Origin of the sequence: Moraxella marmotae (assembly GCF_042219885.1) — a bacterium.
In the GTDB taxonomy this organism is placed as follows: Bacteria; Pseudomonadota; Gammaproteobacteria; order Pseudomonadales; family Moraxellaceae; genus Moraxella; species Moraxella marmotae.
In genome coordinates this window covers 1-54,356 of the sequence record NZ_JBHJHR010000004.1, presented here as the reverse complement: position 1 = coordinate 54,356, position 54,356 = coordinate 1, and the positions used below count along the sequence as shown (strand labels likewise).

At 41.2% G+C, this 54,356-nt stretch carries 67 protein-coding genes and 1 CRISPR repeat array (1 of these 68 running past the window's edge); of the genes, 54 read left to right on the top strand and 13 right to left on the bottom strand.

Annotation, left to right across the window (positions count from 1 at the left end; translation table 11 throughout):
• The 3 genes in view from ACFBZI_RS11050 to ACFBZI_RS11040 are tightly spaced (at most 22 nt apart) and all read left to right on the top strand, a layout consistent with a single transcriptional unit that may run on beyond the window.
• Positions 1-41 carry the 3' end of a hypothetical protein gene (locus ACFBZI_RS11050; protein WP_375716423.1) on the top strand. Its footprint begins 370 nt before the window's first position, so only the last 41 of its 411 coding nucleotides appear in the window; the start codon falls outside the window, past its left edge; the stop codon is at positions 39-41.
• Positions 42-63: 22 nt separating this feature from the next.
• A complete protein-coding gene (locus ACFBZI_RS11045) occupies positions 64-576 on the top strand; it encodes a Panacea domain-containing protein (RefSeq protein WP_375716422.1) in 513 nt (170 codons plus the stop codon).
• Positions 573-1,052 (top strand): hypothetical protein, encoded by a 480-nt coding sequence (locus ACFBZI_RS11040; RefSeq protein ID WP_375716421.1) that lies wholly within the window; start codon positions 573-575, stop codon positions 1,050-1,052. The genes ACFBZI_RS11045 and ACFBZI_RS11040 overlap by 4 nt, the downstream gene beginning before the upstream one ends.
• A gap of 142 nt (positions 1,053-1,194) precedes the next feature.
• Here the strand turns inward: ACFBZI_RS11040 and ACFBZI_RS11035 are convergent, their stop codons facing one another.
• The 6 genes from ACFBZI_RS11035 to ACFBZI_RS11010 all read right to left on the bottom strand — a co-directional run bounded on the left by ACFBZI_RS11035 (position 1,195) and on the right by ACFBZI_RS11010 (position 5,752).
• On the bottom strand, positions 1,195-1,449 hold the full coding sequence (locus ACFBZI_RS11035; RefSeq protein ID WP_375716420.1) for a DUF8462 domain-containing protein: 255 nt from the start codon (positions 1,447-1,449) through the stop codon (positions 1,195-1,197).
• A gap of 192 nt (positions 1,450-1,641) precedes the next feature.
• A complete protein-coding gene (locus ACFBZI_RS11030) occupies positions 1,642-3,117 on the bottom strand; it encodes an IS200/IS605 family accessory protein TnpB-related protein (protein ID WP_375716419.1) in 1,476 nt (491 codons plus the stop codon).
• A complete protein-coding gene (locus ACFBZI_RS11025; RefSeq protein ID WP_375716418.1) occupies positions 3,114-3,809 on the bottom strand; it encodes an IS607 family transposase in 696 nt (231 codons plus the stop codon). Before ACFBZI_RS11025 ends, ACFBZI_RS11030 begins: the two co-directional genes overlap by 4 nt.
• A gap of 55 nt (positions 3,810-3,864) precedes the next feature.
• Positions 3,865-4,839 carry an AAA family ATPase gene (locus tag ACFBZI_RS11020; RefSeq protein WP_375716417.1) on the bottom strand — a complete coding sequence of 325 codons (975 nt, stop codon included), beginning with the start codon at positions 4,837-4,839 and terminating at the stop codon, positions 3,865-3,867.
• 159 nt (positions 4,840-4,998) lie between these two features.
• The gene (locus ACFBZI_RS11015) at positions 4,999-5,415 is read right to left on the bottom strand and encodes a hypothetical protein (protein WP_375716416.1); all 417 of its coding nucleotides are present in this window, start codon (positions 5,413-5,415) and stop codon (positions 4,999-5,001) included.
• Positions 5,408-5,752 carry a hypothetical protein gene (locus ACFBZI_RS11010; RefSeq protein WP_375716415.1) on the bottom strand — a complete coding sequence of 115 codons (345 nt, stop codon included), beginning with the start codon at positions 5,750-5,752 and terminating at the stop codon, positions 5,408-5,410. The genes ACFBZI_RS11015 and ACFBZI_RS11010 overlap by 8 nt, the downstream gene beginning before the upstream one ends.
• A gap of 294 nt (positions 5,753-6,046) precedes the next feature.
• Between ACFBZI_RS11010 and cas7fv the strand changes: the two genes are divergently transcribed.
• The 4 genes from cas7fv (at position 6,047) to ACFBZI_RS10990 (ending at position 11,373) form a co-directional block, all read left to right on the top strand.
• Positions 6,047-7,072, top strand: coding sequence for a type I-Fv CRISPR-associated protein Cas7fv (gene cas7fv / locus ACFBZI_RS11005; protein WP_375716414.1), 1,026 nt, complete (start codon positions 6,047-6,049; stop codon positions 7,070-7,072).
• 184 nt (positions 7,073-7,256) lie between these two features.
• Positions 7,257-8,168, top strand: coding sequence for a type I-Fv CRISPR-associated protein Cas5fv (gene cas5fv, locus ACFBZI_RS11000; protein ID WP_375716413.1), 912 nt, complete (start codon positions 7,257-7,259; stop codon positions 8,166-8,168).
• Positions 8,169-8,199: 31 nt separating this feature from the next.
• Positions 8,200-8,862 (top strand): type I-F CRISPR-associated endoribonuclease Cas6/Csy4, encoded by a 663-nt coding sequence (gene cas6f, locus ACFBZI_RS10995; RefSeq protein ID WP_375716412.1) that lies wholly within the window; start codon positions 8,200-8,202, stop codon positions 8,860-8,862.
• A gap of 475 nt (positions 8,863-9,337) precedes the next feature.
• Positions 9,338-9,905: direct repeats of the CRISPR family, unit length 28 nt; unit sequence GTCAACTACCGCATAGGTAGCTTAGAAT.
• A 1,204-nt stretch (positions 9,906-11,109) separates the two neighbouring features.
• A complete protein-coding gene (locus ACFBZI_RS10990; protein ID WP_375716411.1) occupies positions 11,110-11,373 on the top strand; it encodes a hypothetical protein in 264 nt (87 codons plus the stop codon).
• 577 nt (positions 11,374-11,950) lie between these two features.
• On the opposite strand, the gene ACFBZI_RS10985 is transcribed toward ACFBZI_RS10990, so the two are convergent.
• Positions 11,951-15,853: a S6 family peptidase gene (locus ACFBZI_RS10985; RefSeq protein ID WP_375716410.1), complete on the bottom strand. Its 3,903-nt coding sequence runs from the start codon at positions 15,851-15,853 to the stop codon at positions 11,951-11,953.
• A 464-nt stretch (positions 15,854-16,317) separates the two neighbouring features.
• On the opposite strand from ACFBZI_RS10985, the gene ACFBZI_RS10980 reads away from it, so the two are divergent.
• Positions 16,318-16,521, top strand: a complete 204-nt coding sequence (locus ACFBZI_RS10980; protein ID WP_375716409.1) for a hypothetical protein — start codon at positions 16,318-16,320, stop codon at positions 16,519-16,521.
• Positions 16,522-17,402: 881 nt separating this feature from the next.
• Here ACFBZI_RS10980 and ACFBZI_RS10975 read toward each other — a convergent pair.
• The gene (locus ACFBZI_RS10975) at positions 17,403-20,801 is read right to left on the bottom strand and encodes a YadA-like family protein (protein WP_375716408.1); all 3,399 of its coding nucleotides are present in this window, start codon (positions 20,799-20,801) and stop codon (positions 17,403-17,405) included.
• Between the two features lie 152 nt (positions 20,802-20,953).
• On the opposite strand from ACFBZI_RS10975, the gene tnpA (ACFBZI_RS10970) reads away from it, so the two are divergent.
• The 19 genes from tnpA (ACFBZI_RS10970) (at position 20,954) to ACFBZI_RS10880 (ending at position 34,021) form a co-directional block, all read left to right on the top strand.
• Positions 20,954-21,361 carry an IS200/IS605 family transposase gene (gene tnpA, locus ACFBZI_RS10970; RefSeq protein ID WP_375716407.1) on the top strand — a complete coding sequence of 136 codons (408 nt, stop codon included), beginning with the start codon at positions 20,954-20,956 and terminating at the stop codon, positions 21,359-21,361.
• Between the two features lie 77 nt (positions 21,362-21,438).
• Positions 21,439-22,599, top strand: a complete 1,161-nt coding sequence (locus ACFBZI_RS10965) for an RNA-guided endonuclease InsQ/TnpB family protein (RefSeq protein WP_375716406.1) — start codon at positions 21,439-21,441, stop codon at positions 22,597-22,599.
• A gap of 246 nt (positions 22,600-22,845) precedes the next feature.
• The gene (locus ACFBZI_RS10960; RefSeq protein ID WP_375716405.1) at positions 22,846-23,820 is read left to right on the top strand and encodes an adenine-specific methyltransferase EcoRI family protein; all 975 of its coding nucleotides are present in this window, start codon (positions 22,846-22,848) and stop codon (positions 23,818-23,820) included.
• Positions 23,813-24,430 (top strand): hypothetical protein, encoded by a 618-nt coding sequence (locus tag ACFBZI_RS10955; protein WP_375716404.1) that lies wholly within the window; start codon positions 23,813-23,815, stop codon positions 24,428-24,430. Before ACFBZI_RS10960 ends, ACFBZI_RS10955 begins: the two co-directional genes overlap by 8 nt.
• A gap of 231 nt (positions 24,431-24,661) precedes the next feature.
• Positions 24,662-25,171 (top strand): hypothetical protein, encoded by a 510-nt coding sequence (locus tag ACFBZI_RS10950; protein WP_375716403.1) that lies wholly within the window; start codon positions 24,662-24,664, stop codon positions 25,169-25,171.
• Positions 25,172-25,175: 4 nt separating this feature from the next.
• Positions 25,176-25,577 carry a hypothetical protein gene (locus tag ACFBZI_RS10945; RefSeq protein ID WP_375716402.1) on the top strand — a complete coding sequence of 134 codons (402 nt, stop codon included), beginning with the start codon at positions 25,176-25,178 and terminating at the stop codon, positions 25,575-25,577.
• Positions 25,578-25,589: 12 nt separating this feature from the next.
• A complete protein-coding gene (locus ACFBZI_RS10940) occupies positions 25,590-25,844 on the top strand; it encodes a hypothetical protein (protein WP_375716401.1) in 255 nt (84 codons plus the stop codon).
• A 22-nt stretch (positions 25,845-25,866) separates the two neighbouring features.
• The gene (locus ACFBZI_RS10935; protein ID WP_375716400.1) at positions 25,867-26,196 is read left to right on the top strand and encodes a hypothetical protein; all 330 of its coding nucleotides are present in this window, start codon (positions 25,867-25,869) and stop codon (positions 26,194-26,196) included.
• A gap of 50 nt (positions 26,197-26,246) precedes the next feature.
• Positions 26,247-27,257: a RelA/SpoT domain-containing protein gene (locus ACFBZI_RS10930; protein WP_375716399.1), complete on the top strand. Its 1,011-nt coding sequence runs from the start codon at positions 26,247-26,249 to the stop codon at positions 27,255-27,257.
• A gap of 16 nt (positions 27,258-27,273) precedes the next feature.
• Complete coding sequence (locus ACFBZI_RS10925) at positions 27,274-27,942, top strand: hypothetical protein (protein ID WP_375716398.1); 669 nt, start codon at positions 27,274-27,276, stop codon at positions 27,940-27,942.
• A gap of 69 nt (positions 27,943-28,011) precedes the next feature.
• The gene (locus tag ACFBZI_RS10920) at positions 28,012-29,001 is read left to right on the top strand and encodes an ImmA/IrrE family metallo-endopeptidase (protein ID WP_375716397.1); all 990 of its coding nucleotides are present in this window, start codon (positions 28,012-28,014) and stop codon (positions 28,999-29,001) included.
• Positions 29,001-29,702, top strand: coding sequence for a hypothetical protein (locus tag ACFBZI_RS10915; protein ID WP_375716396.1), 702 nt, complete (start codon positions 29,001-29,003; stop codon positions 29,700-29,702). Before ACFBZI_RS10920 ends, ACFBZI_RS10915 begins: the two co-directional genes overlap by 1 nt.
• Positions 29,703-29,925: 223 nt before the next feature.
• The gene (locus ACFBZI_RS10910; protein WP_375716395.1) at positions 29,926-30,294 is read left to right on the top strand and encodes a hypothetical protein; all 369 of its coding nucleotides are present in this window, start codon (positions 29,926-29,928) and stop codon (positions 30,292-30,294) included.
• 256 nt (positions 30,295-30,550) lie between these two features.
• Entirely contained in the window at positions 30,551-31,045 is a 495-nt protein-coding gene (locus ACFBZI_RS10905) for a Panacea domain-containing protein (RefSeq protein WP_375716394.1), read from the top strand.
• Positions 31,046-31,067: 22 nt separating this feature from the next.
• Complete coding sequence (locus ACFBZI_RS10900) at positions 31,068-31,547, top strand: hypothetical protein (protein WP_375716393.1); 480 nt, start codon at positions 31,068-31,070, stop codon at positions 31,545-31,547.
• 38 nt (positions 31,548-31,585) lie between these two features.
• Positions 31,586-32,230: a single-stranded DNA-binding protein gene (locus ACFBZI_RS10895; protein ID WP_375716392.1), complete on the top strand. Its 645-nt coding sequence runs from the start codon at positions 31,586-31,588 to the stop codon at positions 32,228-32,230.
• Between the two features lie 85 nt (positions 32,231-32,315).
• Positions 32,316-32,639, top strand: a complete 324-nt coding sequence (locus ACFBZI_RS10890; protein ID WP_375716391.1) for a hypothetical protein — start codon at positions 32,316-32,318, stop codon at positions 32,637-32,639.
• Positions 32,640-32,662: 23 nt separating this feature from the next.
• A complete protein-coding gene (locus ACFBZI_RS10885; protein ID WP_375716390.1) occupies positions 32,663-33,316 on the top strand; it encodes a DNA methyltransferase in 654 nt (217 codons plus the stop codon).
• Positions 33,317-34,021 (top strand): hypothetical protein, encoded by a 705-nt coding sequence (locus ACFBZI_RS10880; RefSeq protein ID WP_375716389.1) that lies wholly within the window; start codon positions 33,317-33,319, stop codon positions 34,019-34,021. It begins immediately after the preceding gene.
• 612 nt (positions 34,022-34,633) lie between these two features.
• Here ACFBZI_RS10880 and ACFBZI_RS10875 read toward each other — a convergent pair.
• Positions 34,634-35,332: a DNA-methyltransferase gene (locus ACFBZI_RS10875; protein WP_375716388.1), complete on the bottom strand. Its 699-nt coding sequence runs from the start codon at positions 35,330-35,332 to the stop codon at positions 34,634-34,636.
• A gap of 284 nt (positions 35,333-35,616) precedes the next feature.
• Here ACFBZI_RS10875 and ACFBZI_RS10870 point away from each other — a divergent pair, with 284 nt between their 5' ends.
• The 16 genes from ACFBZI_RS10870 (at position 35,617) to ACFBZI_RS10795 (ending at position 45,441) form a co-directional block, all read left to right on the top strand.
• Positions 35,617-36,120: a hypothetical protein gene (locus tag ACFBZI_RS10870; protein ID WP_375716387.1), complete on the top strand. Its 504-nt coding sequence runs from the start codon at positions 35,617-35,619 to the stop codon at positions 36,118-36,120.
• On the top strand, positions 36,113-36,655 hold the full coding sequence (locus ACFBZI_RS10865; RefSeq protein WP_375716386.1) for a hypothetical protein: 543 nt from the start codon (positions 36,113-36,115) through the stop codon (positions 36,653-36,655). The genes ACFBZI_RS10870 and ACFBZI_RS10865 overlap by 8 nt, the downstream gene beginning before the upstream one ends.
• Before the next feature lie 89 nt (positions 36,656-36,744).
• The gene (locus ACFBZI_RS10860; protein ID WP_375716385.1) at positions 36,745-37,245 is read left to right on the top strand and encodes a hypothetical protein; all 501 of its coding nucleotides are present in this window, start codon (positions 36,745-36,747) and stop codon (positions 37,243-37,245) included.
• A gap of 41 nt (positions 37,246-37,286) precedes the next feature.
• The gene (locus ACFBZI_RS10855) at positions 37,287-37,655 is read left to right on the top strand and encodes a hypothetical protein (protein WP_375716384.1); all 369 of its coding nucleotides are present in this window, start codon (positions 37,287-37,289) and stop codon (positions 37,653-37,655) included.
• A 180-nt stretch (positions 37,656-37,835) separates the two neighbouring features.
• Positions 37,836-38,576, top strand: coding sequence for a DUF1281 family ferredoxin-like fold protein (locus ACFBZI_RS10850; protein WP_375716383.1), 741 nt, complete (start codon positions 37,836-37,838; stop codon positions 38,574-38,576).
• Positions 38,577-38,786: 210 nt separating this feature from the next.
• Positions 38,787-39,038, top strand: a complete 252-nt coding sequence (locus tag ACFBZI_RS10845) for a hypothetical protein (RefSeq protein ID WP_375716382.1) — start codon at positions 38,787-38,789, stop codon at positions 39,036-39,038.
• Entirely contained in the window at positions 39,028-39,321 is a 294-nt protein-coding gene (locus ACFBZI_RS10840) for a hypothetical protein (protein WP_375716381.1), read from the top strand. The genes ACFBZI_RS10845 and ACFBZI_RS10840 overlap by 11 nt, the downstream gene beginning before the upstream one ends.
• A gap of 9 nt (positions 39,322-39,330) precedes the next feature.
• Positions 39,331-39,540 carry a hypothetical protein gene (locus tag ACFBZI_RS10835; RefSeq protein ID WP_375716380.1) on the top strand — a complete coding sequence of 70 codons (210 nt, stop codon included), beginning with the start codon at positions 39,331-39,333 and terminating at the stop codon, positions 39,538-39,540.
• A gap of 196 nt (positions 39,541-39,736) precedes the next feature.
• Positions 39,737-40,444, top strand: coding sequence for a hypothetical protein (locus ACFBZI_RS10830; RefSeq protein WP_375716379.1), 708 nt, complete (start codon positions 39,737-39,739; stop codon positions 40,442-40,444).
• Positions 40,445-40,631: 187 nt separating this feature from the next.
• Positions 40,632-41,285: a hypothetical protein gene (locus ACFBZI_RS10825; protein WP_375716378.1), complete on the top strand. Its 654-nt coding sequence runs from the start codon at positions 40,632-40,634 to the stop codon at positions 41,283-41,285.
• 184 nt (positions 41,286-41,469) lie between these two features.
• Positions 41,470-41,742 (top strand): hypothetical protein, encoded by a 273-nt coding sequence (locus tag ACFBZI_RS10820; protein ID WP_375716377.1) that lies wholly within the window; start codon positions 41,470-41,472, stop codon positions 41,740-41,742.
• 26 nt (positions 41,743-41,768) lie between these two features.
• Positions 41,769-42,377 carry an IS607 family transposase gene (locus ACFBZI_RS10815; RefSeq protein ID WP_375716376.1) on the top strand — a complete coding sequence of 203 codons (609 nt, stop codon included), beginning with the start codon at positions 41,769-41,771 and terminating at the stop codon, positions 42,375-42,377.
• A complete protein-coding gene (locus tag ACFBZI_RS10810) occupies positions 42,374-43,807 on the top strand; it encodes a zinc ribbon domain-containing protein (RefSeq protein WP_375716375.1) in 1,434 nt (477 codons plus the stop codon). The genes ACFBZI_RS10815 and ACFBZI_RS10810 overlap by 4 nt, the downstream gene beginning before the upstream one ends.
• A gap of 5 nt (positions 43,808-43,812) precedes the next feature.
• On the top strand, positions 43,813-44,304 hold the full coding sequence (locus tag ACFBZI_RS10805; RefSeq protein WP_375716374.1) for a hypothetical protein: 492 nt from the start codon (positions 43,813-43,815) through the stop codon (positions 44,302-44,304).
• Positions 44,305-44,479: 175 nt separating this feature from the next.
• Entirely contained in the window at positions 44,480-44,947 is a 468-nt protein-coding gene (locus tag ACFBZI_RS10800) for a hypothetical protein (RefSeq protein WP_375716373.1), read from the top strand.
• An 89-nt stretch (positions 44,948-45,036) separates the two neighbouring features.
• Complete coding sequence (locus ACFBZI_RS10795) at positions 45,037-45,441, top strand: hypothetical protein (RefSeq protein WP_375716372.1); 405 nt, start codon at positions 45,037-45,039, stop codon at positions 45,439-45,441.
• Between the two features lie 193 nt (positions 45,442-45,634).
• Here ACFBZI_RS10795 and ACFBZI_RS10790 read toward each other — a convergent pair whose 3' ends face one another.
• Positions 45,635-46,732, bottom strand: a complete 1,098-nt coding sequence (locus tag ACFBZI_RS10790) for an RNA-guided endonuclease InsQ/TnpB family protein (protein WP_375716371.1) — start codon at positions 46,730-46,732, stop codon at positions 45,635-45,637.
• A gap of 48 nt (positions 46,733-46,780) precedes the next feature.
• Between ACFBZI_RS10790 and tnpA (ACFBZI_RS10785) the strand changes: the two genes are divergently transcribed.
• Positions 46,781-47,200, top strand: coding sequence for an IS200/IS605 family transposase (tnpA, locus tag ACFBZI_RS10785; RefSeq protein WP_375716370.1), 420 nt, complete (start codon positions 46,781-46,783; stop codon positions 47,198-47,200).
• A gap of 179 nt (positions 47,201-47,379) precedes the next feature.
• On the opposite strand, the gene ACFBZI_RS10780 is transcribed toward tnpA (ACFBZI_RS10785), so the two are convergent.
• Positions 47,380-47,652 carry a type II toxin-antitoxin system RelE family toxin gene (locus ACFBZI_RS10780; protein ID WP_375716369.1) on the bottom strand — a complete coding sequence of 91 codons (273 nt, stop codon included), beginning with the start codon at positions 47,650-47,652 and terminating at the stop codon, positions 47,380-47,382.
• Entirely contained in the window at positions 47,642-47,890 is a 249-nt protein-coding gene (locus ACFBZI_RS10775; protein WP_375716368.1) for a plasmid stabilization protein, read from the bottom strand. The genes ACFBZI_RS10780 and ACFBZI_RS10775 overlap by 11 nt, the downstream gene beginning before the upstream one ends.
• Before the next feature lie 299 nt (positions 47,891-48,189).
• Here ACFBZI_RS10775 and ACFBZI_RS10770 point away from each other — a divergent pair, with 299 nt between their 5' ends.
• Together ACFBZI_RS10770 and ACFBZI_RS10765 are read left to right on the top strand one after the other, a co-directional pair.
• On the top strand, positions 48,190-48,504 hold the full coding sequence (locus ACFBZI_RS10770) for a hypothetical protein (protein ID WP_375716367.1): 315 nt from the start codon (positions 48,190-48,192) through the stop codon (positions 48,502-48,504).
• Positions 48,505-48,528: 24 nt separating this feature from the next.
• Positions 48,529-49,773, top strand: a complete 1,245-nt coding sequence (locus ACFBZI_RS10765) for a hypothetical protein (RefSeq protein WP_375716366.1) — start codon at positions 48,529-48,531, stop codon at positions 49,771-49,773.
• On the opposite strand, the gene ACFBZI_RS10760 is transcribed toward ACFBZI_RS10765, so the two are convergent.
• Complete coding sequence (locus ACFBZI_RS10760; RefSeq protein WP_375716365.1) at positions 49,746-49,979, bottom strand: hypothetical protein; 234 nt, start codon at positions 49,977-49,979, stop codon at positions 49,746-49,748. The genes ACFBZI_RS10765 and ACFBZI_RS10760 overlap by 28 nt on opposite strands.
• A gap of 214 nt (positions 49,980-50,193) precedes the next feature.
• On the opposite strand from ACFBZI_RS10760, the gene ACFBZI_RS10755 reads away from it, so the two are divergent.
• The 8 genes from ACFBZI_RS10755 (at position 50,194) to ACFBZI_RS10720 (ending at position 54,117) form a co-directional block, all read left to right on the top strand.
• Positions 50,194-50,883 (top strand): hypothetical protein, encoded by a 690-nt coding sequence (locus tag ACFBZI_RS10755; RefSeq protein ID WP_375716364.1) that lies wholly within the window; start codon positions 50,194-50,196, stop codon positions 50,881-50,883.
• Between the two features lie 44 nt (positions 50,884-50,927).
• The gene (locus ACFBZI_RS10750; protein WP_375716363.1) at positions 50,928-51,149 is read left to right on the top strand and encodes a hypothetical protein; all 222 of its coding nucleotides are present in this window, start codon (positions 50,928-50,930) and stop codon (positions 51,147-51,149) included.
• A complete protein-coding gene (locus ACFBZI_RS10745; protein ID WP_375716362.1) occupies positions 51,139-51,699 on the top strand; it encodes a hypothetical protein in 561 nt (186 codons plus the stop codon). Before ACFBZI_RS10750 ends, ACFBZI_RS10745 begins: the two co-directional genes overlap by 11 nt.
• 199 nt (positions 51,700-51,898) lie before the next feature.
• Complete coding sequence (locus tag ACFBZI_RS10740) at positions 51,899-52,207, top strand: hypothetical protein (protein ID WP_375716361.1); 309 nt, start codon at positions 51,899-51,901, stop codon at positions 52,205-52,207.
• Between the two features lie 38 nt (positions 52,208-52,245).
• The gene (locus tag ACFBZI_RS10735) at positions 52,246-52,704 is read left to right on the top strand and encodes a hypothetical protein (protein WP_375716360.1); all 459 of its coding nucleotides are present in this window, start codon (positions 52,246-52,248) and stop codon (positions 52,702-52,704) included.
• 199 nt (positions 52,705-52,903) lie between these two features.
• On the top strand, positions 52,904-53,272 hold the full coding sequence (locus ACFBZI_RS10730; protein WP_375716359.1) for a hypothetical protein: 369 nt from the start codon (positions 52,904-52,906) through the stop codon (positions 53,270-53,272).
• Positions 53,260-53,391 (top strand): hypothetical protein, encoded by a 132-nt coding sequence (locus ACFBZI_RS10725; protein ID WP_375716358.1) that lies wholly within the window; start codon positions 53,260-53,262, stop codon positions 53,389-53,391. Before ACFBZI_RS10730 ends, ACFBZI_RS10725 begins: the two co-directional genes overlap by 13 nt.
• A gap of 93 nt (positions 53,392-53,484) precedes the next feature.
• Positions 53,485-54,117, top strand: a complete 633-nt coding sequence (locus ACFBZI_RS10720; RefSeq protein ID WP_375716357.1) for a hypothetical protein — start codon at positions 53,485-53,487, stop codon at positions 54,115-54,117.
• Positions 54,118-54,356: the final 239 nt, after the last annotated feature.

The following is a 54,356-nucleotide window of genomic DNA, read 5'->3' as shown; positions in this document are numbered from 1 at the left end:
TTGACGACAGCATTTTGGAATTGGCTAAAGGCTCAAAATAAGCTTTGTTTTAAGGAATAGCTTGTGGAAAATTCTCACCATATTACAAGTGCCAGTGCTGTTGCCAATGAGTTTATCGGCTTAGGCAAGCAAAACAATGCTCACCTCACTGTGCAACAAATCTTGAAGCTCACCTATATCGCTCAAGGTTACATGCTGGCTTTCTTTGATGTCCCGCTGTTTGATGATGACATTGAAGCATGGAAATATGGTCCCATTATTCCCAATTTATATGCGGCCATTAAGCACCACGGCGGCGACCAAATCCATGTGCCTATTCGTCTTTTAAAAGGTGAATCACATATTATCAGTGATGATGCCAAGCGAGTGATCGATTTTGTGTATAAAAAATATGCACATCTAAGTGGCATTCAGCTATCTGCTTTAACGAACCAACCAAGTTCGCCATGGGCTATATTTTTTAATGATGTGACTTGGGGGCGGAAAATACCCACTGCCATCATCAAAGAATATTACGATGAAAAACTTGCAGAACTAATCAAAGATTATGAAAGTAGAAAAGGAAAAACCTTATGAACCAACCTAATGACCCTATCCGTGCTATTATTCACTGGTTTGAATTAGCCAAACCCAATCCAACCATCAAAAATATCTTTACCCAATTGGGCTGTCATTTTGAAGAAATCTCAGAAATGGTACAAGCCTTTGATTCAGATGCTGGTGAGTTGCATCAAATCCTAACAGAAGTTGCTGATGAACTAAAGACCGTTGATGTCGTGGCTCACAGTGATAGAGTCAATGAACAGCTTAGTAAAATAGATAGAGTAGAGATGCTAGATGCTCTATGCGACCAAGTGGTTACAGCCATTGGTACAGGCTATGACATGGGCTTTGATATGTATGGTGCGATTAATGAAGTGATTCGCTCTAACTATTCTAAGTTTGAAAATGGTCAGCCTATCTTTGATACCAATGGTAAAATCCAAAAAGGTAAAGATTACAGCAAACCTGATTTAACCCCTTTTGTGGGTGACTGGAAAAGCAACAAATAGCCACTAAATCACTGGCTTTTCGCAAAAGTTTGTTGTAAAATCAACTTTGCATAAGTACCTAAACCAACTACCACATAGGTAGAAAAAAACCGACTGTTTGCCATGTTCAGTCGGTTTTTGTTTGTCTGCTTTTCGGCTCGCATCAGTCCGAAAGATCCAACCTATTACGACGTAAAAAATCATCAAATAAAGGCACAGTAAAATCCAACTCGCCATATGATGGACTGTAAATCATGCCCTTTTCAATGATTTTGGCTCGAACATTGCCAAGCTCGTTGTTTTTTCTGCCTAAGCAGTTGGCAATATCACCTGTTTTGTACGGGCCAGTTCCCAGCTTTGCCATCGCTGCGACATAGTCACGTTCTTTGTTCGTCAATCGATCTAGGGTCACAAACATATGCAACATCCTGCACATGTTTGATCAGTTTTAGGGTTTTACAACCCACGGCCCGACCCTTAGCCTCCATCACCTTAGCAACCACTTCGATCCATTGGACGTAGTCAGTGGCGATTGGGGTGACTTCTATTGTTTTTGACTTATAACGTCGGTCTTACAGCTATCTCGTGCTTTTGGACTCGTTATAACTCATTACATCAGCAACGGCACATCGTCCAGTTGCTGATTACTTTTTGCTAGACTGCTTTGATAACTGGCATAGAACTTTTGTTGTTTTTGCCAATCTAAGTAGTCTTGTCTTTCTTGTGGCGTTACTTTATCGTTAATCTTTAATCCGCGACGGGCAATCACCCAAGCAGCGGCATCATGAACATTTAATTTCTTACTGTCGCCATATTTAACTTTACCAATATAGCTTGTCCATGCAGGATTGACTTTAATCAGCTTTACTTTATGTCTGGCACAAGCACTACTGATGGCAGTTTGAAAATGGCTATATGGCAGACTATGCAACATCTGGTTATGGCTTTTACCATTATCTTGGTTTTTTAATTTGCCAAAGTTTAAGGATTCAATGCAAATGGCTTTTTGTTCAGCTTTGGCATAGCAAACCAATTTTGCTACCAATTTATTCAATTGGTCAGTGGTTTTATTACCACCTTTGATGGTAAATGGCAGTTTTTCAACTTTGGTCATATCACCATTATTATTGGCAGTAACCACAGCCAAGTGATCGCTATTAAAATCCACGCCAATCGTACCTTGACTACAATTACTAACCAATTCATTCTTATCATTAGCCACAGTAAAAGTACAAGATAGGTAATAGCGTCCTTGCTTACGATAAATGCGATAAGTTAAAGGAATGTCTTTGCCGTTTAGGGCATGGACAATTCGGTCTTTGTGATGGTTAAAGTAACATTGGCCATAAACAAAACGCTCATCACCTTTGGCTTGCTTATAAGCAAAGTCTTTACGCAGTTTGATGGTGAATTGGTTGTTGTGTTTGTTGTGGTGCAGTTGCAGCATGTTATTTCTGCAGGTGTCATCTGCTTTGCCAACAAAATACAAATCATGATCTCGTTGATCTAAAAACGCTTGTTTGTCTTGTACTTCACCTGTTCTTGCCATTCGTCTGGCCAGTTTTTTAGAACCAAAACAAATGTTTGGTAAACTCATAGCCTGCAGTTTGGCAAGTTTCATCTTTAAGCCATTGAGTTTTTGTCTTTTCATGGCAATGCCAAGTTTATAACGCTGATAAGTCATCTGCTCTTTGGCAGTCAAACAAAAGAACTTAGCTTTGCGTTCATCTAAATAAATCTTAGCTTTGTCAATATAATCTTGGGTTTGTTGGATTTTAATTTGTAGTCTATTGATATTTAATTGTCTTAAGGCTAAACAAGCGTCAATCACGCCTTGCACTGATTTGATGATGGCGTTGGTAGTACGAAAACTTATACTGTATTGCTCTTGTATGCTTGTTGTGAAATTGGATAAGTTGGTATTTTCAAGCACGCCATTTTTCAAAGCATGATAGACTCGCATTTTAACATGAGCAAAATCACCAACCACTTCTTCAAAATAAGCAATCAAATCCGCATTGTTCTTTTCATGCAGTTGCGTGGTGACTGTCAAAGCAGTTTTGACAAGCGGTAAACCAAGTTTCACACGCCCTCCATGATTTGTTTTAAGTCCACAGGCTTGGCTTGTTCAGCTTGTTGTAGAATGTCGTTCTTTTCCACAGACAATTGACCAGAAAACGACACAACCAAGCTCATCATATCATCAACCAGTTCTTGTTCAGCAGATTGATTGGGGGATTGGTGGAGGACTACTACTTCAACGCCATGTGCTTGAAACATCTTATCCAAATAGTTAAAACCAAAACGAGTCAAGCGGTCTTTGCTGGCGACAAAAACCCGATTGACTTTGCCAGCCACAACCAAATCAAGTAGTTCATGTAAACCTTGTCGCTTATCATCCAAAGCCGAACCAACATCTTTGATGACCTGTGGGTTTTTTAAATCTTTCACGGATTCTAAAGCAAAAGAAACCTGTCTATCTAAATCGCCTTTTTCTTTTTGTCCTTGAGACGAAACACGACAGTAAATGACATCAAAACCATCTTCGCTATCCACCCAAAGATTTTGTTGTTTTAACAGCTCAACCAAGTCTTCACGAGTAATCCAACGACGGTCTTTTTCATCACGATAAAACAAACCTTGCTTTTTATCCCACTCAACAATGGTTCGATAATGCACACCAACAAACCGAGCAACATCGGTGGGACGGTATCGTGGTTTTTTAAGATCATGATGGCTAAACATATAAAACAACCTGTTATTAAGTAAAGACATCATAGCAAAATCACCAAAGTAAAGCAAGTTTATTATGATGGGTTATGTATGATATTTATCATAATATATCACAATATTGTTGCTGTTGGGGACGGCGAACATTGAAAAAGCCATTATCCAATTTGTAAAACACAGTCTTAGATGCTTGGATTACATCTTGGCGAGTGATCACTTTTTGTTCAACACCGACATTCCAAATTTCAGAGCCCCATTCTTGCAAAAAGTAGGGATAACCTTTGGTTTGGCTGATCACCTCGTCTAGTGCCTCATCTGTGATGTTCTCGCCAAGGTTTGTGATCGGTTCTTGAATGGCCTTTTTCGCCTCGTCATCAGGCAGCGCGCCTATAAATGGATAAGCGAACAGTCGCTCGGCATAAGACTTGGCGTCGCCTGACATGGCCGCCACTTGCGGTAGCCCTGCTCCAAAGAATAAAACAGGCAAGCTTTTTTGGCTACAGCGGTGTAGTGCGACAATCAGTGCTGACAAATCTGCAGGTTTTAAATATTGAACTTCATCAATGAAAATCGACCATGGGCGGTTTGCCGCTCGTGCCGCTTCTCCAATAACGACAAAAAGCTGTGCCAAGTCACTTTCTAGTAAGCCACTGTCTGCTGTGCCGAACTCAGGCTCGATTTCGATTGAAATGCCACCGATGTCAATGTTAAAGGTTGAAAAGAACGACTTGGCCACCGAAAAAGCACGGTGAACCTTGTCTTTAACATTTTCCATCATGGACAGTTTTCGCAACAACTGCTGGATTTCGGATTTTAAGACTGTGACTAAGTCAATATCTTCATTGGATTCAATCACCGTGGTGACATGCCTGTTTTCTTCGGCAATTGTTGAGATGTGGTTAAGCAGCACGGTTTTACCCACGCCACGCAAGCCAAGCAGCATTTGCGAGCGAACGCTGTTACCCAAGTTGGCTCGTTTGATTTGAATGGTGGCTTCTTCGATGATTTGATCTCGACCAACCAACGCAGGTGGTCTTGAGCCAGCACCAGGATTAAAAGGATTTTTTATTCTGTTCATATTTGTTAATTGCCTTAAGAAAAACTAAATTCATGGCAAATATAACAAAATATGCAAAGATATGCAAGGTTCTGTACGGTTATGCAGGCTTATGTAAAATTTTGCATATCACTGCATAACCATACATAAGTCTGCATAACTTGTGATAACTTGACAAAATTACAAAGCAAAACCAACCGACAAAGCCACAAAATCATTCCATTCGTCGCCATCATCAAAGACAACTGTCAAGTTCTCGCCTGCCAAGATGATAATGCGTTGAACAAGCGCTTGGTAAACTTCAATCGGCATAATTTCACCTGTCCGCTCATAGTAATCTTGGTCACTTGCGTAAACTGGTAAAACCAACCTAGCACTGTAGTGGTTTTCAATGACATGCTGTGCTTTGTCAGTTAAGAACTGGTCAAGTTGCTTGGCGGTTTCTATGTAGTAACTGTTGCGCGGTGTTTTTGCCCCACTCGCCCAAGCTCGTAGCGTTCTGTCGGTTACTGGCTTATCTCGTGTGAGCTGAGCCAGTAAGCCCAGCACACGAGTGGTAAAGCCGACACGATCAAATAATAGTTGTTGTTCATTCATCAAGGTTCAACTCTGGAAAGACTTTTTCAATTGTTGATTTGCGTACAGTAATCCATGTTTCATTAGTAAGTTTATCACTACCATCATAAAAGCCAACATGAACAGTGAAATAATTATTGGCAGTTGGCATGACCACAAATGAACGTTTTGTGCCTAGCGCTTTAGTGAAGTCAGCGACAATGCGTGCTAAAGATACAAAGTTACCACCATCACCTGATTTATAAACATAATGTGCCCCATATTCATAAAGACCTGGCAACAAATCCGAACCTTTAATTTCGTTAATGAATGCTTGAAGTTGTTCGTTGCTAACTTCGTCCCAAATGCGTAGTTTCATGATTTTTCTCCTAGTTTTACAAGACAGATTGCCTTGTTTATGTGTTCTATTATAGTTCCGTTGTGGAACTTTGTCAAGTATTTTTAGTGAATTTTTATGCGTTGGCAGGCGTGCAAGCCTTATAAATCAAGGGCTAACGCCCTATGTAAGGGCTGTGGATAACCTTTGGTTTCTCTGTTTTGATGTTTCCTATACTCTCCTTGTCGGCAGTGCTGACAAGATAACTGCTTTATAAGCAGCTTTAAAAAGCTAACTTACAAAAATTTAATTTTTTTTAATCATTAAGGAGTCAATATGACAAAGCCAACTTCTGCCATCAAAGGCATTAAATCAGTGGATTTTAAAATCCAAGCCAAAGGACACGGTGTTGTGAACTGGAACGGTTCAATGGCACTAAGTAACGACGGTATGACCGTGGAGAACCACACCCTACCAAAACTTCGTGGCTACACCAACCTAACTGGACGAGTCAAGGAAGAAACGGGCTATAAGTACAAAAAAGAAATCACTGACGTGAATTTCAAAGAAAACCCATTGTACATCAGCCAAAACTGCATTCGCCACCACCTATTCCGTGACCAAGCGTATGACATGCACTTCGCCAAAGAAAACGAGCATCTGCCTAAGGTCTTGGCGTCAATCACAGGCTTGCTGCGTGGTTATGTTGTGCCAGACAACCAATGCAAACGCACCAGTCCGCTGTTGATTGAAGATTTTGTGGATCAACTTGGCAATGGTAACTTTGAGCAGTTTAACCATGCAGGCGAGCGTAATTCATCGTCTTTCTTCTCAAAAACAACCTTTGGTGATACTGAATATATCTCTTATGGTTCAATCAGCATTGAGCAGTTGCAGTTTATCTCACTGGATAACAAGTTCGACCGCTGTGCAATGGTCATCAAGGACAATGAGGGTCAAGCACTTGCCAAAAAGATTGAGGACTTTATTGCCTCTTTGGCGGTGCAATCTGAAGCAGATGGCATTTTTGACCAAGAAGCAGGTAAGGCATCACGCCGACCAACGGTTACTTTCCACCCAAATTTTGTGCGTCAAGGAACCATTTTTGAGCAAGGCGAGGCAGGTTTGATACTAGATGATGTGGCAATTGACATTCTTGTACAGCATATGTTGGTGTTAATCAAAAACTTGGTCATTCGTCAAGCCAAAGGTTATATGTATGTTGAAAATGTTGACGTTGATTACAACACCTCTACCAACATGATGAGAATCAAGCACAATACTGATGACGTCGAAGCACATAGAAACTGTGATTATGCTGTGTACTATCAAGCGGTTGATGCCTCAGAAGATGCGGCATAATTTATCATCACTATAAATGGTATTCATAATGCCATGATATAACAACATATTGTGGCATTATCAAAAAAAGGAAAACAAACCATGCAAATCACAATCAATTATGAAAGCTCGTGGCGTAACTCATTTTTAGATGGGAATAACAACTCACCGTTGCCAAAAAAAAGGACGTAATTATATCGCTACAATGAGCGCCTTAAAAAAAGAGGGAAACTACATCAAGCGTGAAGTTACGATTGATACGGTGATGGGTATCTTAAACCGCCTGATTGGTGATCAGGCCAAACTGTATCAAGCTCGTGCTCGTGAAGATTACTTTTTTGCTGACATTGAGCCTAAGGTAAGCTTTGAAGACAAACCATTGGTGCGCAGTCAAGAGATTGTCCGCTTGCAAAACCTAACTGGGGCAACTGACAAAAACCTGTTCACAGGCATGATCAAAGCCAACCACCCTTTTTTAAAGTCAAAGTGGTCACAGGCGTTTTGGAATATCTTAGCCCTTGATGTGCCAGAGCTGTTAGCATTTATCCTTGGTGATGGCGATGCGGTTAATCGTGTTGAACAAAACATCACACTTGATCCGTTGGTTTTAACCAGCCGCTTAGAAGAGATTGCCAAGATAAAATCCTTTGAGCCAACAGAAGACTCTGAAAAAGCGTCTGAGCTGCTATCTCAAAAGTTTGAAAACTACAAACCCTACGATAGCAAAGACAAACAAAGAGTATTGCCCTTGTACTGTTCTGCTCTGTATTTGCAGCTGAGCCATTTGGAAAATGAACACGACTTGTCGGCAATCAAAGCCCCACGTGGCGGTATCCGTGGTATTTCAAACAATACCATCACCCCACGAGATTTTATGCAGCAGTTTACCACAGGCGGTGCCAAGCTTGTTTATGGTGGCCCTTATCTTAAAGAAAGCTTTGTCGCTGGTGAGGGTAAAGTGCGTGAAGTTTTGGACAAGTGCAGTGGCGAATTGCTAATTAATATTGATGTCGATGACAAAAAAGCCGAACAAATCAAGCAAATGATTGAAAATGCAGGCGTGGGCTGTTTTTATGTCGGCAAAAAAGGTTTGGCTTATGTTGCCAGCATTGTTTAACGAATATTTTTAAATAAACGAGGTAAAAATTATGTATTACATGGAAATTTGTATTGCTCAAAACCCAGCAAACAAGAACAAAAACAAAGCAGCTAACTTGTGGTCACTTTTATACGCATGCCTACACACCGCTTTGGGTAGCGTTTATAGTAAGTCAGACATCACTGCCAGCGTTAAAAGCAAGATTGGTGTCAGTTTCCCTGACTATAAAGAAAAAGTCAATCGCAATGATGGTAGCGTGCGTGTGGTGCTTGGTAATCGTTTGCGTGCCTTTGCTAACACCAAAGAAGAGTTGCAAGAATTGTTTGTTGCTTTGGCAACTGAACTCGCCAAACACAAAAGATCGTCAAACTTTTTAATCAAAGACATTGATTTGGTGCCTAAGAAAGTCAAAGGGTACAGCTTGTACACCAAAGTGACTTCCAAAAAAGATTTGCTATCTCGCATTGAGCATCAAGTTGCACGCCGTGGCGTAAGTTTCAATGAAGCCAAATCAGCAATTTTGGCAGATCTTGCCAAAGAAGATGACAAACGCCGAGCCTATGCGTTTATCCGCCAAAAGAGTACATCAAATGGGCAGTATTACCCTTTGTGTATCCGTAAAGACAAGGCGGATAAGTCAGCAGCACTTGATGGCAGTGTTGGGTTTAACACCTTTGGTTTGAGTCGCACAATGGCAGTGCCTGATTTTTAAGGTTGTTTGGATAGTTTGCCATAGTCAGCTGCCACATAGGTAGCTTAGAAAGTAATCTCAGGATTACCCGCCAGACTAGCTGCCACATAGGTAGCTTGGAAGTTACATTATGGACTCTGTCGCTTTTTGAATTGCTAGCTACCACACAGGTAGCTTAGAAGAAACAATATTGACCAAGCTCTAAACTAGTTATCTACCACATAGGTGGATTTGAAATTGGAAAGACATCACAAATCATGAATACAACTGTTACCTACCATACAGGTAGCTACAGCCACCATTTTAACCAAATGGTTAAAATGGCTATGGTTGGCGAAGTTGACTTATGTTATAATAACCAAGCCAACCAATCAAAAATTTGACAAGAAAAACTTATTTAAAATCAATGGCTAGTGTTGTTGGTTGAAAAATTGGTAAAATAAGGATATTTTCCGTAAGTCGTTGATTTTAAAGTGGTTTGGTTGTACTTGTCATTGTCAACTACCGCATAGGTAGCTTAGAATAGAGAACATGCACGCTCATCTGTTTTATAAACGTCAACTACCGCATAGGTAGCTTAGAATACTTTTTTGCGTTTTCGCTTGCCAAGTGCGGTGTCAACTACCGCATAGGTAGCTTAGAATCTTGCAAGCACACAGCAAGTTACGCATGAAATGTCAACTACCGCATAGGTAGCTTAGAATAAACGCTGCCGCATCTTTGAACATTGCCAAATGTCAACTACCGCATAGGTAGCTTAGAATGACCGGCTCACTAAGTTTATAAAACAGATGAGGTCAACTACCGCATAGGTAGCTTAGAATCAGCGCTGTAATAGCGCGTAAAAGCTGCTTTTGTCAACTACCGCATAGGTAGCTTAGAATTTTTATATACCTTTTAGTACCCGCTATATCCCGTCAACTACCGCATAGGTAGCTTAGAATAAAAAAAGCATGTGCAAAATCTCGCCACAATTGTCAACTACCGCATAGGTAGCTTAGAAAATAAATATTATTCGTTGTTCTAGTAAATCAGGATTATCTACCGCATAGGTAGCTTAGAAATTTTGGGAGGAGGCGTTTTTGTTTCAAAGCTAGTTATCTGCCACACAGGTAGTTTAGAAAGATAGTTTCTATCGTTTCTTGTGATTTGCTCTGTTATCTACCACACAGGTAGCTTAGAAAATGAAGTAAGCATTTGCATATATAGAATAATTGTTAACTACCACACAGGTAGCTTAGAAAAAGTGCTTACTTTCAGCACCTTTTTTTTGCTTTGTTAACTACCGCACAGGTAGATTAGAAAGGTTTTCGTGCCTAAACCCACAACCGTCTTAAGTTAACTACCGCATAGGTAGCTTAGAAAAAACATCGCCTTTTCTAAGCTGTTAGCTGCCACACAGGCAACTTAGAAGGCATAGGCAGTTGTAAACTTTCAGTTTACAAGTTAACTACCACACAGGTAGATTGGAAAATCATTGTATCAGGCGACTTTTGAATGCCAGCTGTCATATAGATAGCTTAGAAGCGATTCGGCTATAACCGCCGCCTTACTCATTTGTTATCCACCACACAGGTAGCTTAGAAATGCTAAATCACTGATATATTTTGCTGTTGCTGGTTAACTACCACATAGGTAGATTTGAAATGTTGCGTATGCTTGCTCACAATGCTAACGATGTTAACTACTGCATAGGTAGATTTGAAGCAGCGACACACATTGCCAAAATCACCCACTCTATTAACTACCACACAGGTAGCTTAGAAAAAGCACACACGAGAGTAACTCACTGTGTCCGTGTTAACTGCCACATAGGTAGATTAGAAATTCCCAAAAGGAAAACTCAACGTTAACTGTCACATAGGCAGTTTAAAAAGCACCGACTTAAAACAGCTGTTAGCTGCCACATAGGCAGCTTGGAGAATGTCTCTTGTTCCAAAAAATTCAAGATTACTGTTATCCACCACACAGGTGGCTTAGAAATCGCAACAATCAAAAATTCTGCTAATGTTGGCTGTCACATAGTCAGCTTAGAAAATTCGCTGTCTTCGCATGTTTTGTGATTGTCAGTTAGTTGTCATATAGGCAGTTTGGAAATGTGACAGCTTGCTTACCTTTTAAACTTTTTCTGCTACATAAGCAGTTTAGCAATCAACAAAATAGAACAAAAGTAGCTACCACATAAGTGGTTTAAAATTGACCATTTTCCTGAAGTCAGGAAAATGGTGGTAAACTATTGCCTATTATTAATTAAAAATGGCGGTGATAATGTTATTCGTCTCAAATTTTCTACTTGCAACTGCCAGCTGGTTAGCGGCTGTATATTTGTTTTTCACAACAGTTGGTGCTTTTAGCATCGACAGACCAATGGCGGGTGCTGTGCTTGTGTTTGCCACTGCCCTGCTTGTCCCACCAATCAGAAAAAGACTTGTGCAGCTCGGGCGGACCAAGCTTAAGCTTAAATATCTGTCGGGTTTTTACTTCGTTTTGATAGCTGTTTTGCTGGTTTTTCTGGCAGCCACCAAAATGTAGTTTGAGCAGCAAAAAAAACTGGCCAATCTTGCGAAAGGCCAGTTTTTGTTTTGTCTTTGACTATAGCTATGAGGAAGTTTTACGGGCACAGCCAACATATAAAAACATGCCAACCGATTAATTTTAGAGTTTTTCAACTCATGGCCTGACCGTTAGCCAATTCCACTGTCTTAGTGATCACTTCAACTGTTATTTGTAAAACAAACCAATATTACAGTCATCGTTGGGACAGTTTCTGAAGTTATCAGTGTAAAGTCGGACTTTTGGGCTATCTAGTGCTTTGAGTCTCTTTACGGTGATTTACTACATTTCAATGTAAAACATAATAAAAAGCCTAGCAATTTGTATGTTTTATTATGTTTGTTGTAACTGTTGTGTTATGCTATCTATCGTATGTCTAATGCTCGGTGGTAGTCGAACAATAGGCTGTCAGGTTGCCATGGTCCATCAACCAACAACAACCCAACGAAAGCAATATTACCAATAATGCCACATCTTGTCAAAAACAAAAGTTTAGTCAAATCGTAGCATTATTTTACAGAAATGTTACTATATTTAATTTAGCATAAGTAACAAATTAGAACTTCACGCCCAAGCTGACTTTGACATCAACATCAGACTTGGCATTGTCTTGTTTGACATGCTCAGCTGTCACGCCCAATGAAGCATTGTTATAACCAACCGTCACGCCTGCACCCAAACGCAGCTTGTCGCCAGTCTCGGCTTTAAAGCCATGACCATTAACAACAACCGTCTGTTTACTGCCACTCTCAATCATCGCAGACGCCATCGGCTCAACGCTCACCGCCCCAACCTTGGTGCTGTACTTCACGCTTGCACCCGCTGCCACAGTGGTGTCATGTTTGCTTGGCAAGACAACTTCTGCCCCATTAATCTCAAAGCTCGCCTGCTTGTTGTGCAAATGCGTTACGCTCAGTTGTGGGGTAACAGTAACAGCATTCATGGCAAAATCTTTAGCCACTGTCGCACTTGCTTTTACGCCTTTTTGCACCGCTTTGTTGTCTTGACCATCAACCACATAGCTTTGATTGTGTTTAACAGCACCCACAGAGCCCACCAAGGTCAGCTTGTCCGTCTTATGCTTAAACAGCACATCTTTGGCTGTCACATCGTCTTTAGAGCGTACATTGTCAGCATTGGTGGATTTAAACTGCTCTTTGCTATAAACCAAACCCACACTGCTGTTATCAGTGACTTTTTTCATCACTGCATACTGCTGGCTGTCGCTGTCGGTTGAAACATCACGGAACAAATCAGAACGACTGGCCACAGTTTTACTGCCATAGCTAATGCTAACTGGGTTGTCAGACAGCATAAAGTTGGTTACACCACGCTGAATGTGAGAGATGTCGTGCATAGACTGGCTTTCAACCACCGCATTGGCGTATTTACTCATCATCTGCTTTTGGCTGCCTTGGCGTACACCCACCGCTGGGCTATTCTGCAAGCCTACACCACCAGTAACAACACCAAAACCACCTGCACTCAACGCTTTAGGGTCAAGGCCGTTCTCCAAAGCGGTTTGCACGTCCCACAAGGTAACTTCTTTGATTTTTTGGTCAGGGCTGGTCTTGTCTGTCAGACTATCAGCAGAAACCTTATCCAAATCAATACCATTAGCACCAATGATCTCCTTGTCTTCTTCGGTTAGCTGCGTCTTATCAAAACTGGTTTTCTCAAGGTTACGAGCCACATCACCGTTTTCATTAACTTCAACAGAAATCAAACCCACACCACGAATCAGTTTTAAAAACTCATCAGGGGTTAGTGTTTTCTTGCCCTTGCCGTTATAAATCTCACGAATGGCGGTAATGATTTTTTGGTCTTTAAAGGCGTCGTGTATCTTACCAAAATCAGTGGGCTTGTAATTCGGATCAACACTGCCCAAACCGTTATCTGTTGCCACGCCTGCCCCACCAGCCAGTTTGCCATCTTTTAGCGCATAACGGAAAGCCCCTGCGTCCACATGGCCGTTTTCTAAGCTAAACTGATAGTTTTGGTTGGGCTTTTTAATATCCAGCAGTGCCACATCAGCACCTTGTTTAATCTCTCTGCCTGAATCACGCACCGAGATCACATAGTTGCCAGACAACTTATCTGTCACCGTCAGCTTATTGGCCACCGCACTTGCCAAATCGGTAGAAAACCGCAGCTTGCCCTCACCTGTTAAGTTTTTCACCTGCAAAGTATTAAACTGAGTAAAAATGGTGTCATCATTAAGATTGATTGAGCCTTTATTTAGGTGCAAATCACCCACAGTACTGTCTGCTGTTAGTGTCCAGTTGCCCTGCTCATTAATGCTCACTTTGGCGTCGGCGGCGTCGATCTTGCCCTTTAAATGGGCTTTATTGACAGTCAGCGTTGAGTCAGCACTCTGCAAACTGACATTACCTGTCGCTTTGATAATCGGCACGAACTTATCAATGGCTTTGTCTCTAACACTATCCCCCAAAACAATCTGAGCTTTATTAGCAACAAAATCACCATCAATGGCAACAACATTACGCCCTACCTGCAAACTGCCTTGATTGACATTGAAAGTCTTAGCAGCAAAACTTCTATTCTGCCAATCGGTTGGCACTTCATAAGTCACCGCTTGGTTGCCCTTGATTTCGTGAGCATAAACGGTTGGTGCGCCAGACAGCGTTAAATTACCGCCCTCTACATTAACATCACCCTTGATATTGACATTGCCCTGCAACTTAACATCATTGGCAGTGGTACGAAGATTCAACACTCCATCAGGGTTTAACAAGTTATTAATGTCATGTACGCCAATACCTGTGGTGTCCAGCACTGAAAAGTCTTCACCAAACGCCACAGGGTTTGTCCCAAAACTACCCAAATACTTCTGATCAGCTCTTAGGTGAACTGTCGCTGGTTTTTTGTTGTTGCTGTTGATGATATTTGCCCCTTTGTCAGCATGGGTAATGCGATCAAAGACAAGGTTATTACCATTAACATCAAGTGTACCACCACCATTGTCAAATCGGATACCATCAGTGCTGCCAATCTGATCTGCAGAGTTGATTTGCAGCGTACCACGACCACTGGCCAGTGTCACATAAGAAAATGCCTGCTTACGGCCATTATCATCAGCTTTTTGGTCCAAAACCACCAAGCCCTCACCCACGCCCAAAGCACCGTTATTGACACCTTTGCCATTAACCACCAGCGTACCACGACCAACCTTGGACAAGCGGTCTCCTGATGGGTTTTTCACCTGCCAATCCACGCTTTGATACTCATCAACATATACGCCAGAGCCTTGATGGGTAAAGTTTTCATCAGCAGCTCGTACTTTGCCTGAGGTTAAAAAGTACAAACCGCCTGCACCTTGGTTAATATCACTGTCTAACACCAAGTCCACAGGCTTGCCCTTAAAGTACACATCTTTGCCGTTATCAAGGTTACTGCCATTTTGTAGTGCCACATCAAACGATGACAACTCACTGGTAATACGGCTCTCACCGCCACCCAAATCTTCCCAACGCACAGGCTTGGCAGATTGAGCATTCACAATACCCGCAGCGTCTTTAACTCGCCCCTCTTGGATAAAGTTTCGTTGGGTGATCATGTAGTTGTTTTTGGCGGTTTCATAGCCGTAGAACTGGGCAATGTTACCCACCAATAGCCAACGACCAAGTTTTGGGTCATAACCGTATAGCGGGCTACCACTGTCGCCTTTGGTGCCATAAGACACCAGCGGACCGCCGCCTGTTTCATTATCTTGGACATCGCCGATAACGGTTGTCACCATATCGCCTTTATTGCCCAAGAATTTAAGGGCCGTGCCGCCTGTGGCAAACAAATAAGCATTGTGGGTGATTTCAATATTGTTGCCATCTTGCACCCCCTGAGTGCCAGAACCAATGCGAGCAAAGGCAGTAAAGCGACCATTGGTCAAATCTTCGGCTTTAAAATCTTCTGGCAACTCCGCTGATTCAACTTCAATCACCATCTTATTTAGGCGTGGGGTGTTGTAATCGAGTGTTGAGTGGTCATGGCGGTTCACTAAGCGATAGCGGTACTTACCAAAACCATCGGCTTTATCACCAAAGGTTAAACCATTAAAATGATTATTGGAGTTGTGCTTAACACTGGCAACACGTTGGTAGTCAATCAGACCTGATAAGTATCTGGTGCTGTCCACCGCTGAAAAGTCAGGCATGGGAATGTCTTTGGGTAACGCAGTTCCTAAAAACTTGCCTGTTTTGTCATAGATTGGGATATTTACTGCCCCTGCTTGAAATTGGCCTTTATTCTCAGCAAAGTTTCTAAAGTAGTTATAATCAATATCACCACGAACCAGCGACGCGTCAGCACTGATGGTCATCAAAGCGGCAGCTAAAGCCGGCACTGCCCCGATAATGCGTCCTTTGCTGTTTGACTTGGCGATTTCTGAGCAGACAACCGACTGCCCACGAGAGTTGCGTTTGGTTTTAAAGATTTTGTTCATGTATTAAGGCCTCGAATATCAAGCAGCTGGCAAACTAAAAAGCTGCCGAACTATGGTTAATTTTCGAGCAGAATATAGCATTTTTGGTGGGTTATTGTCAATATATTATAACAGGTATTTATTATTTTTATTAATATATAATGGCAAGACAAAAAAAATAACAGCCAAGATTTTACTTGACTGTTATTGTATAGTTCTTTATAATACACCTAACCAATCAGGGTTGATTGGTTAGGTTAACGCTTACGACCTTGTAAGTGTAAGCCATAAACTTAGGAGAAAAACGATGAGCCTGTTTATCAAAGTAGCGCTAGTCATCGTTCTTGTGCTGGTAAGCTATCCAGCTTTCTAGTGCAAGAAACGCCTAAAGGTGCGGTAACACCCAAGGTGCGGCTAGGTGGAAACGCTTAGCCATTCTCCTAACCCTTATAATACCACTTCCTTATCAAAAATCAAGAAAAAATATGAAAAAAACATCACAAGCACAAATCAACGCCAGCCTAAACTACCAAAATAAGGCTTTAGAGCGAGTTTCGCAGCTGATCATCAGTCCACACGAGCAGGAGATTTTTGACGCATTGCAAGTCATTAAAGCCCATTACGGTGGCAATCGAGCCAAAGCCATCAAACAGGCGATATTGGCTCATGCTAAACATTTGTCAGAATAGCTGGTTGGTTTCACCGATAGAAAATCGCTATTTTCTGTTGATGTTGATGCATTACTGATAGAAATTGCCATTTTTCTATCGATGTGGCAATTTTTTTGTGCTGTTTTACGACAAATTACGATAACTTACGATTAATTGCGATTAATTACGATGAAATTGGCAAAAAAAAAAATAACAGCCAAGATTAACTTGACTGTTACCATGTAACTTTCTTTGCTAAAGCAGTAGTTCTCATCGCTCTGCTGTTGCTAAGCTATCCAGCTTGGTAATGGTAAAGACCTAAAGGTGCGGGAGCACCCATGGCTAGGTTAGGTGGAAACGCTTCCAGTTTTTATATTATCATTTCTATTCTAAAAATCAAGAAAAAATAATTAGACTGACAAAAATAACAGCCAAGTGGAATGCTTGACTGTTATTTTATGCTTCTTTATAATGCACCCAGCCAATCAGGGTTGATTGGTCAGGTTAACGCTTACGACCTTGTAAGTGTAAGCCATAAACTTAGGAGAAAAGCAATGAGTACTTTCCTGAAAGTCGCAATTGCCATTGCCTTGTTATTGCTAAGCTACCCAGCTTGGTAATACCAAACACCTAAAGGTACTCGCAATACCCAAGGTGCGGCTAGGTGGAAACGCTTAGCCATTCTCCTAACCCTTATAATACCACTTCCTTATCAAAAATCAAGAAAAAAAATCAAATAATCAGCTTTTTACCAATTTTCACCAACCAACTGCCAAGTTTTAGACACCGCCAATCTAATTAGACACCACCAATCTAAAACCATCTAAAACAACAAAGCCACCACTATCCAGTGATGGCTTTGTTTTTGTTTTACTTTTTGCTTTTACTTGTTTGACTTATTCAGCTTTGGTTTTAATTGGTTAGAAACCGAAGTTAAAACCTGCTGCCACACCAAACTTGCCTTGTGAATCAGCGGTGGAGGTTAGGCTGTACACTTGGCTTGGGGTTGGCGCGTATCTAAAACCCATCGCAAGGGCGGATTGGCCATCATAAGCCCCTGTTGCCATACCAAAGGTCATCTTGTTGCCTACCACTGGGTAGATTTGTGCTGCTGCCAGAGCTGATGCTGTGCCTGCTGACGCTTGTTTGCGGTTTTCTACCGTTTGGCGTTCTAGCTGGTCAATGCGATAGCTGTTATTGGCAATGTTGGCAGTGTTGGTATTTACTTGATTGACTACCGCTTGTACATTGCGATTGACTTGTAGCACATTGGCATTGATGGTTTGTAGGTGGACATCTTGTTCATCAAGGCGGGTTTTGGTGTCTTGACGTACTTTGTCCACTTTCTTATCTACTGCAACCACTTGGCTAACCACTTGCTGACGCACATTGTCGGTATAGCGGCGATCGGCTAGGCTCTTTTCTTCCAAGTCGTCTTTGGTTGCCGCTTTTTCAGCAAGGGCTTTGGCTTGCTCAGCGGTTTGCTTGCCAGTTTCTGCGGTGGTGCGTACTACGCCAAGGTCTGTTTTTAGGTGGGCGATGTCCACTTTGTTGGTGGTCACTTGCTGATTTTGCTCTTGGAACGAGTCTAATGCCAAGTTGGCCGCTGTCAGTGCTTGATCTGATTTGCCGTTAGCGGTGGTAGCAAACTCTAGGGCTTTTTGTGAGTTTTGATCGGCGATGGCCGCTGCTGAAATGCCCTGTTGTGCTTGTTTACTGCTCTCTAGTGCCAAGGCGTTGGCTTTTTCAGCGGTAGCATTGGCTTGCGCAGTCGCTGTTTGTAGCGTGCTGATTTTATTGGCTTGCTCATTGGCCAATTGGCTTGCACGGTTAGCAGTAGCGACAGCCGTATCAGCAGCGGTTTTACTCTCGGTGCTGGCAGTCAGTGCCGTATTTGCCAACGCTGTGCTTTGCTCGGCTGCGGTTTTGGCAGACTTGGCGGTGTCTAGGGCTTCTTGGCTCAATGCGGTGTTGTTATTGGCATTATTTACCGTATCCAGTGCTTTTTGGGCGATGGTTTTGGCAGATGCCACATCATTTGAGATGACAGTAACACGCCCCTCTAAGGCCTCAACCTTGGCACCTTGAGCGTTTACTTTATCCAGTGCATCAGTCGCAGCAGTTTGGGCAGCAGTCAAACGACCATCAACCGCTTCAAGCCCTGCCAGTGCTTTATCTGCTTTGGCGATGGCTGTTTGGCTTTGATCTTGCGTTGTTGCAAGGTTGTCCTGTACACGCTGCAAAGTCGTCGCTGTACTGGTGTGTTCGGCTTTTAGAGCGTCAATTTGTTGTTTGTTGCTGTCAATCTTAGTGCCTTGAGCGGTTACTTTATCGGTAACACCTGTCACACTGGCTTCAAGTGTACCCACACGCTGTGTGGCCGCATTCAAAGTTTGCTTGAAGTTATCCACAGCTGTGGTTGCTGTTTCAGACGCAGTGATGGCTTTGTCAGCAGCGGTTTTGGCAGCAGTCGCTGTTGTTGTGGCTGTTTCAGCGGCACTCGTTGCACGGTCAGCGGCAGTCTTAGCATTATTTGCTGTTGTGCTTGCAGTCGTTGCTGCTACTGTGGCTTGGTCAGCTGCTGTTTTGGCTGTGGTTGCCAATTGTGCAGCTTGGGCGACGCTGTTTTCTTGCGCAGTGACTTTATCAGCGACTGTGCGAATTTCACTTAAACCATCAGTTAGCTTAGTACCAAATTCATCAATTTTAGCAGTGCCTGCATTGATAGTGCGTTCAGCGTCAGTAACTTTGCTGGCGAATTGATCAACTTTAGCAACAGCAGCCGCAGCTTGACGACGGGTGGTTTCGTCTAGCGTACCCGTGGCGCGACCAGACTCTGCCAGTGCGTAAGCCTCTTCAGCACGGGCTTTGGCTTGGTTTGCCGTTTCTCTGCTCTCGTCTGCTTTAGCAGAGGCTTCAACGACTGAGCGTGCCAAGGCGTTGGTGTCTGCTTTGCCTTTGGCGATGCTGTCTTCTAGCTCGCTAACTGCATTTTTTAATCGGCTATCGACTTGCAGGGCAGTTGCTGTCGCATCTCCCGCTGCTTTTGTCGCATCTCCCGCTGCTTTTTTAGTTAGTTCTAGAGAAAAATCTAAATCTCTAAAATCCTTTTTAACTTTCGCCAGTTCGGTGGCGGCAGTAGTCGCAGCTTGCAAAGCACTATCGGCTGTATCCTTGGCTGCTTTCACAGCTTGGTTTGTGGTGTGTAACTGACCCCCTGTCACCGCATCTTTACTGCCTTGAGCGATGGTGCCATCTTTTAGACCTGTCAGCTGGCGGTTATTGATGTTTAGTAGCGTGTTTGAGTCATATTTCACCGCTGTGTTTTCTAAGGTGGTAACACGAGTTTCTAAACCGTCTGCTTTTTGGACAGCTGCGTCTGCCTTAACGGTGGCATCTTTGACCCCTTGTTGGTTTTTTTCAACCGATTTGGTTAGTGCAGTCACAACCCCTTGCAGTTGGGTTTGGTTGGTGTTCAGTGTGGTGATGGCAGTGTTATGGTTGTTTACCAAGCCCTCCAATGCAGCTGCCTTGGTAGTGGCTGTGTTAGCCGCAGCTTCAGCCGTGGTGGCTTTGTCCAGTGCCGTGGTGGCTGATACTAAAGATTGATCAGCTTTTGATTTGGCTTCGTTAGCGATTTGTAAGGCTTGGGCATTATCCGATGGTGCAACCAGTGTTTTTTTAAGATCGGCAATGTCTTTTTGGGCAGTGCTGATGGCTTGGCTGTGAGTAGTTACGGTGGTGTTTAGGGTTTGTACTTGACCAACCAACTGCCCCACTTTGGTGCTGGCGGTATTGGCGGTGTTTTCGATGGTTTGGGTTTTACGGGTTAAGTCTGACAAGTTGGTGCTTAGCGTGCCAACTGTGGTGCTTAGGGTATTCACCGTAGTTACTGCCGTTTGTGCTTTTTTATCGGCATTTTTTGCCAAAGCGTTGGCTTCGGTGGCCAGTGTATGAGCCGTGTTTGCCGTTGATTGGGCAGCACTGGCGGTTTTACTGCTGTCGGCAGAGGATTGTGCACTGGCAGTGGCTTGTTTTAAAGCTTCGGCAGATTGGTTTTCAGCGTTTTTGGCGATAACCACACCGATAGATAACAGCTCACGCACAGCGTCTAACTGACCACCATTGACCGCTTGTTTTGAATTGGGAGCAATGACCCCATCTTCAACAACAGTTGGTGCAGCAGTTGCTGTCATAGATGCTAGGCCTAGACCTGAAAAGGCAATGACAGCCATGCCTTTTTTCACGCCTTTGGCGATTTCTGAAGCCACAGACATAGTGCCGTTGGCGTTTTTAACAATCTTATAAGATCTATTCATAGGATAATTTCCTTTTTTATAAATAAACGATAAGAAACTGAACTAAACTGCTTATCGTACTCTGTTGATGAAAAAGTTTCAATGAAAACTTGATTTTTGTCTTGTTATGGGTTATATTTTACAACATATTTTATTTACCGTCAATAAAAATTATGAAAAATAAACCACATTTTAGATGCCATTACCAAATTATTTTACACTTACTGATACTCACAAAAAACAGTCAGCACTGCTTAAACAACGCCATGCAAAATAGCATAAAAACCACCCTATCTGAGCTGTGCCAAAAATGTGAAGTTGAGGTGATAGATATTGGCGCAACTTCCAATTATGCCAGTTTAACTTTTTCATTCTCCCCTGCGGCGAATGTCACAGAGTTTGTTCGGACGATAAAAACTGTTACAGGCAGATTGCTTCGTAAGGAATATGCCAAAGAATTGGCTAAGTTTTATGGAAACACGCCTGCAGTTTGGGCAAGGGGCTATTGTTTGGTTAGCAAAGAGGCTGATGTTGAAAATATCGTTGCTGGTTATTTAAATAACCGTTTTGATAATGCTTGATTTGGCTTGGTTGGACTCAAACCAGCTAACAAAAACCCAAGCAAATCTATCCAATTTTAACCAATAAAGGCAAATTTATGATACGCGGGCAACGCATACAGCTTAAACCCAACAACAAGCAGGCAACTCATCTCGCCAAAGCTTGTGGCGTTGCTCGCTTTGCCTACAATTGGGGCTTAGAGCAATGGCAAAAACAGTACCAGCAGGATAAAGAATATCGTGATGAATGTGCAAGACTTGGCGTTGAGATAGATAAAACCAAGCTAAACCGCCCAACAGAGGGTAAGTTGCGTAAACAGTTAAACGCCATCAAGCGTGATGAATTTCCGTTCATGATGGATATTAGCAAGTGCGTACCGCAAGAAGCAATAAGACAGCTTGGCACTGGTTTTGATCGTTTCTTTAAAGGGGATAGTAAATATCCGAAGTTTCGCAAGAAAGGCGTTGACGACAGATTTTCACTGACAAATGATCTTTTCACCATTGTAGAAGTGGATGGCAAGCCCTTTATCAAACTGCCACGCTTAGGCTTAGTGCGACTGTGCGAAAAGCTAAGATTTGCTGGTAAGATTTTAAATGGTAAGGTTTATAAACGAGCCGATAAATGGTTTGTCTCCATTGCTGTGGAATTGGCAGAACCGATTTTGCCTTTACCTAAGACCGATAAGGCTGTGGGTATTGATATGGGCATTACTGATTTTGCCACCTTATCTGATGGCAGCAAAATCCAAGCACCCAAACCTTATAAAGTCGCCCAACGGCGATTAAAACGCGCTCAACGAGCATTGTCTCGTAAGCAAAAAGGTAGTAACAACCGTGCTAAAGCGAGAACCAAGCTGGCACGACTGCACTTGAAAGTCGGTAATATCAGACTTGACTTTTTGCATAAGCTGACGACAAAGTTGGTAAAAACCCACGATGTGATATGTCTTGAAGACTTAAATGTCAAAGGCATGGTTAAAAACCATAAACTGGCAGGTTCTATCGCAGATTTAGGCTTTTACGAGTTCAAACGGCAGCTGATATACAAAGCAGAACAATGGGGAAAACAAGTTAAGTTTGTTGACAGGTTTTTCCCGAGTTCTAAGACTTGTAGCTGTTGTGGTGAAAAATACGACAATGACAAACAAGGCAAGAAATGGGGGCTGCATATCCGTGACTGGCAATGCGTGCATTGTGGTACGCACCATGACCGTGATATTAATGCAGCGATTAATATTTTAAACTTTGCAACCTAATTGCATGGCGGTGAGTTCCACCGCGTCAGCCTATGGAGTTTGTGTAAGACCAGCGGCAATTGCCAATGGCTACGAACTGTGAAGTAGGAAGAAAGCACCGAATTTATCTTTGGATAGGTTTGGGTAGTTTTTTGGAACAGATTGTGGAATCTGGTTTGCAATCTTGAGATTAGCAATGTTTTACATTTACTTTGAGTAGGTTTAGGTAGGTTTTTTGGAACAACGTGATAAGTGAAAGGTGGTAAAATGGCAACCAATCTAAAACTCAATAAAGCAATTAAAGCTAAAAATGACGAGTTTTATACAAGAAAAATAGATATTGAATCAGAAATACAAGCATATTTGGATTTTGACAGAGAACTTTTCAAAAATAAGTCTGTCCTTTGCCCTTGTGATGACCCTAGTTGGAGTAATTTTACAGCTTATTTCATTAAAAACTTTGAAAAACTAGGCTTGAAAGAACTTGTTAGCACCTGTTATAGCAAAGACGGTAAGGGTAAGATTTTACGGAAAACCAGACATAGCGAAGAACTTGCCTTATTGAATGGTGATGGTGATTTTAATAGTAATGAGCTGATTCAGCTTCGAGATCAGACTGACTACATTATCACAAACCCACCATTCTCATTGTTCCGTAATTTTATGGCTTGGATTTTTGCTGGCAAAACCAAGTTTGCCGTTATCTGTAATAAAAACTGTGTAACTTTTAAAGAAATTTTCCCAAAAATCAAGGAAAATGAAATATGGTCAGGTTTTCGCCCTTGGTCTGGAGGTATGTGGTTTGAAACAGCCAATGAAAGCGATGTTGACAGAGTAGAAAATGGTGTTAATCTGAAAAATGTATCCGCCATTTGGCTCACCAATATCGAACACAACCGAAGATATAAACCGATACCTTTATCGAGTATGAAAGAAAACCTGCTCAAATACCCTAAGTTACAAAATAAGCAGGCTTATATTCAATACGACAATTACAAGGCTATTGAAATCCCTGAAACCAAAGCAATTCCCAGTGACTATAATGGTGTGATGGGTGTGCCTATTAGCTTTTTGGATAAGTTTAACCCCAATCAATTTGAACTTCTTGGGACTACTGAGAGTGAGGGCAAGGGTTTTTCTTACGGGCTTTGGCATAAAGACAGTGGTGTTGCACAAGCCTGTGTTAATAAACAGAGAGTTTATAAGCGAGTTTTTATTAAAACAAAGGAACAAAATGGCTAATAGAAACTTAGAAATTTCCGACATTGTTCAGTTTGAACTCACTCGTGATGATTTGGCTATTTGCATTGAGAATGCCAAAAACATCATGGCAACTATCATTGATAGAAAAGACTTGCATGACCGAGATGACTTGGAACGATTTAATAATTTGTTAATGGGCGAAGTTTCGGAAATGATGGTTCTGAGATGGTTCCATAGCAATGGCAAATATGCTGTTTCGGCAGTAGATAAAAAGTCTGGTCAAGCTGACTTAGGTCATGATTTACAGCTTAGGCACAAAGATGGCCACTATATTTATTGCTCAATTAAATCATCTTTATCAGCACTAAAAGATTTGCAATATATTGTTAATAATTTCAAGCTGGCTACAAAGCGAAGCGAGCTAAAAGAAATCAATATTCAAGTTTACTTTTGGTTGGTTATTCAACCTACTAGCAATGCGATAAACAGAACCACTGTTTTAAGTTTGCGTAATTCGGCAATAATTGGTTGGTTTGGATCGAAAGATTTGAACAGTTTTGAAAGCTATGCAACAGAAAATCGAGAAGTTCCAACAAAACCTTTAAAAGAAGCTCGTAGCATGGAAAGTTTGTTGCCTTTTTTGTCCTAGTTGCACCGAACAACTGGCGAACCGAAGAATATCAAAAAGCTAACGCCCTATCGGTAAAGGCTCAAGGCGATATTTGCTTGTCCTTGCTTTTCTTTTGCTATCCTTTTCTTCATAGATAGCATTCTGCCACATAGGCAGCTTAGAATATGATCACGCGCCATCAATCGCCCTACCACACAGGTAGATTTGTAAAAATGTGATATTGTCGCTCATTTTCAAAAGGAAAACCCTATGCTGAACCAAAGTAAAATCGACAAACATATCGACAACCTAGCCTTTCATCTCGAGCTGGAAGACAGCCAAACAAACTTTGACACCAAAAACCCGTTTGCTGTTGAGCAGTTTTTACAACAGCTCAAAGAAGAGTACGCTTTCGAAGTTCAAAATATCAAGACTATCCGCAACGCCTACAACAAGGTACAAAAGTTGGTGCAAGAGCACCGCAGCCAACCTGACCTGCTTGGCACTGACGAAATAAAAGCTGTCTTTATCAAGCTAAAAGCTCGCAAACTGCACCCTATCGGCGGCTTTGACAAGATGGGGCGATTTTTCTTGAAAGATTGGGAATTGGTGAACGCTCGTCCACCATCTAAAAAATACCCCTATTCGCAAATGACCGCCAGCAGAACTTCGGCGTTTGTCAAAGAAATTGCCAAAAAATACAAACCAAGAACGCAGGAAGACTTGGAAAAACACTTTTTGGTGAATGATGCTGTTTTGACTGCAAAATATAAGGATTAGCATTATGAAAACCACCCGATATTCTGCAGATTTCAAAGATTTCTTGGTTTGGTTTTGTCTTATATCGTTTACTGTACTTTTTATTGGTGGCATGGCTTTTGACGTTTACGCCACAGAAAAAAGTTTTGAGCCACTACCAATTGGCGTAGCGCAAGAAAAAACAACTGCTTTTTACCAAAACAAGAAGCATGCTAGATTTTTGAATGCACAAATTTTGCAAGCAGCCAACCAAGGTGATTTTTCAGTGGAAGTTCAACAAGAACCTTACTCAAGCTGGTGCACGACTCAAGGCGGACTGGCAAAGCAGGTGCAACCTTTGCTCGCTGGCTTTGAAAAAGCAGGCTATCAGGTTGCTTGCGTTGTTGATGGTGAGCAAAAAGTCACTTTAAAGATTAGTTGGAATTAATAGGAATTTGGTATGTCTCAGAAAAGCTTTGCACCCTCTCTGCTACCTCTGTTGGGCGTTTTGTTGGCTACTGCAATTATTCATATTTCATATCGCGATATGCCCGAAAAACTGGCCGCAGAAGTTTGGAAATGTCGTCCTGTTCTCCAACGATATCCTCAAACTGAGCAAGGAAAGAAGTTTCAAGAATCGTTTGTTGAGGCCACAAACGGCTCAAAACAGCAAGCTATTTGTAATGAGCCGAAAGCACATTGTAGTTGGAAGTGATTGTTTTATAAGGATCGACCCGATGAAAGATTTCCACCTTATTATAATTTTGAGCTTGCTTTCCGTTTCGATGGCACTGTGGAATATTGCCGACAAAAAACCAAGCCAAGACGAAGTAGTTGCCGCCAAAGTCCAAGTCATTCAAGCAGCTGAAAATAGCAACTCAAGCGAGGTGCAAGCAGCTGCTAAACAAGCCAAAATGGAATTGCAGAAAATCCAGCAAGAAAAGCAATACAAGCAGGAAAATAAAAATAAAGACATTAAGGTTGGCTTTTTTGTTTTTGGTGCGTTGGTGCTGGTTTTGGTGCCATTGATTCACAGTTGGCATACTGGCAGACAGCGACGCTTTTAAAGATTATTTGGAATTAGCAGGAAAAATTTGATTTGCCACAGTGACCCAAAATGAAACCAAGTAAAAAACAAGTCAAAAAAGCAGGCGAGACATTGGCAGCTGATCCGAAAGACAGCACCGCAATGGAAGTGCTATCGCAGTGGCGCAGCTTGCACGCCTACCCAATTAATGCTTTTCAGCCACTGATTCGCAAGCACATCAGCAAACTTGGCTTGAAAGAAACGACTGTTGCCCAACGCCTCAAACGCACGCCATCAATCATTAAAAAAATCCAACGATTTGATGGCATGAACTTGGCAAGAATGCAAGACATTGGCGGGCTTCGGGTCATCGTTAAAACCATAGATGATGTTTATCGACTGCACAACAGTCTAATATCTGGCAAACATCAGCACAAGCCACTTTTGCCACCAAAAGATTACATTAAGCAGCCCAAAGCCGATGGCTACCGTAGTTTGCACCAAGTTTTCAAATACAGTGCCACCACGCACAGTGAGTCAGACGAGCTAAATATTGAACTGCAAATTCGCACGCAGTTGCAGCACTATTGGGCTACTGCCGTGGAAATCTTAGGTTTAATTGAAAATGCATCAATCAAAACTGGCGGTGGCAGTGATGAACATAAACGCTTTTTTAAGCTTGCCAGCGTGCTGTTTGCTAAGCAAGAATGCACCGTCATTGACGATGATTTTACCGATGTGCCAACCGAAACCATCATTCAAGAAATTAAAACAATAGAACAAAAATTGCAAGTTTTTCAAAAGCTGCAAAGTTGGGTTGTTTCTTCTAAGCACATCACCAGCACCAAAACCACTGGCGAGAACTATTATTTAATGCAGCTCGACACTGTCAATAAAACCCTAAGCTTGACGCCATTTAGCAAGATGCAAGCTGATCAAGCCGAAAACATCTACAAGCTGTTGGAAATTCAAAACGTTGATCGGCCACATATTGAATTGGTTTTGATTTCAACCAAAGACCTTAAGGAAATCAAAAAAGCTTACCCAAACTATTTCTTGGATAGCCATAAATTTATTAAACATTTAAAGCAACTTTTGTAAATTAAGTGAATTAATCATGACATTAGAAGTTTTTAGCACCTATAAAAACGGCTTTAGCTTTTGTTGCAATGCCGAAAGCCTAGCCATCAAAGAACCATTACCGCTGGTTGTTAGTGATGATACAGGCGATCTTTGCACGGTTTATTTGGACCTAAAAAACAGCAAATATCTGCGGTGGGCAGAAGTTTTTTCAGAAACCTTTGCCGAAGATGAAAAATTTCGCCAAAGAATTATCAAGCGCTGTAACAAAAGCAAAGTGGTGCATACCAAAATCTACCTACCCGCCACCGATGATGAAAAATACGAAAGGGCCTGCAAGCTAGAAGAAGACATTGAGCGGCTGATTGATCTTGGTGATAATGCCAGATTTTCAGATTATGCCAATCTAAGATCGGGTCATGATGAGTTTTCTAAAATGAAAACTGTGGAAGAATTGGAATGGCATATCGACAGCCTGCCCTGCTTTGTTTCTTTGCTCAAAGATGAATTTGAAGACGAAAAAGACATTGTCAAGGTTTTGCGTTGGTTGGCTCGTGGTCTGCCCGAAGATATGGCAATTTCCAAAGTAAGAATTGATAACATGGCCGCTGATTATGCCAGAAATCGCTATAAAGAGCTGGAAGAATCTCGCAAGAATAAGCCAGTAGAAAGCCATGATCCTAATGATTGGGCTTTGCCTTGGTGAGTTTGGTAAGTCGGCACTTGCCATATCAAATATGCTATAATGGTAAAAACAACCTAAACAGGAGTTTTTATGCCAAAAAATAACATGCAACTTATTTACAAAAAACTCATCGCTTTAGGTTTTAGCAAAAACCAAATCAAAAAACAGCTACCAGACTGGTGGTGCGATGAGATTGCCACCACGCCTGCTGGTTTGCAACAAGCCGAGCTAATTACTGCTCGCACTTTTGGCTTGGAATTTTCAAGTTTGCACGACAGTCTTCAAGATGACAGTTTGCCCAAGTTTCGCGTAAGCCAGCACCAATTCAAGCACAGCAAAAACTTGCAAAAAGACAGGTTACAACCTGCTGTCGCAACAGCGATGTTTGCAGCTGATATTACCTTATCGGCTTTTGACCAACCTGTCGGCAATCTACCTAAAACAGCCATGCAAGTTCGACAAACAGTATTGACAAACCATCAATGGGTGGATTTTTATGCCTTGGCGGATTTTTGTTGGTCTGTTGGTATTCCTGTTATTCATCTGGCAAATCTGCCAACGCCCAAGATGGACGGCTTGGCGTTTATTAAGCAAAATCGCCCTGTCATCGTGCTAACCAAAAAGAACAAGCATGGTGCATTGGTTTTTGACTTGGCACATGAGCTTGGTCACATCTTGCTTGGCCATGTTCAAGAAAAACAAATCATTTTAGATAAAAAGATTGATAAAACTGATGACAGCGACTTGGAACAGCAAGCTGATGCTTTCGCTTTAGAATTGCTGACAGGCGATCCAAAGGCACAATTTGCCACCAGTAAATCCTACTCACCACAAGGTTTGGCGCAAGCAATGATTGCCAAAGGCCTAGAAATGCAAATTGATCCTTTGCATATGGTGCTTAACTATGCCTACGTCAATCAAAAATTTGCTTTGGCACAAACTGCTCTAAAAATTATGACCAAAAAATTGGTCAATCAACAAACAGACCAGCAGATCGCTCAATCGTTATATCTGCATTACGTGGATATGCAAAGCATTGACGATGACGAAATTGTTAAATATTTGATCGGCGTTGAATAATGATATTGATTTGTGACAACGATATTGTGATCAAATTGGTTGGCTGCGAACTGTTTGATCATATGCTGATGATGCTATCTGCCACAAGAAAAGACATTTTGATTACGCCAACAGCTCGGTTTTCAATCCAAAAATATGCCAAAAAACAAATCACCAATGAAACAGTGCGTGATTCGTTGGTTGCTTTGGTTAATGGCCTTGCCACCGTGTCAGACCAAGACCACCAACAGCTTGCTCACCTATCCAGTTTTGATGGCTTAGATGGTGGCGAAAACCAGTTGATTTTAGCAGCTGTCAATATGCCACATTCTACTTTCTTAACAGGTGATAAGCGCTGTCTTTCTGCTTTGGTTGATAATAGCGATGACAAGCAGATTAGCACTATCACCAAACAACTGGCAAATCGCATTTACTGTTTTGAACATATCTTATTGCAGCTGATTGATTGTTTTGGCTTTGATGTGGTGAAGAACAAGGTTTTGAACAGGTGCGTCAAAGATGGCATGCTGGATATTGTTTTTCGTGTTGGTAAGACCGAGAACGATGTCAAAGATGGTTTGTGGTCTTTTGGCCAGTTATCCAAGTTTTCACCACTATTGGCACAGCCAAACAAGCCAGCCAAAGCACACGCAGTCTTAACGACATTGATGGCAAACTACTCACAAGAACAACTGCAAGCACTGGCTGATATTGAAATTTAATGGCTTACCACAACAAATGCAACTTGCCATTGAAACTTTTGCCATATATTGTAAAAGTTTAAAGTATGGTTGAAACTTTTTCTCGGCTGCAAACAAGCTTATGGCGCAGCGACAGCAAAACATGGGCTAACGCCCTGCCAGTAAGGGCTTAAGGTGACGTTTTGCGTCTGCTTCGCTTTTTTACACTATCCTATTCCTACCACTACCAATCGGAGGAATAGATATGAACCTAACCAACATTCAAATAGATGAAACTGGCATCGTCTGCTACCACAATGGCGATAAGCTGTTTTTGGAACTACCAGATATGCCAAACAGCCAGCATTTCATCAACCACGAACCACTAAAAGATGTCACCTATATCAAGCAACTGCAAGCACAGCTTGATGAGTATTTTGGCAACGGTGATAAAGTGCTGGCTCGCTTGTGCTATGCTGGTGGTAAAACCTACCACAGCTACGAAGAAAGTAACGGCATTTTTACCACCGACAATGGCGATACTTTCATTGAGGGCTCTGCCAGCGATTACTACAATGTGCTTTACTTCCAGCCATTTGATAACATTGATGAGCTTGACGAGAAGTCAATGTAAATCTAAGTAAAGATGGTTGCCAGCTCACCTGCTTTTTCATACAATATCTACATCAAAGATTAAATATCTTTGTAGGAATTGTTTAATAACAAGCAGGAGCAAAAAAAATGAAATTAGCCATCAAAATCGCACTGGCAATCATCACAGTTGTCATCGAACATTACCTTGATGAATAGGTAAAAATGGTAAATTCTGCCCATATTGGCAAAGATGTGGGCAGAAAATTAAAAAAAATCACCCACATTGGAAGCAAAAAATGCCAAAAGTTTACCAAGCAATGGACGTCGCCAATTACATCGTGGTCAAAGCCGCCGAGCGACACAATCCAGTTACCAGCCTAACACTACAAAAATTGCTCTACTATGTTGTAGCAAAATATGTCAAACTGTTCAATGCCAAGTTGATTGATGAAGATATTGTCAAATGGCAATATGGACCTGTGGTCAAATCGGTTTATGGTTACTTTAAAATCTACTGGGAGCCAATCAGTGAACCTGTGGCTTACTTAACATCAAGAGGCATCGGCAATATCCGATTTGCTGATGTTGATGATATTGTCTTTCAAATGAGACAAGATGCTAAGCTTACCAAGGTGGTAAAACAAGTCCTTGATGAATTAGGTTCGTTTTCTAATAATGAGCTATCTAAACGGACGCAACAAGAAGCTGCGTGGGCAGATAACGAGTTTTTGATTTTGTATGGCCCTGAACAAAGCTATTCAATATCAGAACTGCGAGCCGCTAACATATAGCTTGTGGTAAAGCCGGGCATGTATGGCTAACGCCCTATTCATAAAGGCTTCGGACAATATTTTGTTTCTTGTCCCTTCTTATGCCTATAATAAACCCATCAAATCAATCAACAAGGAATTGACTATGCTACCTACATATTCAGCAATCGAATTAAATTTTTGGCTGAGCGAAGATTGCACACAAGCCATTACAGTGCCAAAATGCCAAATGCTCTACAAAGCCGACAATCGATTTTTGATGTTGGTGACAAATCAGATCTTTGCTGATGGCGAAAAATGGTATAATAATGCTTTTGCAGATGTCATTGAAAAATACGATGCAGGCGAGCCGCTTTTTATTGATGTTGCACCATTTTTTGATAATGCTGATTTGCGAGCAATCGAACAAATCAGTTTTGTTCCAGCAGTTGATTGTGGCTTGTACATTGAACCGTACCGCGCCAACCCAAATGATATTTATGATATGATTTTTGTAGAAATTGAATTTTCAAGTAAATCATAACCTAACGAACCAACCTTTACCTATGGAGAATTAATGAGATGATAAACCGTGTAACCCTTGTAGGCAACCTAGGTGCCGATCCTGATGTTCGTGCAACCCCAAATGGCGGTAAAATCGTCGCCCTATCACTGGCCACTTCTGAACACTGGCGTGACAGTAAAAGCGGTGAATGGCGTGAGCGTACCGAATGGCATCGTGTCAAAGTGTTTGGCAAGCAAGCGGATATTGCCGAGCAAACGCTGGTCAAAGGCTCTATGGTTTATGTCGAGGGTAGTTTGCACCAAAACACCTACACCGACAAAAATGGTATTGAACGCCAATCTTGGGAAGTGCAAGCTGGCATGATTAAGCTGATTGGCGGCAATCGTCGCGAGCAAAACAATGGTTACAAACGTAATCCAAATGCTCAATACCAAGGTCAGCCACAACAGCAATATCAAGGCCAACAATATGGCAACCGTGGTCAAGCACCACAGCAACAGTACCAAAGACAAGGTGGCTATCAAGGACAACCACAGCAGTACCAAAATCAGCAATACGGCCAACAGTTTTCCCAGCCAAGCCAGTTCCAGCAAGGACAGAATTTTGGCGGTCAGCAGGCGCGCCAGCCACAGCAAAAGCCACAACCACAACCGATTAACGCTCAACAAGCAGGCATTGGCAAAGAAGAAATTCCATTTTGATTACATTTTTTCCTAGGGAAAATTTGGTAAAAATCGCATTTTTTCTAAGGAATGCGATTTTCTTAACTGACAATAGGATTGAACCATGACTACTCAAAACTTACTTGCAAAAATGCAGCACCTTGAAACCGAACAACCAAGCATTACTCGACTGTTCAACAATGCCGAGCTTGGCCAACTGTTAGCACAAGTGCAAGCTGCCGCCATTGCTGATAACGACCAAGCAGTTGATGATGAAACTGCCAATGAAAACCTGTCTCACTTTCTTGATCGCTTGCTAAGCATTGAAACAGTTCGCAAGCAGCTGTTGGAAAAATTGGATATTGTCGAAGTTGATTACTACGAATCGCTGGAAGATCTGGCTAAAGCTCAAGGCTTGGGCAAGCTTAAATATGAACATGAGCAGTGATTAGCAGGCTGGTTGGAACAAATATGGAAAACTTTCTAAACAAGAAAAACAAAATGAATGGCTTGGATTTGCTCAAGCAACTGCCAAGCGAAAGCATTAAAATTGCTTTTTTTGACCCACAATATCGTGGCGTGCTAGACAAACTGTCTTACGGTAACGAGGGCGTGTCTCGTGGTAAAGAACGCTCTGCTCTACCACAAATGGACGAACAAACCATTCGTGATTTTATCATTGGCATTGAAAAAGCCCTTAAACCAAATGGCTACCTATTTCTATGGGTGGACAAATTTCATTTGGTTGAGGGGGTCAAAGGCTGGTTTACACAAACGCCAAGCTTATCAGTGGTTGATATGATCACTTGGGACAAAATGAAGATTGGCATGGGGTATCGTAGCCGACGTCGCAGTGAATACCTTGTTGTCGTTCAAAAACACCCTAAAAAAGCCAAAACCACTTGGGTACTGCACAATATCCCTGATGTTTGGGCGGAAAAAATTGGCAAAAAGAACCACACGCATTCAAAACCTGTTGGATTACAAAAACAATTGATTTTGGCGACGACAGTAGATGGCGATATTGTTCTTGATCCTGCTTCGGGTGGGTGGTCTGTTTTTGAAGCGTGCCAGCAAGTAGGGCGTGATTTTGTTGGTGCAGACTTGGTTCATGGAGAAGATTGAATGAGCAAAATTTCAGCAGCCAAAGGCCGCAAAGATGGTAACTCTGGCTATGTTCGCGTGATTGGTAATGTCAAGCTAGGACAGTTGTTGTCTCGTGTGCAAGCGACAGTGATTTCCAATGGCAGCGAGCTTGAGCGCATGATTGCCGATCGGTCCCAAGTGATTGAGGATTTGGACCTGTTCATAGACGATACAACAGCAAATAAAGTGCCAAGCGGTGCTTATTTGTGCTTGAAAAAGACCTTGAAAAAGTCTCGCTATGCTCAATTGGTCAAAAAGATAGAACCTGATATGTTGATTTTTGTGGTTGAGCAGAATAGAATTTGTAAAATCATTGAATTGAAAGATGGCGATGCGTTCGACACCAAAAAGTCAGCAGCTGAACGAAAAAATCTTGAAACCTTTGCCACTGTGTTTGGCGCAAAAATTCCTTTTGTCACAGATTTCTTTATTTGCAGCTTCAATCAAGAATCTAAAGAAAAGATTTTTGAGGGCTTTAAAGGTTGTTTTGACCTCGATCATATTCTGACTGGCAGTGAATTATGTGCTATTTTAAACATTGATTATAATGAAATCAAAAATATTCGCACCGCTGATGCTAAAGAAAATTTTTCTTACTTTATTGATGAGTTGTTGGCAATTCCTGAGGCGAAAGAACAAATTGAGCGAAAATTACAAGGAACAGATAAACAGCCAAATTTGTAATTTCACCACAAAACAAAAAGCCTCAGTTTTACGCTGAGGCTTTTTGCTAAGGAAAACTCTCTGTGAATACATCTACAAAGTCGTTGTGCTGGTTATTCTAGCACAACCAAAACTTTTGTCAAGCAAAAATTGAAAATATTTTTCAAACATATATCAAACAAACCGACTGTACGGTTTTTATCAAAATTGCAGGCTAAAAGTGGCAAATTCATTGGATTGGCTGACTTTCGCTACCATGCTTTGACAATTGTCAATAACAAGACTTATCGAGTTTTTGAGCAAAAAGTCCTGTTTGTGGGCAGGATTTTAATATTTTGGTTAGTGGTTTGAGCTTGACTTTTTACGACTTAATGGCATAATAAAAAGCGACTGGTACTCGCCTTAGGTGGTTATTATTACCAAACCTGTTGGCTTAATAGTAGCAAAGTGATGAAAATGTAGGTTGTTTTGAAGTCACCTTGATGACATAACCACAGCGTGGTGGAATCCATGCTGTGGTTTTTATTTGCCAAAATTTTAAATGCTTTTTTTTGGCAAATCCTCAGCAATCGCAAAAAAACGATCTCGGTGGTGCTAAATATCCACCGCCTAAAGTTGGTTGTTGATAAATATTCATAAATCAAGCCGCTGTTTAGCAACCTGAAACCATGTTTTATCTTGCTCGATGCCAATAAACTGTCTGCCCAATCGGTGGCAAGCCACACCTGTACTGCCAACGCCCATGAATGGGTCTAAAATCAACTCATTTTCGTTTGTGTGAATTTGTATAATTTCACTCATGAGAGCGACTGGTTTTTGAGTTGGGTGCTTGGTGCGTTCCTTGCCAAGCAAAGTTGGTGTTTGAAAAAATCCACGCTGATAAGGTTTGTCAGTAGGTTTGTTAAAAATCCATTTGCTAGTTTTGCTTTTGACTGCCCAAATCATAAATTCCATATCCTGCACATACCTACGGTGGATATTTCGAGGCATGGGGTTTTGTTTTTGCCAAATCATCACATCTTTGACCACTCCACCCAATTGTTCAATTTTTTGGGTGATTTGGGATATAAAGCGATAAGAACAAAAGATAACCAAAGAGCCATTTTTGTGTAGAAGTGGAAAGGCAAAATCCAGCCATCTTGCAACATCAAAATCTTTGTCCCACTCGCCAAAATCCACACCTGCTCGAGGATTATTCATACTATGAAAATTATTTTCACTGGAAATATTATAAGGCGGATCAGTGATGATGTGATTAACCACAATGTTTTGTTGTTGCAAGCCTTGCATGGTTTCAATGCAATTATTATTGAATATTTTAAAATCGCACATTTGTCAATTCCTGAATTTCAGCAAGTAGCCACTAAATGAGCAGCTAATTACTACTGTTTCATTAACTTGATATTTTACTATAACTAAAATATAATGTGCAATAAAAATTAAATAACTGCATTCAAAACCAGTAAGATTGTTTTGGTGGCGCGCCTGCAAGGTGCGGTAGAAGATTAGTAAGGCTAACGCCCTATCATAAGGAACATGGGTAATGCTTGTTTGCGTCTTTCTCTCTCCGCTTTATAATGTTCCCATCAACTTAACCAACCAACAGGAATTTAAAAATGGCAATATTTAGAGTGGGCGATAAGGTGTATGCACCGTCTTGTTCCAATAAAGTCTATGTTTTGACAGAAACAAACGGCAGAAAATATTCGTTACGTGCATGCCGCAGCGACGCTGGGACTGATGCTGGTTGCAGAGCGTTCTCTCACGGCAATATGCCAAAGCTTTTTCACGCAACAGATGAAAATTGCGAGTTGCTCAGTAAACTGTACGGCATAGAATTTGAAAAACCAGGACCAAGTCCATTAACCAGTTTTGAGATTGTCAGGCACTTATTAATAACAGGCAAACAAAAATTTGTACCCTGTTATGTAAGTGACAGCGAAGAAAACCCAACCAATGCCACAGCAAACACCGACACCGTTTGCATCATGCACTGTGATAGAGATAGCGACGACGAACCTGTCTTTTTCTCGTTTCTTGGTGGCTGGAATTACGCCACGCCGTTTGATGTGGTAACTGGTGAACCGATTACTAAGATTGATGGTGATGATAATGCTTGAAGAAATTACAGCAATCTGGCATCGTAAACAGCTGTTGGTGCCGACAGTGACTGATGAAATCATTAAAATCAATGAGCAAATCGCACATAAGAAAAAGCTTTTAGATGTAATGTGCTTCGTCTCTTGTTCTAGGGCGGAGAAGATAGGCAACCGCAGTGGCGCCTATCTTTTGGGCGGATTGTTTATCTTTTTTTTCAGCTTGGTTGCAGCAGGAGAACTGGAGAAAGCGTGGCCGAACCCTCCCAAAGAATTTATTTTGGTTTGGTTAGGTTTTGTTATTTTAGTTTTTGGCTTTGGCTGGTGGTTGAGTGATCGATGCGAAAAAGCAATGAAAAGATCTCCATTGCCTGACAAAGTTGTCCTGCCATTGCTTGACATTGCACCGCAATATAGCGACCACCCACTGATTAAAAAGCTGAAAACTGAGCAAATTAGTTATAATGAATTACGCTCTGCCATAGATTCTATCGAAAGTGAAATTGATGCTTTGGAATATGACTTGATTGCTTTAAAAAAGCAAGCGATTGGTGAATAAAAAGGTGAAGCTATGAGAGTTTTTGTTAGAACATTGTCCGACAAAACAGAACAGCAAGGCTAACGCCCTATCGATAAGGATTTAAGGTAATGGTTGGTTGTGCTGTTTCTCTCCTTGTCTATAATAACCCCATCAACCAAACAACACAGGAAACCATCATGCAACGCCAAACCTTACCAGTCTTATCACTCATCGGCTTTGCTGGACGAGTTGCCAACGCCACCACTAAGGCTCACAATAACCCCGATTTTAGCAGCGACAGCACCGCCAAGCTGTGCATTAACGCTGTTTACAAGCTATATCATGAGCAAATCGAGCTACTAAACAGCCATGCCGATGATAGCAAGCTGGTTGCCAGTAAGATGGTTCAGCATTACAAAAACTTTGCTGGTGGTGAAATGTCCGAATGGCTTGGCGATTATTCTTACATCACCACCGAAATGCGTCATTTTTGGTTTGATGAGTTGCCAACCCAAATCCGCCAACAAATCGACAATGCAGGCGAGTTTGGCTATGCTTTGATTACCGTCATGGACGAATTGTTTTTTGATATGGGATATTTTCAAGGCATGCAAAACAAGCCAGCATAAACCAATATTTAACTTATCACAGTAACCAAAAGGAAAAACCAATGCCTAACATTTTTGAACTTAAAAGCGAATTTCTTGGCAAAATCGGCACTATTGAAACTACCAACCAAACCATATTCAGCGAAGTTAGTGAAATCTATAGTTCATGGTTAAAGTTTGAGCAACTGAAGAACGCCAGTGAACAACAGAAAATAGCTTTTGCTGAAGCATTGTATGGCGTGATTTCTCATGCTTATTACAGCTACGAATATGAAGATATGGATATTATGGGTTTGTTGATGACCGATATAGCCTTTGATAACACGATACCAGCCGATACGCCGCTTTATGAAATTGATTGGGATGTCCATTGCAACTTTGCCCACGACCAAACCAATTTCCAAAAACAGCTTAGAAAAATCTTTGCTTGATGTTGTTGGTTGATAAGCCTTGCCGATTGGTGGGGCTTTTTAATGCCACGCCTGCAGGCGAGATGGTGGGCAGAGAATAGGTTAGTAAGGCTAACGCCCTGCCATAAAGGCTTTAGATAATATTTCTTTTAGTCCCCGTCTTGCTTTATAATAGCCTGTCAACTCAATAAGGACAATCCTATGGCTAACTATGTAGAAACTATTATCTATTTTCAAGGTGAAACCGAGAATATTCAAAGAATGCTGGGTGACCTAGACCCACACGGTTTTGGCACTTTTAGAATCGACAAAATTAACCCTATGCCTGATGAGCTGGTCAAGTTTGATGGTTTTGATTTGGGAGTCTCAATCGTGCAAGAAAACATTTTCGCAGCTTTGATGGTTTGTTCTGATAACAGTTTAACCATTGGCAATGAGGAGAACGCAACCATTTGCAGTGAGGACAGTTCGCCCATCGACTACTTACAAAAATATGGATTAGAGGAATTGTCAGAATTAGGCATCACCCCACAAACCACCATTGGTGAAGCCAAAAAGCAAATTAGAGCCGTGCCTAAGTTCGCTGAACATGTTGCACTTTTTGACAAATACGGTGCTTGCAATTATCTTGCATGGGCATCAAAAAACCTTGGTACATCAAGCTGGGATGCTAAGTTTGAAATTAGCAAAGTTAACCAAAATTGCATTTGCATTAATGGCGCCACACAGTGGTCTAGCCCTGAGATTGTCATTAAACAAATGGCAAAACGCTACGATGTGCAAGCTCATGGCTGTGCTGTCGAGGAAACATTGCAGTTTATTGGGGATATTGAAACCGTAGATGGCGAAGTCAAATTCACTTATTATGAGGACGAAGCTGATGTTGTCGCTGTTTTGAAAAAACATGGCATCGCTGAAAAATACAAGGCCTACTTTGATTGATGTTGTGTTGTTGGTTGATGCTCCACTACGGTGGGGCATTTTTTTCATATTCGCAATTTCGCAATGGTTTTTGTGGCTCGCCTGCACTATGCCAACAATGGACTGTGACGGCTAACGCCTTATCTTAAAGGGCTTAAGATAACAAACACTTTCTGTTCGCTTTTGCTGTTTATAATAACCCCATCAACCACAACAACAAAGGTGATTATTATGGCAAAATACATTAGTATTGAACAAAGCGAAAAACGCTTGCAAGATTTGGCGGATTTGTTCGTTGGCGGCGTGTCGGTTTTAGTTCTTGTTTTTTTGGTAGGCTTGCACTATTACGAAAAACAAACCGCCGAAAAATCAAAGGCTGAATTTTCTACTTGGTTGGCTCAACATGAAGCCAAAAAAGAATTAGCCCAGCTTAAAATCAATGAGCAAAACGAACAAATCAAGGTGGCAAACTATGAAAACTAATATCAAAAAATGGCTTATCATTGGCGGTGCTGGTGTACTGTCATTGGCGAACCTTACAGGCGGTTTATTGGCTTACGGATTTTATGGCGTGGCTCAAGAACAAAAACAGCAAATCAAGTTTATGCGGTTAATCAATGAGCAAACAAACGCCCAGCTAGAACAAGGGCAAGATGAACTAAACCGCATTAAACAAGTGATTGAACATGGCATCACAACCGAAAAACTGATTTTTAAGCAGCAACCACAGCCGCAACCACAACAGCCAACACAGATTGAAATTTAGGGGGTTAAAATGATTGTTTGGAATAAGACAGCGGCGATGGTTTGGGAAGCGTCAGTTAATGAGCGAAGTTTTACCATTCTACCTATTAATGATGTAACTTACTTATTTATCGACGCCAACAGCGATAAAGAGCAAATCAAAACCTTTAAGGATTGCCCCAGTGCTATCCGATTTGTTGAAGCTCTAGCCAGTTTTGACAAGCACCAGCAACAAGACTAAATTAGATTTAAAAAAGCCCTGCCGATTGGTGGGGCTTTTTGTTGTGGGGTGCAGGCGTGGGCTTGTGGGTGGCAAACAAACTGATAAGGCTAACGCCTTGTTAAAGGTTGGGGGTAATGTTTGTTTTCTTATTTTTCTCCGCTCTATAATAACCCCATCAAGTCAATCAACCCAGCCACAACACGAGGATTTTGCTATGGCTAACTGGATAGATGTGCAAGTTACTGTTACAGCACCAAAAACGAACATTAAGAACTTTATTGCATCATTGGGCGACAAGCAAGAAAATGGGCATAAGTTTTTCAATCTTAGCGATATTATCCCAATGCCAAGCGATATTCAAGCCACAGAGGGCATGGAATTTCCAACCGCCATTCATGCCATTTTAAGCAGTAAAGACGATAACCGCCCTGTTGAAATGCTGGGCTTGTCTGCTAAACGCTTGCAAGAGCTGAAAAAAGCGGGCATCAGTGGTTACACGACTACCCACCAAGCCAAACAACGCTTGCAAAATAGTAATGATGAAACCATCAAATATTTTGTGGATTTATTTAATAAGTATGGTGCGGTGCATATTGAAGATTGGGGGTTTGAGCATTGGGGAACTCTTGTTGATGTGCCGATTTACTATCAAGAAAACGAGTTGGACAATGGCGAAATTTCAGTGGCTTTGGGTGCGGACACGGCATACACACCGCCAACCGCCCTGTTGCTACACCTTGCCAACAAGTTTGGTTTAGCGATGAATGGCTGTGCGGTTGATGATGGTGCAGATTATGGCGTCAGAATTGAGACTGTAGATGGCGAAGTTTGCTTTACTTATTATGACTGTTTGAGCCAGTGGAATGAGTTGAAAAAACTACTGGTAGAATATGACATTTACGAAAACTACTTTGAGGACTGATGTTGTGTTGTTGGTTGATGCCCTACCTACTACGGTGGGGCATTTTTTTCCACGCCTGTGGCGGCATGGGAAACAGATTAATAAGGCTAACGCCTTATCGTAAAGGGCTATTGCGGATTGTTTTCTTGCGTGTTTGGTTTCCGTCCTATAATAGCCACATCAACCAAACAACACAGGAACTCAAATCATGAATATCCAAACAATCAAAGCCCAAGCCCTAGCCAATTTTAACCAAGTGGCAATCAATAGCCAAACCGCTCAAAAATTACACCAAACCCGCAGCCGTAACAGTGCTTACGATTTGTTGGGCTTTGACCCAGTGAGCTTGTCAGCGGTTTATATCACCGAGCGTGGCGATGCCAGTTCTGTTTTGATGTACTCACGCAAGACCATCAAAAACCCGCAAATTCACACAGTGCGTGGCGATAATAGCAAGCTGTTGCAAATTGCCAATGATTTTATCAATAAGCACAAAGAACTTGCCACTGCTAAAAAAGCAGCCAAAACCTCCGCCCCATCAGCAGATGCAATGTTTAAAATTGGGGATGTTTTTGCCTACTTTTACGGTTACGAATGCACCAAATGGGACTTTTTCCAAGTTGTTGGCTTTAGTGGCAAGCAAACAATTCAATTGCGTGAAATTCATGCAAAATTGATTAAGCAAGAACGCCACGGCGATTATATCGCCCCCGCTGTAAACGATTTTAAAAGTGATAAAATCATCAGCAAAAAAGCCCAAAAATTGGAATTTGGCAACCGCTCGCATGTTTACCTTAAGATGGATAACCATTTTGCCAGAGTGGTAGATGCAAACGATACTTTTTTAGAAACACCCTACTAAGAACCGCCAAACCCAAGCCCCACCAAGTGTGGGGCTTTTTTTCACGCCTGCGATGGTGCAGTAGGGTGCAGTAGATAGATTAATAAGGCTAACGCCTTATCGCAAAGGTTAAAGGAGCTGTTTGCTTTGTTTTCTGTTCCTGTTGTTACAATAACCCCATCAACCACAACATAGGTAAATTGCTATGAAAACCAAACAAACTGTTCTATTCTCTTTTGAATGCTCACTCTATCACTCTACTGATTTGATGGATATTGAATGTCAAGCTTTCGAGAACAACGCCAGTGGCTACAGTGCTAATCTGATTTTTTGCAACCGCCGTGGCGTCGATTATCTTGTTTTGTTTGAAAACGAACAACAAAAAAGTGAACCTTATTTCAAAAAATCGCATTTGCAAAAAATGCGAAAAGAGCCCCAACTAGACCTTGATTTCCTAACAATTCCTTGCTATAATTAGCCATTATAGTTAAGAAAAGAGCAAACATGAACCACTATCGCCCTCATCAATTCGCTAAGATTATTGGCGTTTCTGTCTCAACCTTACGCCGTTGGGATAATGAGGGTGTTTTACCTGCCAAACGCACAGGTTTTAATCAGCGTTATTATACTGATGATGATATTGCCTTGGTGCGTCAAAGAAATGGCGTTGTCCCTGAAGATAAAAAGATTGTGGTTTATTGTCGTGTGTCTTCAAAAGCCCAAAAAGACGACTTAGCCTCCCAATTGTCTGCCATGCAACAGTTTTGTTTGGCTCGTGGCATTGCCGTTGATGAATGGCATGAAGAGATTGGCGGTGGCTTAAACTTTAAACGCAAGGTCTTTTTATCCTTGATGTATCGCATTATTGATGGTGAGATTAAACAACTGTATGTAGCCCATAAAGACAGACTGGCTCGTTTTGGTTTTGATTTTTTTGAAGAGATGGCACAAAGACAAGGTTGTCAAATCATTGTTGCCAATCAAGAACAGTTATCTCCCCAACAAGAAATGGTTGAAGACATGCTAGCCATTGTTCACAGCTTTAGCTCAAGACTGTATGGCTTAAGAAAATACAAAAGCAAAATCAAAAATCTGATTGAAGATAAACCATGACCCAAATCACCACCCACACCATCTATTCTCTGCCTTTGAGCCAAGCAAAACTGGCTCAAATTCAGCAGTTATGTGCGTTGTTGGGTGCTTTACGCGCCAGTATTTGGCATGAGTTTGGCTCAAAACCTAAAAAGCTTAATCACAGACAAATCCGTGATAACTGGCTGGCTTGTCAAGACGAGCGAATTAAAGGCATTCCTGCCAGATTATGGAAAGCCACGCTACAAGATGTGATTGGTGATATTAATGCCAGAAATGAGGCTTGTAAGACATTACTGGTTAAAAAACTGTATCAAACACTGGGTGTAGAATCTGCCAAATCTTTGCTTAAACAATACCCGTTTGACAAACAAGCTTATCTTGACCACCCCTTATTACACAGATTGGTCAGAAAGCTAATGCCACGTGGCAGAACCAAAGTCAATAACCAAATTGTGGTTGATACAGGTTGCTATCGTTATTTTGAGCATAACGGCAGAAGTTATCTTGCCTTACAAGGTTTAGTCAAAGGCAAACGCATTGTTATTCCCCTAAATTGCCTGCACCCAACAGCGATTGACAGCACCATTCGTTTAATCTTGGTTCGACAAAAAGGTAAAGCGGTGCTAAAAGTTTGTTTATGCAAACAGGTAGCAAGCAAACAAGATGAGTTTGTGAGTGCAAATAAACCCAATCAGATTATCGGTATAGACAAAGGATACAGCGAAGTTTTTACCGACAGTAACGGCAATCGCTATGGTGAGAATTTGGGCGAGTTGTTATCTGCCCACTCTGACAAATTAAAACCCAAGTATCAAAGACGCAATAAGCTTAGAGCTTTAGCGGAAAAATACGAAATCAGCAATCCTGCCAAATCCCAACGCATTAAAGACAACAATTTGGGCAGACAAAAACTTGATGCTCAAAAACAAAGACATCAACAACAGGTGCAAACAGTGGTTTATACTGCTTGTCATCAGTTGGCAGGGCAAAGCAATGTTATTGTGGCAGAAGATTTGTCCGCACCCATCAAATCAAAAAATTATGGTAAAAACCAAAACAGAAGATTGTCTGCTTGGGTAAAAGGTACAATCCAAGCAGCATTACAAAAGACATCTCAGCAGTACGGTGTACTGCTTAGTTTGGTCAATGCCGCCTACACTTCGCAAGGTGATAGCCAAAACAATGGTCTGTTAACAGGCAAGCGTGTTGGTGATCGCTTTTACCGTGAAAACGGGGAAGTGTTGGATGCAGACACAAACGCAGCAAAGAACATCTTAGCAAGACATTATGACGATGAGATTAAGTTGTGGCATAGCAAATATAAAGTGAAAGCCATCTTGCAAGATAGACTTCGCCAATCGGTTGAGACTGTCCAACCCGTGCTCCAGTTGCACCAGTCAACGGAGCGTGAATTACTAAACAACTGCTCATTGGTTAACAATAGGTAGGGAATTTGGAACAGGAATTGTGGGGGCTTTGTCGGTTTTACGGGGGTTGGTATCCACACGACGCCGACGCCTACACAAAAGCACAGCTTATCGATGACTTGCTAACAGTGGATTTTGAACAGCATTACACTACTGTTTACAAAGAAAATGACTGGTGCGAGTTGGAATACGATTATACTGTGCGTGGCTATTGTCAAGGCGATGCTATTCAGGTTAAGGATTTATCTACGCATAAAGTTTGGGATAAGCAAAGCTTACAAAATCTGTTTTTTGATGTACCTTTGACTGGTTCGGTAACAGTTTACAAAGACAATCAAGCGATTGCAGATATTTATTTTGATGAGTTTTTAGACCCATATTGCTATTGGGACGCTGATGAAAAAGCCAAGCTGATTGAAAAAATTGGCAACAGTTGCCAAGGCGAGGAATATCAAAGCCCACTGATTGCGTTTTTGGAACAAGCATTGACAACTGATTGTGTGGATGTGGCCGCCTAATTTGAAATAAGCCAACCAATCCTCCGCTAAGTGCGGGGGATTTTTTTTGGAGATTGGGGAGGCGTGAACAGATTAGTAAGGCTAACGCCTTATCATAAGGATTAAAGGTAGTATGTGATTCCGTCGTTTCTCTTTACCCTATAATAACCCCATCAACCAACACAGGAGATTTACCATGAACAACAATATTCCACCACTGTTTCAACATGCCTATCAGCTTGTCCCAGTCGCCAAAGCATGGATTGCCGAAAAAGGAAGATGCGTTGATTACTTCTTGGCTCAAGCGTTCTTTGAAGTTGATAAGATGGAACAAAAGAATATTGTCAATTATGACGATAAGAACAATTTAGAAATTGTTCTAACAACTAAAGTGCTAGATAAGTTAAATGTAGATTGGTTCCACGACTTTGGCGAATTTTTGAGCCCAAGATTGATGGATTTGCACAACTACGATGAATGGAATAACCAAAACAATCTAAGAATTGCCGCTAGAAATGCATTGTTTGATATGGTAACTGATTTTGTTACCACTGATGATGATATTGATGATTTTGAAAACAGCGAATTGCGAGATTTTAGTGGCTGTTACCAAAATCAACGCTTTGAAAATATTTTTCAGTTACATGATTTGGTTTGTTCTTAATTAGTAACCAACAAGTCAATGCACAAGCTGCGGTTTGTGCATTGACTGGCAAAATCGATAATTTATTTTTCAATCAATAAGGAGTTTTTATGTGCTTAGTAAAACAGCAACAAATTGAAATGGCAGTTGAGTTGGCAGACAAAATTTTGCCTCTGCCCCACTTACGCCACGATACTGAAAAAAATGTGGTGCGTTATGGTTTTGTTGAAAATGGCGAAAAATACGAGTTCGATTTGAACAATTTCACCACCACCATCAATCTGTTAAAAACCATTGTTAAAACCAATCCCGAAGTGGCCGATGTTCGGGTGCTTTTGACCTATCGAGTTGCCGACAACCAACGCTCAACCATCAGCGTCAATGGTAAAACTAAAACAATCAAGCGAGAATTGGCAGATTTTTTGTACCAGCAAATCATGCAAGCAAAAACCTTGGAAATGCTGTCTTATAGCTTGCACAAGCAAGATGTTGATATAGCGTTTCGGTTTATTTGAAAAAGGAGCGGATTGTGAACGGTGTTAAAGCAGCGTCGATTATTGGCTTGTTGCTTACGACGATCTTTTGTTTTTACTTAGCAACAGTAATGAATTGGCATGCAGATGTGGCATGCCGAGTGATAAAGGGCATGCTAAAGCTTTTAGGCTTGGTGACTTTCATAATAGCAAGCGTTGTGACGTACTCCCCTTGCTAAACTGCGGGGCTTCCTACAACTAGCGTATCACGTCCGATACGGAGAATGTTCTTGGCTGCATTGACATCTCTGTCATGCGTGGTGTTACAAGCACCACAAGTCCATTCTCTTATTCCTAAACCTATTCTACCTTTCGGACTACTGGACATATCGCCACAGCACGAACAGGTTTGGGTTGTAAATTGTTCATTAACTTCTGTAAAAAGACAGCCTGCATGCTTGCACTTATATTCCAACTGTTTTTTGAGTTCAAACCAGCTTGCGTCATAGACAGACTTAGCCAGTTTGGTTGAAGTGAATGCGGTGGACTTTAGTTTGCCAATCACAATCAAAGCATGGTCTTTGATTAATTTGCTGGTGAATTGATGAATGGCATTAAGTCTTGAATTTTTGATTTTGGCATGAATGTTTTTAACTTGCTTTTTCTTATTGGCTCGTTGAGCTTTGGCAAGTTTTTGGGCATATTTGGCAGTGAACTTCATGCTAAGTTTATCACCATTGCTGGCAGTGACGCTGTCTTTTAAGCCCAAATCCAAGCCAACAGATTGTGTGCCACAGTTTGTTTTGGGATAGTTTTTCACGGTAACGCAGGCATACCAATGCCCACGACTGTCTTGTACAATTTCACAAGTGTTGATGTCGTATTGTGACAAGTTGTATTGGTCAAAGACAGTGATAATAAGTTTTTCACCACCGCCAAGTGATAATTGTAATTTTGATTTTAGTGCGGTTTTGTTTGTTTGATAGGTTTCAATAAGCTTAATGGCAGAATGTTTAAATGGAATCCAACCTAAGGATTTTGTTTTTGCAGTTTTGTTATTTGTTCGCCATTTTAATTTGGCTTTTTTAAATTGCTTACGGTTTTTGGCATGCGTTTCATTAATGGCTTGAATGGTTTGAGAATGCAAACCAAGTAATGCACCACTACCTGTGGTATATTCGTTTAAGTCATAGGCAGATAAAAATTTACCTTTGCGTTGCAGATAGTTATAACTCAACTCATTCACATAATTCCACACAAAATTCACCGAACTTGAGAGCTTTGCAAGTTGGTGTTTGTGTTTATCGTAAATGCGTAACTTGAGTGTTTTCATGGGTTATGGTATGATATTTATAGCTTAATTATACATTGGTCTAATTATATGTCAAGTCAAAAACCCGAAATAAGACGAGGCCGTCATGTGGTTTACAATCTTCATGTGCATTTGGTCTTTGTTACCAAATACAGAAGAAAAGTCTTTACCAAAGAAATTTTAGATGACATGCAAAGTATCTTTGAGCGGGTTTGCTTTGAATTTGACAGCACTTTGGTTGAATTTGATGGTGAAGAAGACCATGTACATTTGCTTGTACATTATCCACCAAAGGTGAGCATATCCAAATTGGTAAACAGCCTTAAGGGAGTGTCCAGTCGCAAACTCAGGCAAAAGCAATATGCAAATATTACCAAAAATCTTTGGGGCGATGCCCTGTGGTCCCCAAGTTATTTTGCAGGCAGTTGTGGCGGTGCGCCAATTGAAATCATTCGACAATATATTGAACAGCAAAACACACCACAGTAGTAAAAGCCACCTTATATCCACCACCTGAAGTTGGTGGTTTTACGGTGGCGGGGATAATCATTAAGTAAACAGCAGCCTGCATTCAAAGAATGCAGGCTACTACAACCAACAACTGGTAAGGTGATTACCAGCGACTTTATTATAGTGGATTTTTAGTGCTAAGACAAGGCATAGCCATATCATAAGTTTGAATAAACATTGTCCCTTTTGCCAACAGTAATGACAATGATAACAATTTCATCGTCAAAAACTTGGTAAAGTAAGCGATAGCCATCACTTCTCAACTTGATTTTGTAAAGGTCTTTACTACCACTACCTCTGAGCTTGTTTTTGGCTATCCTTGGGTTTTCCAAGACGTTCGCCAACTTTTTGCGGAATTTGTCTTTAATGTCTGGACCAAGTTTATCAAATTCTTTTTTGGCGCTTTCTTTAAATTCCAACTTATAAGTCATTTAAATCTACTCTTATTGTTGGTTCGTTTTTACGCTCTTCTGCGATTTGTGCAAGTTCGTAATCTTCAATAAGATCAAGCATTTTTTCATACAGTGCCGCTGGGACACAGTAAAAAGCTGGCTCATTTCGGTTTAGCACGGCAACGGCTTGACCGTCAGCAGTATTTAAAGCGTCCATTGGGCTTTTTTTGAAATCGCTAATACTGGAAATATATCGGCTATGGATAACACTCAACATGTACACTCCTTACTTTTGATTTATGGTGCTATTAATAGTACCATTAAAAGTACTATTTGGCAACCATTTAATGTACAAAACAGCACCCCGATAACAAAGACGACCAAGCACGGCTAACGCCCTGTTAATAAGGGGCTAAAGATAGTAATTGGTTTTGTGTTTTCTGCTGCGGTCTATAATACCCCTATCCACTTAACCACTACAATGTGTGTGAGTAACCAAGTCAAAACACCACATATTGTACTTTTGCTTAATATCGTTTATGATATTATCAATAAATAGTAAACAAGGGGGTAGAAATGACAACCTTAGCCCAAAACCAAGACTTACTAAGCCAAATCGCTGAGCTTGCCAAAGCCTGCTTGCAAGACAAACAAGATGATATGGACACCCTGCAAGGCTCTTACAAGCAAAAGAAATGGGCTGTTGAAATTCGCCAGCGTTACTTAAAAGCGGTGGGCATTATGGCTGCCGATAAAAAACGCAAAGCCTATGAGTTGCCACTTGCCAAACAAGCCAGCTTTTGGATTGAGCTGCGAGATTGTACGCCTAAGCAAATCAGTGCTGTGCTTGATGGCAAAATAACTTTTGAATCGCTACTAAACAACCAGTAAACCGCAACCAACAAGGTGAAACCTATGAACTTAATCGACATTATCAAACAAAAGAACCCAAATTTTGAGCAGTTCACGCCTGCCGTGCAAGATAAAATCCATGCGATTGTCAAAGCCTATGAACAAGCTGGCAAGAATGGCTACCGACAATTGCCATCAGCTTGGTGGCCTTGCGATAAAGACCAACTCAATATTGAAATCATCGGTGATGATGTTGTTCTTGGTGTTGGTTTGGGTGGTGATGAGCCACGCCATTTACTAGGGCTTTATGACTATGGCGTTGATTATTTGCACCATTTGCCATTTGCCAATAAATTGGGCAACCTGCCAGAATATGCCAAGGATTTTATCAGTTGTGCGGTACAAGATGGCGAGCTGTTGCCATACAATCAAATCCCAGCTTATAATAGCCGTGATTTTGATGTTTTGTTTTACTATCTAAACTATGGCATTTCAGATTACTTGATGGAGCCTGCCAGTCCACAAGCTGATATTGACTTGATGTACCGTGCCAAAGAATTGATTTGGCAAGTTTATATTAACTGGAACATGCCACAAATCGTAGCTTTGTTTAGAAATAAAAAGTTTGCCTATGCTTTTGACCAATACGATTTTGTAGATAGTGCTGAGTTTAGCGATTTATTCAATGTTGCTTTTCAAAACATGGACGAGCCAAAAGAGTCAGGCGTTGCCGACTTAGATTATGATTTAGATGATGACGACTGCCTAAAGTTGGTAGAAATCATCGAACAAAAGTTGCCTGATTATTCTTACTGGCTGGATGCATTCGACACAACCAACGAGGACAAAACAGTGAGCGGATACCCCCACCACGCCTGCCAACTTGTACCAATTGCCAAAGTATGGATCGCCGAAAAAGGACGCTGTGCCTATTACTTCTTGGGTGAGGCGTTTTTTGAAGTTGACAAAATAGCACAAAACACCTCTATCAATGGCATTGATAAAATAAATTTGGAAATTGTTTTGGCTGCTAAAATACTAGAAAAGTTAAATATAGAGTGGACCTATGGTTTCGGCAAAGCCATTAAACCGTTACTGGTAGATTTATACCGATATGATGAATGGAAAAATGAGATTAACTTAAAAATAACCACTCGCAATGCACTGTTCAACATGATAACTGGTTTTGTGGTTGTCGATGATGATATTAATGAATTTGAGAATGAGATTTGGCGGTCTTTCAGTGGTTGCTACCAAAATCAACGCTTTGAAAATATTTTTCAGTTGCATGATTTGGTTTGTGCTTGATTGTCTGTCTGAGTGCAACGATAGCCCACCGAAATGGTGGGCTTTTGCTGTGGCTGGTTTGCGGTTTTGGTGGTTTGCAATCGTTTGCAAACCGTAACTGTTAGCTCATAGGCTTGTTTGAGTTTTTGAGTTTTGGCATTGATTTGGTCTTGCTCACCCTGTGGTAGGCGTGCCATATACTCGTTAAGGGTTGTTAGTTTTTTCATGGTCTAGGCTTTCCAAAAGGTCTTGTGGTTAATGCATCTAATTATAACAATATAAGTAATATTCTGACAACCTGTCATAGCTTTGCGGCGGTGGTTGATAGATTAATAAGGCTAACGCCTGATTGCAAAGGCTTTGGGTGATAATTTGTCTCTTTGCTTCTTCTTTTCCTATAATAAACCCATCAACCTAACCAACCAACACGAGGATTTAACTATGCCACACTATGTAGAAACCATTGTTTATTTTCAAGGTTCAAATGAAAACATTCAAAGAATGCTGGACGATTTAGACCCACAAAAAACAGGCAAATTTACGCTGGATAAAGTGATTGCTATGCCTGCTGAGTTGTTAGACGTTGATAGTTCTATGGTAGGATATGTTGTTGATGGTTTGCTATCTAGCACCGATGACGATTTAACCATTGAAAGTGATGACAACAACCTGCATGCAGGCGAGAAAACAAAGCTATACAAATTAGGCATCACCCCACAAACCACCATTGGTGAAGCCAAAAAGCAAATTAGAGAAATACCAGAGCTTGCTGAATACATTGCACTTTTTGACAAATATGGTGCTTGTGATTGGTACGAGTGGGCGATTAGAAATGTTGGCACAAAATCTTTCAATGCTGAATTTTGTATCAGTCAAGTTGAAGAGTGCGTTTGCATCACTGGTGATACTGCTTGGTCTGTTCCTGAACCAATAATCAAAGAACTGGTAAAACGCTATGATTTGCCAGTCCACGGCTGTGCTATCGAACAGTGCCAGTTGTATGTATCGGATATTGACACAATCGACGGCGAAGTCTATTTCATTTACTATGAAAACGAAGCTGATATGCAAACTGTCTTAGAAAACCACGGCATGGGCGATTATTTCTATGATGATGAGTTGGCTGATTAATATTATAACAGGCAAAGTGATTACTGAGATTGATGGTGATGATAATGAATTGTTCTAACAAAACTGAACTTATCGGCAAATTGGCAGGCATTATTGAAGATTTAGCAGATGAAATCTCATCTGCTAAAACTGAAAAATTCAATGCCGAGTTTTTTGGTGATGATAAGTTGTTCTTGCAATATTATTATTACTTAGAGGGCTTGCAATTTGTTGAAAGCCGATTGCAAGATTTGGTAGATGAGATGGAGAATGGCGATGAGTGCTGATAAAAGGTACAATGAAGACCTGGTAATATTTTTAGCTCCGCTTGTGGCTTTCGCTTTCTTAGTTATTCTCGCGTTTTCGTCGCTACTGTGGGTGTCGGCAGACAGGCAGTTCCCAATAGTGGGCGATAAAAGTCAAAAAATCCAAAAAATGCTTGACGATTTTCGCGTAGAAAGATATGAATATTCAACCGCCTGCAATCCCGATACTTGGGCAAATCAAGAGTATAGGGAATATGGGGATCTTTTCAAAGGAACCACAGGCATTACACCTTTGTGGTGGTGGGTTTCAAATGACAGTATAGGTGTCCACCCTGACCTAGAAGCTCAGTGCAATGAGTCACTAGAAAAGATGAAAACCACCTACAAAGAAATGCTAGACACCAACGGCGTTGATGTTGGCATTACTTATGGCAACTTACTTCGATTGCAGCGAATCCATGATGAAGAACGCCAAAAAGTGCTTGCAGTGATTGATCAAATTCGTGATACGATTGATGAACAATATAAGAATAGTCAAAGTAAAGGATTAAATGTTTCTCTTGATGATTGACTTGTGATGGTTGGAAAAAGCCGATGGTATGGTTAAGCTGTCGGCTTTTTTATGGTTTGGATTTGGACTGCTGTGGTGGGCGAAGAATAGATATGTAAGGCTAACGCCCTATTGATAAAGACTTAAGACAATAGCTGGTTTCGTCTTCCTATTGTGTCTTACAATACCTACATCAACCAAACAACATAGGAAACAAACCATGTTAAACCAAGCACAAACCACGCCAAACCTTGTAGCCATCGCCAACACACTAGGCATTCCTACCACACCGCAACAAGTAGATTTGGTAGCTATCGCCCAAATGTCTAACCGTGAAATGTTGGATTTTCTTGAAGTAAAATGCAATGGCTCATTTTGGCATCATGTGAGCATTAGAACCCAATATTACGATTTGTTGGATTTGCTGTATGAGCTAGAACAAAAATGGGCGGATATGAGCTATTACAACAAACATTTAGCCATCACCCAAGAATTAATTTGCCGCTTTGAACTTGGCGATGATGAATAATCATCGCTAAACCACCAATTAACCACAAGGAATAAACCATGAATCTTGAGCATTACAAAAAACTGTTGCCAACAATCAAAGAATGGATAAATGAATATGCACAAATGCCATTTTTTCTGGCATCGGCGGCTATTGATGTGGCGAAAATCCAAAGCGATAATGATATTTTGCAATGTGTTCTATCTTTAAAAATCGCTCTACTGGATAAAATCCTTACCAAGCTAGATGAAAACTACTTTTTGCGGTTAGGTTCGGAACTCAAACCAATTCTTGATAATCTTTACTACTATGATGAATGGGTAAATGACCAGAATTTGAACACCGCTGTTCAAAATGCCCATTTGGCTGTTTTGCGCAGTTATGTGAATTTAGATGATGATGTTGTTTTTGAAAATGAGCATGATTTGGCAATCAAAGGCGAATATCAAGGAAAACGCTTTACAGACTTGCCACAGTTGCATGATTTGGTTTTTGGCGATATTGAGTTAGATAATTGATATTGTGTTGTTGGTTGATGCCCCACCGTAATAGATGGGGCATTTTTTATGACTTGGTTGCAGGCGTGGCGGTGGGCTTGGTAGATAGATATGTAAGGCTAACGCCTTGTCATAAGGGATATGGGCAATGCTTTGTTGTGTGTTGGTTCTCTGCCCTATAATAAACCCATCAACCACAACCATTCACAAGGTGAATTTTATGCTTATCCGCACTGTTAAATTGAAAAACATGGTCAAAGCCGCCAACACCGAAAATGTAAATTTGGAATATAAGGTGACAGGTATCAAACGAAATGACCGGCAAATTGGTTGTAGTGGCTTTGTTATTAATAAAGATAATGGCCGCATTTGTTATGTCAATACAGACCCAAATTGGAATGATGAGCCAGTGAGATGCTTAGTCAGACGAGCACCTAATAGCACAAGCTACAGTAACCACGAAATCAACAATTTTGTTAAACCTGAAAATACTGGCAAGGCGGTAATCGCACTAATAACTGGCGACTACGACAGAACCATTTATGATGATGGTGTAAGCCGTCTTGACGGACCTGTTTGGGTTTATTAAATAACAAAAAGTGGCTTGCACTCAAAGAATGCAAGCCACTACAACCAACTGACAAAGGTGATTGCCAGCAGCGTTATTATAGAGAATTTTTGGCGGCAGAGCAAGACCACCACGGCTAACGCCTTATCATAAGGGCTATTGCGGATTGTTGGTTTGGTGTCTGTTTCTTACCTTATACTAATCCCATCAATCAACAACACGAGGAATTTATCATGGGTTCTCCAACGCAAATGGTCATCAGCTTTACAGGCATCAACACAGACGGCGAAAAAGCCCATCAGTTGTTTTACAGCTACCATCATTGGGGGCATGGCAAAGTTATGCCAAGCAATGTTATGCAAATTGTCCATACATATGTTTACGGTAGCCCATTTTGGCAATGCCAAAGCGGCGACCAGCAAAATTTGCCCTTTGCCGAGCAATACAAATATCGCATTGATGAGTTAAACATCCCATCTTGCATTTTGGCTGGCGATTTGCCCCATCACAGTCTAAAAGAAAGGAATATCGCAACCGATAAAGAATTAGACTTGCAAACTTTGGTGGATATTTTCAACACCTATGGCAACGATGATGGTTATTGTTTTATGCAGATTGTGGAAAACGACAAACAACGAGAAATCGGCATCGCCTTTGTTCGCAATGAGTATCAGATTAAAAACAATCCGCCACAGATTAATTTTTGTAGCGTGGAAAAATACCTACAAGCCAACGCCGCCGATTTGCCAGATGGCTATATTGAAATGTTCACCAGCTTTTTAAAAATTTATGGCATTGATGACATTTCGGACAAGTTGAACCAAACGCAAAAAATCGATACAGATTTTGGCTTTAGTGGCGAATAAACCCAAACCCAACCCATGCCATGCTTGCCAACTGGCGGCATGGCTTAATCAAAATAAGGATTAAATATGAAACGCATTGTTGAAGTCAAAACCCAAGAAGTAATTACTAGTAGCTTTTTCGTAGAAGTTCCAATTGACGCAAGCGATAGCGACATTGAACAACTGATTTGGCAAGCAGCAGATGACGGTGTTATCAGCTTTGGCGATGGTAGAATTGAACAAACAATTGATGTAAACGC

Bases quoted from the DNA above. Each gene is read 5' to 3' on its own strand.
- ACFBZI_RS11040 (WP_375716421.1), top strand. From the start codon at position 573: ATGAACCAACCTAATGACCCTATCCGTGCTATTATTCACTGGTTTGAA.
- ACFBZI_RS11035 (WP_375716420.1), bottom strand. From the start codon at position 1,449: ATGTTTGTGACCCTAGATCGATTGACGAACAAAGAACGTGACTATGTC.
- ACFBZI_RS11025 (WP_375716418.1), bottom strand. From the start codon at position 3,809: ATGATGTCTTTACTTAATAACAGGTTGTTTTATATGTTTAGCCATCAT.
- ACFBZI_RS11020 (WP_375716417.1), bottom strand. From the start codon at position 4,839: ATGAACAGAATAAAAAATCCTTTTAATCCTGGTGCTGGCTCAAGACCA.
- ACFBZI_RS11015 (WP_375716416.1), bottom strand. From the start codon at position 5,415: ATGAATGAACAACAACTATTATTTGATCGTGTCGGCTTTACCACTCGT.
- ACFBZI_RS11010 (WP_375716415.1), bottom strand. From the start codon at position 5,752: ATGAAACTACGCATTTGGGACGAAGTTAGCAACGAACAACTTCAAGCA.
- cas7fv (WP_375716414.1), top strand. From the start codon at position 6,047: ATGACAAAGCCAACTTCTGCCATCAAAGGCATTAAATCAGTGGATTTT.
- cas5fv (WP_375716413.1), top strand. From the start codon at position 7,257: ATGAGCGCCTTAAAAAAAGAGGGAAACTACATCAAGCGTGAAGTTACG.
- cas6f (WP_375716412.1), top strand. From the start codon at position 8,200: ATGTATTACATGGAAATTTGTATTGCTCAAAACCCAGCAAACAAGAAC.
- ACFBZI_RS10990 (WP_375716411.1), top strand. From the start codon at position 11,110: ATGTTATTCGTCTCAAATTTTCTACTTGCAACTGCCAGCTGGTTAGCG.
- ACFBZI_RS10985 (WP_375716410.1), bottom strand. From the start codon at position 15,853: ATGAACAAAATCTTTAAAACCAAACGCAACTCTCGTGGGCAGTCGGTT.
- ACFBZI_RS10980 (WP_375716409.1), top strand. From the start codon at position 16,318: ATGAAAAAAACATCACAAGCACAAATCAACGCCAGCCTAAACTACCAA.
- ACFBZI_RS10975 (WP_375716408.1), bottom strand. From the start codon at position 20,801: ATGAATAGATCTTATAAGATTGTTAAAAACGCCAACGGCACTATGTCT.
- tnpA (WP_375716407.1), top strand. From the start codon at position 20,954: ATGAAAAATAAACCACATTTTAGATGCCATTACCAAATTATTTTACAC.
- ACFBZI_RS10965 (WP_375716406.1), top strand. From the start codon at position 21,439: ATGATACGCGGGCAACGCATACAGCTTAAACCCAACAACAAGCAGGCA.
- ACFBZI_RS10960 (WP_375716405.1), top strand. From the start codon at position 22,846: ATGGCAACCAATCTAAAACTCAATAAAGCAATTAAAGCTAAAAATGAC.
- ACFBZI_RS10955 (WP_375716404.1), top strand. From the start codon at position 23,813: ATGGCTAATAGAAACTTAGAAATTTCCGACATTGTTCAGTTTGAACTC.
- ACFBZI_RS10950 (WP_375716403.1), top strand. From the start codon at position 24,662: ATGCTGAACCAAAGTAAAATCGACAAACATATCGACAACCTAGCCTTT.
- ACFBZI_RS10945 (WP_375716402.1), top strand. From the start codon at position 25,176: ATGAAAACCACCCGATATTCTGCAGATTTCAAAGATTTCTTGGTTTGG.
- ACFBZI_RS10940 (WP_375716401.1), top strand. From the start codon at position 25,590: ATGTCTCAGAAAAGCTTTGCACCCTCTCTGCTACCTCTGTTGGGCGTT.
- ACFBZI_RS10935 (WP_375716400.1), top strand. From the start codon at position 25,867: ATGAAAGATTTCCACCTTATTATAATTTTGAGCTTGCTTTCCGTTTCG.
- ACFBZI_RS10930 (WP_375716399.1), top strand. From the start codon at position 26,247: ATGAAACCAAGTAAAAAACAAGTCAAAAAAGCAGGCGAGACATTGGCA.
- ACFBZI_RS10925 (WP_375716398.1), top strand. From the start codon at position 27,274: ATGACATTAGAAGTTTTTAGCACCTATAAAAACGGCTTTAGCTTTTGT.
- ACFBZI_RS10920 (WP_375716397.1), top strand. From the start codon at position 28,012: ATGCCAAAAAATAACATGCAACTTATTTACAAAAAACTCATCGCTTTA.
- ACFBZI_RS10915 (WP_375716396.1), top strand. From the start codon at position 29,001: ATGATATTGATTTGTGACAACGATATTGTGATCAAATTGGTTGGCTGC.
- ACFBZI_RS10910 (WP_375716395.1), top strand. From the start codon at position 29,926: ATGAACCTAACCAACATTCAAATAGATGAAACTGGCATCGTCTGCTAC.
- ACFBZI_RS10905 (WP_375716394.1), top strand. From the start codon at position 30,551: ATGCCAAAAGTTTACCAAGCAATGGACGTCGCCAATTACATCGTGGTC.
- ACFBZI_RS10900 (WP_375716393.1), top strand. From the start codon at position 31,068: ATGGCTAACGCCCTATTCATAAAGGCTTCGGACAATATTTTGTTTCTT.
- ACFBZI_RS10895 (WP_375716392.1), top strand. From the start codon at position 31,586: ATGATAAACCGTGTAACCCTTGTAGGCAACCTAGGTGCCGATCCTGAT.
- ACFBZI_RS10890 (WP_375716391.1), top strand. From the start codon at position 32,316: ATGACTACTCAAAACTTACTTGCAAAAATGCAGCACCTTGAAACCGAA.
- ACFBZI_RS10885 (WP_375716390.1), top strand. From the start codon at position 32,663: ATGGAAAACTTTCTAAACAAGAAAAACAAAATGAATGGCTTGGATTTG.
- ACFBZI_RS10880 (WP_375716389.1), top strand. From the start codon at position 33,317: ATGAGCAAAATTTCAGCAGCCAAAGGCCGCAAAGATGGTAACTCTGGC.
- ACFBZI_RS10875 (WP_375716388.1), bottom strand. From the start codon at position 35,332: ATGTGCGATTTTAAAATATTCAATAATAATTGCATTGAAACCATGCAA.
- ACFBZI_RS10870 (WP_375716387.1), top strand. From the start codon at position 35,617: ATGGCAATATTTAGAGTGGGCGATAAGGTGTATGCACCGTCTTGTTCC.
- ACFBZI_RS10865 (WP_375716386.1), top strand. From the start codon at position 36,113: ATGCTTGAAGAAATTACAGCAATCTGGCATCGTAAACAGCTGTTGGTG.
- ACFBZI_RS10860 (WP_375716385.1), top strand. From the start codon at position 36,745: ATGGTTGGTTGTGCTGTTTCTCTCCTTGTCTATAATAACCCCATCAAC.
- ACFBZI_RS10855 (WP_375716384.1), top strand. From the start codon at position 37,287: ATGCCTAACATTTTTGAACTTAAAAGCGAATTTCTTGGCAAAATCGGC.
- ACFBZI_RS10850 (WP_375716383.1), top strand. From the start codon at position 37,836: ATGGCTAACTATGTAGAAACTATTATCTATTTTCAAGGTGAAACCGAG.
- ACFBZI_RS10845 (WP_375716382.1), top strand. From the start codon at position 38,787: ATGGCAAAATACATTAGTATTGAACAAAGCGAAAAACGCTTGCAAGAT.
- ACFBZI_RS10840 (WP_375716381.1), top strand. From the start codon at position 39,028: ATGAAAACTAATATCAAAAAATGGCTTATCATTGGCGGTGCTGGTGTA.
- ACFBZI_RS10835 (WP_375716380.1), top strand. From the start codon at position 39,331: ATGATTGTTTGGAATAAGACAGCGGCGATGGTTTGGGAAGCGTCAGTT.
- ACFBZI_RS10830 (WP_375716379.1), top strand. From the start codon at position 39,737: ATGGCTAACTGGATAGATGTGCAAGTTACTGTTACAGCACCAAAAACG.
- ACFBZI_RS10825 (WP_375716378.1), top strand. From the start codon at position 40,632: ATGAATATCCAAACAATCAAAGCCCAAGCCCTAGCCAATTTTAACCAA.
- ACFBZI_RS10820 (WP_375716377.1), top strand. From the start codon at position 41,470: ATGAAAACCAAACAAACTGTTCTATTCTCTTTTGAATGCTCACTCTAT.
- ACFBZI_RS10815 (WP_375716376.1), top strand. From the start codon at position 41,769: ATGAACCACTATCGCCCTCATCAATTCGCTAAGATTATTGGCGTTTCT.
- ACFBZI_RS10810 (WP_375716375.1), top strand. From the start codon at position 42,374: ATGACCCAAATCACCACCCACACCATCTATTCTCTGCCTTTGAGCCAA.
- ACFBZI_RS10800 (WP_375716373.1), top strand. From the start codon at position 44,480: ATGAACAACAATATTCCACCACTGTTTCAACATGCCTATCAGCTTGTC.
- ACFBZI_RS10795 (WP_375716372.1), top strand. From the start codon at position 45,037: ATGTGCTTAGTAAAACAGCAACAAATTGAAATGGCAGTTGAGTTGGCA.
- ACFBZI_RS10790 (WP_375716371.1), bottom strand. From the start codon at position 46,732: ATGAAAACACTCAAGTTACGCATTTACGATAAACACAAACACCAACTT.
- tnpA (WP_375716370.1), top strand. From the start codon at position 46,781: ATGTCAAGTCAAAAACCCGAAATAAGACGAGGCCGTCATGTGGTTTAC.
- ACFBZI_RS10780 (WP_375716369.1), bottom strand. From the start codon at position 47,652: ATGACTTATAAGTTGGAATTTAAAGAAAGCGCCAAAAAAGAATTTGAT.
- ACFBZI_RS10775 (WP_375716368.1), bottom strand. From the start codon at position 47,890: ATGTTGAGTGTTATCCATAGCCGATATATTTCCAGTATTAGCGATTTC.
- ACFBZI_RS10770 (WP_375716367.1), top strand. From the start codon at position 48,190: ATGACAACCTTAGCCCAAAACCAAGACTTACTAAGCCAAATCGCTGAG.
- ACFBZI_RS10765 (WP_375716366.1), top strand. From the start codon at position 48,529: ATGAACTTAATCGACATTATCAAACAAAAGAACCCAAATTTTGAGCAG.
- ACFBZI_RS10760 (WP_375716365.1), bottom strand. From the start codon at position 49,979: ATGAAAAAACTAACAACCCTTAACGAGTATATGGCACGCCTACCACAG.
- ACFBZI_RS10755 (WP_375716364.1), top strand. From the start codon at position 50,194: ATGCCACACTATGTAGAAACCATTGTTTATTTTCAAGGTTCAAATGAA.
- ACFBZI_RS10750 (WP_375716363.1), top strand. From the start codon at position 50,928: ATGAATTGTTCTAACAAAACTGAACTTATCGGCAAATTGGCAGGCATT.
- ACFBZI_RS10745 (WP_375716362.1), top strand. From the start codon at position 51,139: ATGAGTGCTGATAAAAGGTACAATGAAGACCTGGTAATATTTTTAGCT.
- ACFBZI_RS10740 (WP_375716361.1), top strand. From the start codon at position 51,899: ATGTTAAACCAAGCACAAACCACGCCAAACCTTGTAGCCATCGCCAAC.
- ACFBZI_RS10735 (WP_375716360.1), top strand. From the start codon at position 52,246: ATGAATCTTGAGCATTACAAAAAACTGTTGCCAACAATCAAAGAATGG.
- ACFBZI_RS10730 (WP_375716359.1), top strand. From the start codon at position 52,904: ATGCTTATCCGCACTGTTAAATTGAAAAACATGGTCAAAGCCGCCAAC.
- ACFBZI_RS10720 (WP_375716357.1), top strand. From the start codon at position 53,485: ATGGGTTCTCCAACGCAAATGGTCATCAGCTTTACAGGCATCAACACA.